At 34.6% G+C, this 57,671-nt stretch carries 48 protein-coding genes (2 of these 48 running past the window's edge); 11 read left to right on the forward strand and 37 right to left on the reverse strand.

The genetic code is table 11. The features are described from left to right. On the forward strand, positions 1-348 hold the end of the coding sequence (locus STERM_RS16735) for a hypothetical protein (protein ID WP_012862810.1). Its footprint begins 669 nt before the window's first position; 348 of the gene's 1,017 nt are visible here — the last part of the coding sequence; the start codon falls outside the window, past its left edge; the stop codon is at positions 346-348. Between the two features lie 40 nt (positions 349-388). After that, on the forward strand, positions 389-1,360 hold the full coding sequence (locus STERM_RS16740; RefSeq protein ID WP_012862811.1) for a hypothetical protein: 972 nt from the start codon (positions 389-391) through the stop codon (positions 1,358-1,360). Between the two features lie 70 nt (positions 1,361-1,430). On the opposite strand, the gene STERM_RS16745 is transcribed toward STERM_RS16740, so the two are convergent. The 3 genes from STERM_RS16745 to STERM_RS16750 all read right to left on the reverse strand — a co-directional run bounded on the left by STERM_RS16745 (position 1,431) and on the right by STERM_RS16750 (position 11,642). Next, positions 1,431-9,797: an autotransporter domain-containing protein gene (locus STERM_RS16745; RefSeq protein ID WP_012862812.1), complete on the reverse strand. Its 8,367-nt coding sequence runs from the start codon at positions 9,795-9,797 to the stop codon at positions 1,431-1,433. Positions 9,798-10,041: 244 nt separating this feature from the next. Beyond that, the gene (locus tag STERM_RS21935; RefSeq protein WP_012862813.1) at positions 10,042-10,173 is read right to left on the reverse strand and encodes a YHYH domain-containing protein; all 132 of its coding nucleotides are present in this window, start codon (positions 10,171-10,173) and stop codon (positions 10,042-10,044) included. 62 nt (positions 10,174-10,235) lie between these two features. Continuing rightward, on the reverse strand, positions 10,236-11,642 hold the full coding sequence (locus STERM_RS16750; protein ID WP_012862814.1) for a DKNYY domain-containing protein: 1,407 nt from the start codon (positions 11,640-11,642) through the stop codon (positions 10,236-10,238). Positions 11,643-12,037: 395 nt separating this feature from the next. Between STERM_RS16750 and STERM_RS22735 the strand changes: the two genes are divergently transcribed. Then, positions 12,038-12,580, forward strand: coding sequence for an LbetaH domain-containing protein (locus tag STERM_RS22735; protein WP_012862815.1), 543 nt, complete (start codon positions 12,038-12,040; stop codon positions 12,578-12,580). Between the two features lie 255 nt (positions 12,581-12,835). On the opposite strand, the gene STERM_RS16760 is transcribed toward STERM_RS22735, so the two are convergent. From STERM_RS16760 to agaW, 7 genes are all read right to left on the reverse strand, one after another. Beyond that, positions 12,836-14,221, reverse strand: a complete 1,386-nt coding sequence (locus STERM_RS16760; RefSeq protein ID WP_012862816.1) for an MATE family efflux transporter — start codon at positions 14,219-14,221, stop codon at positions 12,836-12,838. A gap of 253 nt (positions 14,222-14,474) precedes the next feature. Then, positions 14,475-14,912 (reverse strand): PTS galactosamine/N-acetylgalactosamine transporter subunit IIA, encoded by a 438-nt coding sequence (gene agaF, locus STERM_RS16765; RefSeq protein WP_012862817.1) that lies wholly within the window; start codon positions 14,910-14,912, stop codon positions 14,475-14,477. A 13-nt stretch (positions 14,913-14,925) separates the two neighbouring features. Further along, complete coding sequence (gene agaD, locus STERM_RS16770; RefSeq protein WP_012862818.1) at positions 14,926-15,756, reverse strand: PTS galactosamine transporter subunit IID; 831 nt, start codon at positions 15,754-15,756, stop codon at positions 14,926-14,928. After that, positions 15,716-16,510, reverse strand: coding sequence for a PTS galactosamine transporter subunit IIC (gene agaC / locus STERM_RS16775; RefSeq protein WP_012862819.1), 795 nt, complete (start codon positions 16,508-16,510; stop codon positions 15,716-15,718). Before agaC ends, agaD begins: the two co-directional genes overlap by 41 nt. Before the next feature lie 12 nt (positions 16,511-16,522). After that, a complete protein-coding gene (agaB, locus tag STERM_RS16780) occupies positions 16,523-16,990 on the reverse strand; it encodes a PTS galactosamine transporter subunit IIB (RefSeq protein ID WP_012862820.1) in 468 nt (155 codons plus the stop codon). 177 nt (positions 16,991-17,167) lie between these two features. Beyond that, positions 17,168-17,983 (reverse strand): PTS system mannose/fructose/sorbose family transporter subunit IID, encoded by an 816-nt coding sequence (locus STERM_RS16785; protein ID WP_012862821.1) that lies wholly within the window; start codon positions 17,981-17,983, stop codon positions 17,168-17,170. Continuing rightward, the gene (agaW, locus tag STERM_RS16790; RefSeq protein ID WP_012862822.1) at positions 17,973-18,752 is read right to left on the reverse strand and encodes a PTS N-acetylgalactosamine transporter subunit IIC; all 780 of its coding nucleotides are present in this window, start codon (positions 18,750-18,752) and stop codon (positions 17,973-17,975) included. Before agaW ends, STERM_RS16785 begins: the two co-directional genes overlap by 11 nt. A gap of 825 nt (positions 18,753-19,577) precedes the next feature. On the opposite strand from agaW, the gene nagA reads away from it, so the two are divergent. Next, a complete protein-coding gene (nagA, locus tag STERM_RS16795) occupies positions 19,578-20,702 on the forward strand; it encodes an N-acetylglucosamine-6-phosphate deacetylase (RefSeq protein WP_012862823.1) in 1,125 nt (374 codons plus the stop codon). Positions 20,703-20,789: 87 nt separating this feature from the next. Here nagA and STERM_RS16800 read toward each other — a convergent pair whose 3' ends face one another. The 7 genes from STERM_RS16800 to STERM_RS22415 form a co-directional block, all read right to left on the reverse strand. After that, positions 20,790-21,653, reverse strand: coding sequence for a PhzF family phenazine biosynthesis isomerase (locus STERM_RS16800; RefSeq protein ID WP_012862824.1), 864 nt, complete (start codon positions 21,651-21,653; stop codon positions 20,790-20,792). A 48-nt stretch (positions 21,654-21,701) separates the two neighbouring features. Next, positions 21,702-22,061: a hypothetical protein gene (locus tag STERM_RS16805; RefSeq protein WP_012862825.1), complete on the reverse strand. Its 360-nt coding sequence runs from the start codon at positions 22,059-22,061 to the stop codon at positions 21,702-21,704. Between the two features lie 161 nt (positions 22,062-22,222). After that, positions 22,223-23,269 carry a zinc-dependent dehydrogenase gene (locus STERM_RS16810; RefSeq protein ID WP_012862826.1) on the reverse strand — a complete coding sequence of 349 codons (1,047 nt, stop codon included), beginning with the start codon at positions 23,267-23,269 and terminating at the stop codon, positions 22,223-22,225. Positions 23,270-23,291: 22 nt separating this feature from the next. Beyond that, entirely contained in the window at positions 23,292-24,680 is a 1,389-nt protein-coding gene (locus tag STERM_RS16815; RefSeq protein WP_012862827.1) for a PTS fructose transporter subunit IIC, read from the reverse strand. A gap of 162 nt (positions 24,681-24,842) precedes the next feature. Beyond that, positions 24,843-25,289, reverse strand: coding sequence for a PTS sugar transporter subunit IIA (locus tag STERM_RS16820; RefSeq protein ID WP_012862828.1), 447 nt, complete (start codon positions 25,287-25,289; stop codon positions 24,843-24,845). A gap of 89 nt (positions 25,290-25,378) precedes the next feature. After that, a complete protein-coding gene (gene deoC / locus STERM_RS22410) occupies positions 25,379-26,053 on the reverse strand; it encodes a deoxyribose-phosphate aldolase (protein WP_012862829.1) in 675 nt (224 codons plus the stop codon). Positions 26,054-26,068: 15 nt separating this feature from the next. Beyond that, complete coding sequence (locus STERM_RS22415; protein ID WP_012862830.1) at positions 26,069-27,214, reverse strand: mannitol-1-phosphate 5-dehydrogenase; 1,146 nt, start codon at positions 27,212-27,214, stop codon at positions 26,069-26,071. Positions 27,215-27,398: 184 nt separating this feature from the next. Between STERM_RS22415 and STERM_RS16835 the strand changes: the two genes are divergently transcribed. From STERM_RS16835 to STERM_RS16845, 3 genes are all read left to right on the forward strand, one after another. Beyond that, positions 27,399-28,136, forward strand: a complete 738-nt coding sequence (locus STERM_RS16835) for a GntR family transcriptional regulator (RefSeq protein WP_012862831.1) — start codon at positions 27,399-27,401, stop codon at positions 28,134-28,136. 215 nt (positions 28,137-28,351) lie between these two features. Further along, positions 28,352-28,819 carry a MarR family transcriptional regulator gene (locus STERM_RS16840; protein ID WP_012862832.1) on the forward strand — a complete coding sequence of 156 codons (468 nt, stop codon included), beginning with the start codon at positions 28,352-28,354 and terminating at the stop codon, positions 28,817-28,819. Between the two features lie 120 nt (positions 28,820-28,939). Beyond that, the gene (locus STERM_RS16845; RefSeq protein WP_012862833.1) at positions 28,940-29,473 is read left to right on the forward strand and encodes a flavin reductase; all 534 of its coding nucleotides are present in this window, start codon (positions 28,940-28,942) and stop codon (positions 29,471-29,473) included. Positions 29,474-29,558: 85 nt separating this feature from the next. Here STERM_RS16845 and STERM_RS16850 read toward each other — a convergent pair whose 3' ends face one another. Further along, complete coding sequence (locus tag STERM_RS16850) at positions 29,559-30,149, reverse strand: TetR/AcrR family transcriptional regulator (protein ID WP_012862834.1); 591 nt, start codon at positions 30,147-30,149, stop codon at positions 29,559-29,561. A 495-nt stretch (positions 30,150-30,644) separates the two neighbouring features. Here STERM_RS16850 and STERM_RS16855 point away from each other — a divergent pair, with 495 nt between their 5' ends. Further along, on the forward strand, positions 30,645-31,436 hold the full coding sequence (locus STERM_RS16855) for a hypothetical protein (protein WP_012862835.1): 792 nt from the start codon (positions 30,645-30,647) through the stop codon (positions 31,434-31,436). Between the two features lie 98 nt (positions 31,437-31,534). Here STERM_RS16855 and STERM_RS16860 read toward each other — a convergent pair whose 3' ends face one another. Genes STERM_RS16860 through phnW form a run of 8 tightly spaced genes read right to left on the reverse strand, consistent with a single transcriptional unit; the run spans position 31,535 to position 39,899 of the window. After that, entirely contained in the window at positions 31,535-32,599 is a 1,065-nt protein-coding gene (locus STERM_RS16860; RefSeq protein ID WP_012862836.1) for an ABC transporter ATP-binding protein, read from the reverse strand. A 25-nt stretch (positions 32,600-32,624) separates the two neighbouring features. Further along, positions 32,625-33,488, reverse strand: coding sequence for an ABC transporter permease (locus STERM_RS16865; protein ID WP_012862837.1), 864 nt, complete (start codon positions 33,486-33,488; stop codon positions 32,625-32,627). After that, positions 33,488-34,306 carry an ABC transporter permease gene (locus STERM_RS16870; RefSeq protein WP_012862838.1) on the reverse strand — a complete coding sequence of 273 codons (819 nt, stop codon included), beginning with the start codon at positions 34,304-34,306 and terminating at the stop codon, positions 33,488-33,490. The genes STERM_RS16865 and STERM_RS16870 overlap by 1 nt, the downstream gene beginning before the upstream one ends. Then, positions 34,303-35,367, reverse strand: coding sequence for an ABC transporter substrate-binding protein (locus STERM_RS16875; RefSeq protein WP_012862839.1), 1,065 nt, complete (start codon positions 35,365-35,367; stop codon positions 34,303-34,305). The genes STERM_RS16870 and STERM_RS16875 overlap by 4 nt, the downstream gene beginning before the upstream one ends. Next, the gene (locus tag STERM_RS16880; protein ID WP_012862840.1) at positions 35,364-36,599 is read right to left on the reverse strand and encodes a PHP domain-containing protein; all 1,236 of its coding nucleotides are present in this window, start codon (positions 36,597-36,599) and stop codon (positions 35,364-35,366) included. Before STERM_RS16880 ends, STERM_RS16875 begins: the two co-directional genes overlap by 4 nt. Beyond that, positions 36,596-37,972 carry an aspartate aminotransferase family protein gene (locus tag STERM_RS16885; protein WP_012862841.1) on the reverse strand — a complete coding sequence of 459 codons (1,377 nt, stop codon included), beginning with the start codon at positions 37,970-37,972 and terminating at the stop codon, positions 36,596-36,598. The genes STERM_RS16880 and STERM_RS16885 overlap by 4 nt, the downstream gene beginning before the upstream one ends. Before the next feature lie 2 nt (positions 37,973-37,974). Then, on the reverse strand, positions 37,975-38,799 hold the full coding sequence (gene phnX / locus STERM_RS16890; protein ID WP_012862842.1) for a phosphonoacetaldehyde hydrolase: 825 nt from the start codon (positions 38,797-38,799) through the stop codon (positions 37,975-37,977). Continuing rightward, positions 38,787-39,899, reverse strand: a complete 1,113-nt coding sequence (phnW, locus tag STERM_RS16895) for a 2-aminoethylphosphonate--pyruvate transaminase (protein WP_012862843.1) — start codon at positions 39,897-39,899, stop codon at positions 38,787-38,789. Before phnW ends, phnX begins: the two co-directional genes overlap by 13 nt. Before the next feature lie 452 nt (positions 39,900-40,351). Between phnW and STERM_RS16900 the strand changes: the two genes are divergently transcribed. Continuing rightward, entirely contained in the window at positions 40,352-41,725 is a 1,374-nt protein-coding gene (locus tag STERM_RS16900; protein WP_012862844.1) for a DUF2828 family protein, read from the forward strand. Positions 41,726-42,185: 460 nt separating this feature from the next. Here the strand turns inward: STERM_RS16900 and STERM_RS16905 are convergent, their stop codons facing one another. From STERM_RS16905 to STERM_RS16930, 6 genes are all read right to left on the reverse strand, one after another. Beyond that, complete coding sequence (locus tag STERM_RS16905; RefSeq protein ID WP_012862845.1) at positions 42,186-43,001, reverse strand: Cof-type HAD-IIB family hydrolase; 816 nt, start codon at positions 42,999-43,001, stop codon at positions 42,186-42,188. Positions 43,002-43,269: 268 nt separating this feature from the next. Beyond that, positions 43,270-43,548, reverse strand: coding sequence for a hypothetical protein (locus STERM_RS16910; RefSeq protein ID WP_012862846.1), 279 nt, complete (start codon positions 43,546-43,548; stop codon positions 43,270-43,272). Between the two features lie 83 nt (positions 43,549-43,631). After that, entirely contained in the window at positions 43,632-44,465 is an 834-nt protein-coding gene (locus STERM_RS16915) for a PTS system mannose/fructose/sorbose family transporter subunit IID (protein WP_012862847.1), read from the reverse strand. After that, entirely contained in the window at positions 44,465-45,301 is an 837-nt protein-coding gene (locus STERM_RS16920; RefSeq protein WP_012862848.1) for a PTS mannose/fructose/sorbose/N-acetylgalactosamine transporter subunit IIC, read from the reverse strand. Before STERM_RS16920 ends, STERM_RS16915 begins: the two co-directional genes overlap by 1 nt. Before the next feature lie 127 nt (positions 45,302-45,428). Beyond that, a complete protein-coding gene (locus STERM_RS16925; RefSeq protein WP_012862849.1) occupies positions 45,429-45,923 on the reverse strand; it encodes a PTS sugar transporter subunit IIB in 495 nt (164 codons plus the stop codon). Between the two features lie 17 nt (positions 45,924-45,940). Further along, positions 45,941-46,366, reverse strand: a complete 426-nt coding sequence (locus STERM_RS16930; protein ID WP_012862850.1) for a PTS sugar transporter subunit IIA — start codon at positions 46,364-46,366, stop codon at positions 45,941-45,943. A gap of 575 nt (positions 46,367-46,941) precedes the next feature. On the opposite strand from STERM_RS16930, the gene STERM_RS21420 reads away from it, so the two are divergent. Then, positions 46,942-47,727: a CPBP family intramembrane glutamic endopeptidase gene (locus tag STERM_RS21420; protein WP_012862851.1), complete on the forward strand. Its 786-nt coding sequence runs from the start codon at positions 46,942-46,944 to the stop codon at positions 47,725-47,727. 367 nt (positions 47,728-48,094) lie between these two features. On the opposite strand, the gene rpiB is transcribed toward STERM_RS21420, so the two are convergent. Further along, positions 48,095-48,538, reverse strand: coding sequence for a ribose 5-phosphate isomerase B (rpiB, locus tag STERM_RS16940; RefSeq protein WP_012862852.1), 444 nt, complete (start codon positions 48,536-48,538; stop codon positions 48,095-48,097). Between the two features lie 423 nt (positions 48,539-48,961). On the opposite strand from rpiB, the gene STERM_RS16945 reads away from it, so the two are divergent. Then, a complete protein-coding gene (locus tag STERM_RS16945; RefSeq protein ID WP_012862853.1) occupies positions 48,962-49,972 on the forward strand; it encodes a LacI family DNA-binding transcriptional regulator in 1,011 nt (336 codons plus the stop codon). Between the two features lie 461 nt (positions 49,973-50,433). Here the strand turns inward: STERM_RS16945 and STERM_RS16950 are convergent, their stop codons facing one another. The 4 genes from STERM_RS16950 to STERM_RS16965 all read right to left on the reverse strand — a co-directional run. After that, positions 50,434-50,646, reverse strand: a complete 213-nt coding sequence (locus STERM_RS16950) for a hypothetical protein (RefSeq protein WP_012862854.1) — start codon at positions 50,644-50,646, stop codon at positions 50,434-50,436. 339 nt (positions 50,647-50,985) lie between these two features. After that, entirely contained in the window at positions 50,986-51,909 is a 924-nt protein-coding gene (locus tag STERM_RS16955; protein ID WP_012862855.1) for a hypothetical protein, read from the reverse strand. A 201-nt stretch (positions 51,910-52,110) separates the two neighbouring features. Continuing rightward, positions 52,111-52,428, reverse strand: a complete 318-nt coding sequence (locus STERM_RS16960) for a hypothetical protein (RefSeq protein ID WP_012862856.1) — start codon at positions 52,426-52,428, stop codon at positions 52,111-52,113. A 338-nt stretch (positions 52,429-52,766) separates the two neighbouring features. Continuing rightward, on the reverse strand, positions 52,767-57,671 hold the 3' portion of the coding sequence (locus STERM_RS16965; RefSeq protein ID WP_012862857.1) for an autotransporter domain-containing protein. Its footprint extends 1,440 nt past the window's final position; the window shows 4,905 of its 6,345 coding nt (coding positions 1,441-6,345); its start codon lies off the right edge, out of view; the stop codon is at positions 52,767-52,769.

The raw sequence follows: 57,671 nt of genomic DNA on the forward strand, positions 1-57,671 counted from the left end.
GCCGCAATTTTTACATTTGCTGTTTTGGCCGCAATACCTGCTGTTCCGGTAAAAATAATAATGAATATTAAAGAGAAAACTGTTATACTAAAATCATTTTGCGGAATAAAGATTCACAGAATCTGCTTTCATGAAATAAACCGGATTATCATCAGCAATAACCTTAATATATCTGTTACTGCCATGTTTAATGATAAAAACAAAAAACAGAAAATTTTTTTATTATCTCCATATAAATCAAAATACAGAGATCAGATTTTTAAAATATTACATATAATTTTTAAAAATAAAATATCATTCGATCTGACTGGCGATGAAGCTCTAATTTCAAACAAGGTAAAATTATAAAATAAATATTCATGTATAATTGCTCAGAAAGGCAGGAATTATGAAAAGAAAAGCAGAAACATCTGATTATAATTTCAAAAGAGACAGACCTTTTCCATTTTTAAAAGGTGTAATAAAATATTTATTATTCATATATATTATATTTTTTATAATTTTTTCTTTTCTGGAAAAAGGTATAACAGAAATTTCGGCTGTAATCCCGTTTATTCCTGTCATCGGCTTATTCTTCATCAGCATTTTTCAGTTAATCTGGCATTTTATTTTTTCTCCGCCGGAAATTACTTTTTCCAAAAATACTGTCTGCTGGAAAACCAACACCCGAAAACAAATTCTGATAAACTTTTCGGATATCCTGTATGTAAAAAACGGGATCAGTCACAGTAGATTTAACGGTACTTATTATAATGACAAATATTATATATTTCTGAAAAACGGAAAAAAATATAAATTAGATTTCTTTTTGTTTGCAAACAAATATTCTATTGACAAAATGATAATGAATATTACCAAAATCTATAATGAAAACTCTGTGAAATATATCAGGAAAAACACTGGAACTTTTTTTAAAATCTATAATGAAGATAAGTATATTTTTTATACTGCTAAATATAAACTGAAATTATTACTGGGAATAGCATTTTTTATACTATTTATTATTTTATTAATTTATAAAATATTTTTTATTGGAATGATTTCGCTTGCTTTATCTGTCTTTTTACTGGCTGTACCTGTAAAAACAATACTTAATCTAAAAAACAGAGATATAGCATTCCAAAATATTTTTGGTTATAAAACAGCAGATATTTATTCCCGTAAAACCAAAAAACTTATATTTAACAATAAATTCAGCATCAATATCTCAATGAATCCAAATGACCCCAGGCAAAGATACAGAAGTTTTTCTCTTGAAGCCTATAATATTCAGGACAGAAAAAAAATTATTGAAATATTATGCTTGATTTTTGAAAATAAAATTGAATTTAATTTTGACGGAAAAGAACCGTTTTTGTAATTTGCCAGTATAAAAAAAGTGTTTTCGACTAATCTCTCGATTGTCTGAAAACACTTTTTTATTTTACTGATTAAAATACAGCTTTTAATGTCACTCCTGCTCTATAATCATCTTCTTTATTATTCCCTGTTGAGTATTCCCCTGTCAGAAATATTCCATATCTGTCCTCTATTTCCACACCTATTGCTGCCTTCGTTCTAAATATCCCGGACTCATCCTGTGGTTTAGAAAGTTTATGATACCCGTCTTCAATTGCTGTTAATCTGGCTTTCTCCCTTTCATTTAGATCCGCAAGTTCATATTCATATGCAAAATCAAGCGCTCCTTTCAGCTGCCATCCCGAAGTGTTTCCTAATGGCAAAGCCCCTTTTACCTCAACTCCTGCTCTCGGCTTTACGCTCCATGCATCGTTTCCATCTATTTCCAGAGCTTCAAGACCGCTTTCTGTAAATGAAGGTCTTGTCACATACATGGCTCTGAATGCTCCATACGGCATTATACTTGCTTTTTTGCCAATCTCAAATCTTTTACCAAGTATATTATCACTTGTTATACTGTACGTTTCATATGTCCCGTTCATTTCCGATCTTCCGAACGGCGATATCCAGTCTATATTTCTGTCTACATTATGAAAGCTTACTCTTCCTGTAAGGTCATTTCTTACTTCCCAGTTATTTGCTTTATATTTATTATGTACTCCCAGCTGAATTGTATCTACCCATTCTTCACTTTCATTTCCGTCTTTAAATTCAAATCCTGTATGTAAATACCCCAGTGAATAGCCGAAAGTATGTCTGTATGTTCTTTCCACTTCCCGCAAGGCTAATACTCCTGTCGTTGTATAATCATAACCAGTAACTCCGTCAGTTTCCTCTTTATTTTTTCCTTTTGCTCCTATTACACTTATTTTTACATTTTCTTTCGTATTATCTGGTGATTCCTGCAATGTAAACAGCGTATCTTCAAATGCCTTTGCTATATCATTTTCTCTCTGGTTTATATTAGCGTATATATTCCCCGCCAGACTTGCCATTATGTGTCTGAAATCGCCCTCATCTGTTATATAATTTATTTTGTCAAATATTTGTCTTCCTTCACCATATGTAACAGCATATTTCTCATTAAGCACTCTTCCAAAATCTTCAAACCATAATCCGTCTGTAAATTCTGTATAAGGTTTTCTTGTCATTACAAGGTCGCTTCCCTGAGCTGTTGCATCCCATGTCAATGACTGCGAAATATATTCACCTTTTCCGGTAACACCCTTAAACATATTTTCAAATACGTATCTGTCTGCTGCTGTTCCTACTGCAAAATCAGGTGCTACTTCCAGCTTGTCAGGTATTACACCGCTGAACCCTACTTGACTTGATGAATTTGTAGTAGGTGTATTTGTAGACGGATCTATTGTTACTATTACTCTTATTCCGTCATAATTAAAGTTCCCGCCTACATTTATATTTATTATTCCTGAATTCACCAGTGTCGGCATATCCGGCAGATCATACTGCTTAGAGGTATAACCCCGCGTTGTCCCTGTTGTATCTGTTATGTTGCTTAATTCTACCGTCGGAGTATAAGCTATTCCAATACCCGTTCCTGTGATATTTATGATCCCGTGGTTTACAAGCTTGGTATCATCGCCTGCAAGGTATATTCCCGTTACATCATTCCCAGTAACATTAATAACCGCTCCATAATCATTATATATCTGGGCACCGTTCTGACCAGCTATCCCCATCACGTTATCACCAGTCATATTTATAGTACCGTAATTTCTTACTATTGCATAATCTGATACAAATATACCCTTTGCATCATTTCCGAAACCATTTATTATCCCGTGATTTTCTGCTGTATAACCTGCTCCTTTTACATAAATACCTATACCGTCTTTTCCTACCTGTATTGTTCTGCCGGAACTATTTGTTATATTAGAATCTTCACCGTATATTCCCACAGAATATCCAGTTTTATATTTATTCCCGGCTGAATCTGTATGCTCTACAAGATTTGAATCTCCCAGAATAATATCTGCATTGTTTATTATATTTGATCCTTTGGCATATACTCCTATATTTGCGACACCTGCACTGCCGGTTATATTGGCATTATTTACAAATGATCCTCCGCTTTTCAGATAATATCCTATATTGTCTGATCCTGTCATTGTCAATGTTCCGCTGTTATCTGCCGCAAGTACGGAATCAGCAAACACAAATATACTGTTATTTCCTATTACTGCCGGCTGATTATTAACAAATGACGGAGCTGTTGTTCCTGTAAATACAAAACCATATGAGCCGTCTCCTACAGAAACTGCCGAATTATTCGTTACCGTACCTGTCTGATTTACTGCGTAAACACCTATGGCATCATTTTGCCCCACTGTTATTGATGAACCTGTATTTAAGGTAATCGTTCCGCCTTCGGAATATATTCCTGTCCCGCCGTTTCCTGCTGTTATTGCCCCGGAATTTGTCACACTTCCGTTTAGATTATATATTCCTATAGAATTATCCCCTGCATTTATACTTCCGCCCGAATTTGTTATACTGCTTCCTGCATTATCTGCATAGATTCCCACTCCGGGCTGGATAGAACTCAGCGAATTTCCTATTGTTATTATTCCGCTATTTGTTATGCTGCTACTTCCGGTTGTATATATACCTATTGACTGATCTCCGCCTAAATTAATATTATTGCTGTTTGTCACACTTACCGGCGTTAATGCTGAATTTTCCGAGTAAATTCCCACCGCTTTTTGACCTGTACTTTTTATTTCTGCTGTTCCTGTATTAGATATGCTTACTCCGTCTTTCAGAAACAAACCTGTAGATTCCTGAGCGATGTTTATAGTTCCGTTATTATTTACTATATATGCTCCTGCCCCTTCGGCATATATTCCTACAGAATTATTATTTACTGTTATTGTTCCTTCATTTCTTCCTCTGGCTCCTCCAGTAAGGTACATTCCTGCCGATGAATCCCCGAGTGTTATTATACCAAGATTTGTTCCTTCTTCAGTTACTGTCTGTCCGCCAGATCCTGATACAGTATGTCCCGGAATCGGAATTCCGGCATGCTGTCCGCTCAGTACCATTCCGGAAACATTTGTTCCGGATGAGCTGATGTTTGAAGTTATTCCAAATAAAGCCACTGTTCCAACACCATTTATCAGTGAACCGTTTGAACCTAAAGCTGCTGATGTACTGTTATAAAAATCTCCGCCTATCATATTTCCCACTACATATGTCGATCCCGGTGTTGCTGTTACTGTAAATGGTGTTGACAGGTTTAGACTTGACCCAACATCTGTTATCATTAACGTTATATTTTTTCCGTCTACTGATATGCTTCCGCCCAGATTAGTCAGACTGCTGCTATTTGTAAGATAATATCCTATCGCATTATCTCCGTTTAATGATATTGTTCCTCCGTTTATTGACCCTGTACTTCCGCTTGCATATACTCCTACTCCGTTTTTCCCTACAGATATATTACCATTTATATTTAAAGTAGAATTTACAGCGTACACTCCTATTCCTGCCTCGGCACTTGATACATCTATATTTGAAGATGACCCCAGATTTATTACAGAATCAGCAACAGACACAGCCGTATTATTAGCATATATTCCGTATCCTCCGTGTGTTGTCCCTGTAGAAATTATGTTTTGGTTATTATTTATGGTTATCTTGTCATCACCATAACCCAGTGTCGAAGATGAGGTTACGCCGTCAAGATAGTTCACACCGTATATCCCTACACTTTTATTTCCTATATTTATAGTTCCGGAATTATTTGTCACGCTGCCGTTTGCCGCATAGATACCTACTGACTCTTCTCCTGTTACTTTTATAAAGCTTCCGGCAGTATTTGTTATATCTCCGAAATCTGCCAGCATTCCTGTGGAATTATTTCCTGACAAATCTATTACACTGTTATTATTTAACGTTATTCTTGCTCTGTCTAATGCACCGGAACCAGTTCCGTAGTTAACCTGACCCACTGCCAGCTGCCCTGAATTTGTACCTGTTATTCCGCTGTTTACATCAACACTTGAATTGATAAAATCTGACTTATTGTAAGAATCAGTATTACTGTTCAAATTTACTGCCTGATCTATAACCAAAGTACCTTTTGTTATTGAAAACGGTGTATAGTTCGGATTGCTCGATGATGATATTTTTACATTTGTTCCGCTTATTGTTGTTCCAGGTGCATAGGCTGTTCCAATCGAACTTAAAAGTATCGTTCCAGGTGCATCAATTATTGCCAGTTTTGATGTAGGATCTTTCAGATTAATCTCCAGTGTTCCGCTTCCTGTTACAAGTGACGATAAATATGTATTCAGGGCTCCTGTAGAAGAAAATGCCATTCCTCCCGCTTCTATATCTACGACTATAGTTCCGGAAGCTATATTTATATTACCGGAACCGCTGTTATTTAATGCAAAAATCCCGCCGTTTTCTACTATTGATTTATATGTTCCGGATAAATTTATTGTTACACCGTCTGCATAAAGACCGATTGCCCCGTTTCCTGTTTTTATTGTTCCGCCTGACAGATTATTTACAGTTCCGGCTTTGGCATAAAGACCTGCTCCATTTTGTGAATATACTTCTATATTTCCGCTTCCCATACTGAAAGTTCCCGAATGATTATATACACCTACCTGATCTTTATCAGTTCCTATAGCTGTCAGCCTTATATTCCCGGCATTGACTCCTGAACCATGTGCACCTATATACATTCCTATTGCCTTATCTGCAGAAGCTGCTAATGATTGTATTGTCCCTGTATTTATTATTGTTCCAGTATTTAATGTCGAAGCTCCTACAGCATACATACCTGTTACATTATCTCCAAGTGATATTGTATTGGTATTTGTTCCTAAAGATGTATTTCCTGCAGTTGCTTCTACATACATCCCTATTCCGGAAGTTACATCAGCTACCTTTATTGCAGCTCCGCTGCTCATTGTTGAATTTTTCAGGTATATTCCTGTTCCTGATCCGCCTGATACATTTACACTTCCGGCTATTGATGTCGCAGTACTGTTATCTCCGTATATTCCTACAGAGCTTCCTCCAGCTGCTGATTCCACTGTTATAGTTCCGGCATTTATTAAATCTGTTTTCTTAAGATATGCTCCTATTATTGTTCCAGTTCCTTTTAGATCTATATTTGATGTTGAAGTAAGATTTACCGACGAAACTGCAGTTGTATTATTATCTGCATATATACCAAATGCATCACCGCTTACTCCTCCTGCTACTGTTTTGATATCTTTTTGATTTTCTATATCTATCTGATCATTTCCATAGCCTAATGTAGTATAACTCGTACTTCCGTCAAAATAATTTCCGCCGTATATCCCCACAGAGCCCTGTCCGCCAAGCTCTATCAAGCCTTGGTTTAATGTATCCGCTCCGTTGGCTACATACATTCCTATGGAATTATTTCCGCTTAACTTTATTTTACCGGTACTGCTGTTTGTAACAGTTATATAGTCACCTGCTATTCCTGTAGAACCATTTCCTGCAAGTGAAATAGTTCCGTTATTCACTATATATCTGCCTGCTAATGTACCGCTTGAATTATTTCTCTGTGCTATGGCAATGTATTGTTTTGCAGAATTTGTACCTTCTACTGTAGTACTTGAGTCTACTGTTACATTAGTATTTATAAACTGTATTTTACCGTATGATCCTGAATCCAGATCTGATTCCGTACTATCATTCAGTGTCAGATCAAACCCGTTCATTACATAATCATTATAACCTGATCCCGTAAAATTAAAAAAACCGCTTGTCAAACTTGGAAGCCCCGTAAAATTAAGTATATTAACAACTCCTCCCGGTGAGTCAATATACATAACATTTGACCCGGCCGCCATATTGACAGTCAAACTGCCTGCATTAGCAAAAGCTCCTTTTATTGCCGCTGCTACAGTCGGAATATCTGCCAGATTAGCAACCTTGGCATAAAGCAGCATTCCACCGGGATTTACATTCGCTGAGGCCGGCCCTGTTATATTATACTTACCTGTTACCGTACTGCCGTTTACATAATTATAGAAAAGGAGTCCGCCCTGATTTGCCGTAAGCAAATTTGATCCTGACAAATTAATTGTAGAATTATCACCGGAATATAAAGCTATTCCACCATTTTGGGCAATTATATTTCCTCCACTGATTGTCGTCAAAAGAGTATTATCAGCATATACACCAATCGAATTTTCTGCTCCGGAAGTTATTGTCCCACTGGACATTGTATATGTAGCGGCATTATACACTCCTAACGACTCTTTTCCGCTTAATGTTATCGTCCCGCTGTTTTTTCCTGAAGACCCTGCAAGAACTGCAGTGGCCTGAGACTTTTCTTCATTTACTATAATATTTCCTTTATTTTCCAAATAACCATTATTTGAAGAAAGCATTCCTATTGATGTTTTGGCTCCGGTACCTAAGGTTATTGTTCTTCCTGTATTATTTATTATTGATGTTCCGGTTCCGTTTGCCTGAATTACCACATTATTTCCAAGACCTTTGTTTATTGTTATATCTTTATCCAGCGTTATTCCATATTTATCACTTCTTATCAAAACACTTTTTAAGGCATTTGAATCAAAATCCAGACTTTGGATATGTGAAGAATTCAGTATCATTTCTTCATTCTGTGATGTTTTATAATCACTTCTACGTAATATACCTATATTTTCTTCACCATTAATTTTTATATTCAAATTTTTAATATTATCAACTATATTTGTAGCTCCTGTAGGAGTTATATTTTTTGAAAAAGAAATTCCTATATTATTTTTTCCTGCAACTTTTATTTCTCCTGAGGAACCATCCAGTACTGCTAATTTATAATAATCGGGAAGATTTGCAGAACCTGCCTGAACAGAACCGTTGTTGTCAATTATATTAGGTATTCTCACCCCGTAGCTTGCAGTGCCTTCTAATTCAATATTACCTATTGTAACATCAACAACTGGATAAAATCCGGCATAATGACCAAAATCTATTCCGATACTTTTTGTTGAATTACTTGTAAGCTTTATGTTTCCCGCATTTATAAATTTAGGCTTATTTGTCGCAGCAACAGGTGTCTGGACTGTTTCATTTGTAATCATTACTCCTATTACACTCTGTCCGCCGTTAATTATCAAATTTCCTTCATTTTTTAATGTTGCCCCGTTATTTGGCGTATCTCTTCCATTGAGCTGCAGACGCATTCCTATCAAAATAGAATTCGAATTCGTAGAGTGACCGTAAAGGGTTAAATTAGATCCGGGTGTTATTCTTACTACTCCGTTATCCCCGTACCAGCATGTATTCAGGCTCACAAAATAATACGCTGTTGATATAGTCGAATTATTCCGCATAATATAATCTCCGATTACATCAACATTTTCAGCTACTCCGCTCGTATACCCCGTAGTACTTATAAAAGTCCTCATTCCTGCTGATGACGAATTACCTATTGCCAAGGTTCCCGAAGCTGATGGTGTCGCTAAAGCCGTATAGGCTACCGGTGCCCCGCTGATTGTCCCTACTCCTGATCCTGCCAGAGTTATTTCTGCAGTATTACCTGATGCTACTTCAATTTTGTCAAAATTATTCAGATATATTTGCGATGAATTAACTTGATATCCTTGATATTCTGTTACACCATCAGGAATATAAGCCAGCATTTCAGGCTGAAATGTGCTTGGTGCTGTTATCGAAGGCGTTATGGGATTAAAACTATTTACAATAATTGAATTAATTGTCGGGATTGTTATTACCACCGGCAGCGGAGCTGTCGGTGCCACTATTGAAGGTACAGAAAATGATGTCAGTACCGGTAGTGTCGGCGTTATTGTCCCTACTGTGGGACTTCCTGGAGTAACAGGTGTTACCAGCGGCATGGAAGGCTTTGTTACTCCCAGAGATATCGGCTGTCTGTCAGGTTCTTTTACCTGTATTCCTACTCCGAGATCTATCTCCTTCGGCTGCTGTAATGACTGATACGGCTTTCCTTCCAGACCTCCTGTCATTCCGCTTGTTGTTACATAATTACCGTTTGTATCATAATATCCTGATACTTTTGAATTATATTTTGCATTTTCTTTGGAATTATCTACCCCTTTATTGTATTCGCTGTAAGTTCCCGAAATAAATATCTGCCACTCTAAAAACTCTGGTTTTATTACATAATCATTCTGTTTATACAGGTCTTTCAACTCAGCATTTCTTTGTTTTAATACTTTTTCTATTATTTCGTAATTTTTTTTGTTTGATTTTCCCTGTTCTATATTTTTTATTATATTATTGTACATTCTGTCATATTTTACGGAATTACTCCCGGCAGCTTCAGCGCTGTAAGCCGAGATCATTGCATTTAATGCTAGAAAAGGCAATAATAATCTTTTATTTTTTTTCATAAATTCTCCTTACTTTCTTCAAATGGTTTTCAAAGTTTTATCTATTAAATCATATCATATTTTTTATTTTTTATCCATTAAATTAAATTTCATTCTATCTCTAATATACAGGGAAAATCCCTGTTTTTTCTTATTTTAAACCAATTTTGGAATCATTATCTTTTTCAGATAAAAATTGAGAGACTCTACTGTTAATAGGAGTCTCTCATCATTTTTACAATAATTCCGTAAATTAATCACAATACTAATGACAGTGTCTTTTTCCGGTACTCCTGTCCACATGGCATCCGTTTTTGTCTGTTCTGCCTCCGTGAGCTGCCGATACGGAGAATACTGCCACCAGCAATAACATTGTTAACACAAAAAGTTTTTTCATAAATAACCTCCTTATACTAGTTTTATCTAAAAAATGTAACAAACACTTTATCATTTCCACTTTTATTCTGTTTCAACCGCTTTGAGTGACTCAGCTCTTTTTTCTTCAAACTCATCTGTAATTATATATTTTTTCAGATTTTCAAATTCCTGTGGACTTATTTTTTTACTAACAGTCGTAAAATGTTTATCAAAAGGATTTCTTTTATATATATTGTTTTTGTCTATAAAAGCCCCATAATCCCCGGTTCCCGCAAGTTCATCCATATAGCTGCTTCCTCTTGCAAAAGCATAGGTTCCCGTATCGACACCTTTTATATCGGAATACTCTGTGCCAAATCTGTCTATTACTGCTATTTTATTATTTGATTTTAATATAATCATCTCTTTATCAATATATACAAGGCTTTTTTTTACAGGTGTTATATCAGTTTTTCTCAAATACAGCCAGTCATTAACATAAAAATTATTTTTATCCTTGAAAATATTCAGCCCGTCTACTACAGCATAAAGATCAAAGCTTTTTGGGTCTATTTTATATTTTTCCTTCAAATTTTCAGTTTTATTCCCTAAAAGATATATATTGTTATTATCTTTCAGGATATTCTGAGCTGAGGAATCCAGCTTATAAATCTTAGAATCTTTCTTCACAATATTGAGCCGCTCTATTCCTGAATAATAATAATTTTTATCCTCATATAATCCTGCTCCCGCAGATTTAAAAGTTTCGGGATCTATTCCTTTTATTTTCTCATCTTTCAGGTAAACACCGTTTTTATCTTTTACCATTGCATAAATATAACTGCTCCCGCATGTATCACCATCATAAAATTCTTCCATTACCTTAAAAGTATTTCTGTCATAATCTGTTTTTTCTTTTCCGTAAAAAACACTTTCGTTACTCAAAAGATAATGCCCCTCCAAAATATATTCCGCAGGATCTGCACCTGCTATTTTCTCTGTTTGGTAGTAAATACCGTTTTTATCTGATGTATAATCATTTCCTATGGTTTTGAATGATACGCTGTCGGCATATTCCAGTTTTTTCCCCATAAAGTATACATTCTTATTATCTTTTCCGTATCCCTCTACTTTGTCCAAAAGGACAAAAGAAGGAGAATCTGCCCCCGAAATAATATCTCCGAGATAATAAACATTTCTTTTATCCTTGGAATAGCCTGTAGCCCCTATCAATGTGCCGACACCGCCCAAAAATTGAAATGTCTCGGGGTCAGAGCCTTTTATTACACTTCCTTGATAATAAACATTCTTATTATCTTTTCCAAAATAAGGATTAATTCCGGTAAACTTATCTGCATTTACTTTTTCCAGCTTTACCAGTTCTTCCTTATAACCCGGAATTCCATAATACACTTCTTTCCCTTCTTTTACATAAGAATAAAATACCGGACTGCAGCTGATCCCTGTATAGAATGCCGCTAAAAACAGAATAAAAACTATTTTTTTCATAAAACTCACCCTCATTTCACTTTTCAATATCATATTAAATCAGTAAAAATATACTTTCTAAATCATTATTATTCATATTATATCTTTTTTATATTGTTTATTCAATAAATATTAAATAAAAAGCCGGCTCTAAAATCTCTCCTTTTTTATCAAATTTATTTTTTATACATTGTTTTCGATGTACTTATCAAATTTTCAGAAAAATGCCGGCTATTAGAAAATCATCCTTTATATTCTTAGTCTGAAATAAAAAGAAAAATCCGGACAGTTTTTTATTTTTTAATTATACAGGACTAAATATTTTTATTTCACTGAAACAAACATGGTATAATCCTAAATAATCTGATATAAAGTATATATATATTAAAAAAAATTTCACATGGAGGATTAAGAATATGGAAAATATGACATTTGAAGAATTAATAAAAATAAACTGCTTTTCAAAAGAAGCATCGGAACAAAAACAAGCCGCCGAATTATTAGAACAGCGTTACTGCTGTGAAATTCGCTGTGCCGACATGGATGAGAGTGTACGTTTTGCACATCATGCACGCGGGTGTACAATAGTTGCCGCAAAGCTGAGTAAAAATGTCGTCATTTTTCAAAATGTTACAATAGGTTCCAATATGCGCTACAATAAAATAAAAAAGGAATGGGAAAATGTGGGCAGTCCCATCATTGCCGAAAACGTGATTATTGCAGACGGTGCTAAGGTTCTTGGCCAAATAACAATCGGTAAAAATACAGTAATTGGTGCCGGAGCAATCATTACAAAAGATATTCCTGAAAACAGCGTCGCATATGGAATAAATCAATATAAAGCCAAAGATCCTGATTATGATTTAGTATTCAATCCGGATATGATTTCCGGAGAAGAGATTATGAGAATTGATGCCAAACGGGTTGCCGAATTTGATAAAATGCAGGATCACTCTTAAAAACCCTGTTATTAAGTATCTTAGTTCTTTATACAGTAAAAGCTCTTTCTTTTGGAGAAACTTTTTAATTATTAATGAATCGGATGAAAGTTTATGCTGTTATTCATAAAAATTCTTATCTTAAAACAAAAAGCCGGATTCATATCCGGCTAATTTATCATGTCTTTTCAATTTCTAACTCTTGTTTTTGTATGTGTTTTATATTTTCGCAGTAAGTCATCGATTCTCTGTTTAAAGATACAGTACAGTATTTCTTTAATTATCTGCCAGCTTCAATGGTCCATTTACTAATGGTATAACAATTTTTCTGTCAACATATTTCATATAAATAAGCCCTCCAATAAATGTTACAGCTTCTGATATCAAAAATGACCACCAAATAAAAGATAATCCGAAAATATTTCCAAAGATATACGCCAGTGGAAGTAAAACAATACATTGTCGTGAAGCAGATAAAAATAAGCTTGATAATCCTTTCCCCAGACCTTGCAGGGCATAGCTCATCATAACTACCGTACTTCCAAAAGCAAAGCTTAAGCTTAAAATTCTTAATGCCGATATTCCCAGCTGCAGCATATCGTCTGACGGATTAAACATTTCAATAATCTGTGTAGTAAACAGCTGTAATAATAAAAATCCTATTAATCCTATAAATAATGAATATAAACCGGCAAATTTAATTGATGTACGTATCCTGTCCCCGTTTTTAGCCCCGTAATTAAAAGCTACAATTGGTATTAAAGCATTATTCAGACCAAATACTGCCATATATACGAAAGTCTGCAATTTGAAATATGCTCCGAATACTGCAGTTGCTGTCACTGAAAAACCTAATAAAATCATATTAACACCAAATATCATTATTGAACTCATTGCCTGCATAATTATTGTAGGAATCCCTACTTTGCATATCTCTTTTACTGCCGATATATCTAAAGCAAAATTTCTTAAAGAAAAGTCTATTTCTTTATTTTTTTTCAAATTAAAATATATACACAAAAATAAAGAAACAGTCTGCCCTATTACTGTGGCAATAGCTGCACCCGCTACGCCAAGACTCGGAAAATTAAAATATCCAAATATAAAAATAGGATCTAAAATAATATTAACAATTGCTCCGGCAATTTGTGAAATCATTGTATAAAAAGTTCTTCCTGTAGACTGCAGTAATTTTTCCAGAATAAGCTGAAACAGCTGACCGAAAGAAAAGACAGAGCATATCTTTAGATATGAATATCCCATATTTATTATTTCTTTATTATCAGTCTGAATATTAAAAAACCATTCACACATAAAAAAACCGAATATTAAAAACATCAAATATACTGCAATTCCTATAAGTAAACTATTTACAGCTATTACAGTCACTTTTTTATGTTCTCCGGCTCCCAGATATTTTGATAAGCTGGAACTTGCTCCCACGCCTATTCCTGTCCCGCAGGCTATAATAATATTTTGTACAGGAAAAGCCAAAGAAACTGCTGTCAGAGCATTTTCACTGTATCTTGCAACAAACAAGCTGTCAACTATGTTATAAAGTGCTCCGATAAGCATAGATATTATCATTGGCGCTGCCATTGTAATCAGAAGACGGTTGACACTCCCAATCCCCATTTTGTTTTGATTTAATTTTCTTTCCATGATTTTCTCCTCTTCTTAAAAATAAAAAAGCGGCATGCAATAAAAAAAAGTCCAAGAACGACCTAGACTTATGTTTTTCACTGCATACCGCTTAATAAAATAATATCATATTTTATATATTTTGTAAACTTTTGATTTTTTGCTGAGTTTATTTATAAAAAATCATGGTTTTTTATAGAAAAAATTAAATACTTTAGTAAAAACAGACTGTATAGTTACTACAGTCTGCCCTTATAAAATAAGCTCTTAATTATTATATTCCGCCGTCCTCAGATTCATATGTAATGCTGTTGTCATAAGGTATAAATATAAATTCTTTTACTTCTTCTCTTCCTACCTCAAGTGCATATTCTGCGAGCTCATGCAGATCCATGTCATCTCTTTCGCTTAAAACTCCCAGAAGCATAGGAAGATTTGTCCCTGAAATAACTCTCATTTCAGCTTCCTCCATACTTAGTCTTGAGGCTACCTGAAAAGGAGTACCTCCGGCAATGTCTGTAAAACACAGCAGTCCGTCACATTCCTTTAATTCATGTATTGCAGTTTTTATATTGTTTTCCAGAACTTCTGAGGAATCTTCTTCGCCAAAATTTACTATTTTCAGATTTTCAGGTGAACCAAATACCAGCTTAACGGCACTCATCATTCCTAAAGCAAAATTAGCATGCCCTGTTATTATTATCCCTACCATTCTACTCAGCTCCTTACAATATTTTTAATGCCGACAAAATTATTGACGCTATAAATGTAAGTAAAATCAGTAATGTCGGACTTACTTTTCTGGTTCTTAAAATAGCATACATAAGCATCGTATAGGCAAACGGCAAAATATTAGGGAATATTTTATCAAACAGATCGGCCTGTAATGATACTGTTTTTTCTGCATTTACCACTATCTGTGAAACCACTTCTATGTGTACATATGAAGCTATAAGTCCTCCTATAACTGTCGTCCCCAGTATAGTTGCTGCTTTTGATACTATTTCTGAATTTTCCTTTATTTTTTCTATTGCTCTTATACCTAAGTTATATCCAAAATGGGTCCATACAACCCGGAACAAAAATATAACAAAATAAACCATAAAGAATATAATCGGTCCGAGAACACTTCCTTCTTCTGCAAATGATGCAGAAATTCCGGCTACTATAGGAAGTATTGTAAACCAGAATATGGCATCCCCTATTCCGGCTAAAGGTCCAAACAATGCTACTTTCAGACCTTTTATCAAATCTCTGTCTTCTCCGCTCTCTTCAAGTGACATCAGCAGCCCCATCAGAAAACCTACCAGATTAGGATGAGTATTTATAAATTCAAGGTTATCTTTCATCGAATTAGAAATAGCCTGTTTATCGCCTTTATGTATTTTTTCTATAGTAGGAAGCATAGAGCATGTCCATCCTCCAGCCTGCATTCTTTCATAGTTGAATGATGCCTGCAGGAAAGATGATCTGAAGCCCAAAAGAGTTATATCCCTCTTTGTAAGAACTTTTTTATTAGATTCCTTCATTGCCATCATCTCCTCTGTCTCTTGCATTTAATCCAGCCTCTTCGATTTTCTTCTGATTAAAATATTCATATATTGCAAATGCTGTTCCCAGCAAAGCTACCGGAAGGAGATTCGAAAATTTTAAGAAAGATGCCACTACAAATCCTATTATTAAATATGGTATATATTGTTTCTGAAGCATAACCCTTAACAAAAGCCCAAATCCCACTGCAGGAAGGATACCCCCTGCTACTTCAAATCCGTGAGTCAGCCATTCTGGCATACTGTTTACCAGATTCTGCACAGCTTCCTGTGCCACATATGAAGATACGAAAACAACAACCGCATATGATATACCTACTATTAATGTGGTAACTAAATTTAAAAAATAAAATTTCTTTATCTCTACGTCTTCTGCATATTTATCCGCTTTTTTCATGAAGAGCGAGAATATCGAGTAATAAAATAAGATAATATACTGCATTAAAAAGCTAAACGGAAGTGCTAATCCAATGGCTATTTTCGCATCTACCTTAGCAGTATAAGCTATAACCGTGGTCATTACTCCTGCCAAAACAGGGTTAGGCGGCTGTGTTCCTCCCGCCGGAGTCAGTCCGGCAAAAGCAAGTTCTGTCAAAGCACCTGTAAGTAATCCAAGCCTTAAATCCCCCAAAATAAGTCCTGTCAGAGTACTTACTATCAATGGTCTAAATATAAATAAGGCCTCAAGCCAAAAATCAATACCAACAATAAAAGCCATAACCGCTAAGCATATTCCTTGAAATAAACTTATTTCTAGCATATTATCCACCTCTTACACTTTTAGTTTTTTGTCTCCAGGTACATCCTGTATATAAATATCTACTCCTTTAGATTCCAGATATTTGATATCATCTCTGTCTTTTTGATCCACATATACTTTCTTGCTGAGCTGCTCTTTCCCCTCAGAAAAATGCATATTTCCGATATTCACTTCCTTTATAGGAACTCCTCCGTCTACTAGTTTTTTCACTGTTTCCGGAGTTTTACACACTATAAATATTTTCTGATTAGGCGAAGCTTTATGAATAATGTTAATCGTGTGTTCTATGGTAAAAAATCTGATTCCTACCCCGGAAGATTTAGCAACTACCTCCATTAATTGTTTTTCCACATCGCTGTTAGCCGCAACATCATCTACTACCACAATCAGATTTGCACCCAGTGACTTTACCCATGTAACTCCGACCTGTCCGTGGACCAGACGATTGTCAATTCTTGTTAATAAAATATTAGGTCCCACTTGTCTCTCCTCCTTATTTATTGATCTATAAAAACCAGCTTTGGATATTTTTTGCTCCTTTCAAAAAAAGCTTTATTGAATTTTATCATAAGCTGAATTTTTTAGGATTTGCCGGCTTTTATTTCACAGCCGACAAATCTTAAAAAGCTACTTCTCCCAAAGTAGCTGTTTTTTTATTTATAATAAACCTATATATCTTCCTATTATACCTACAAGTAAAGTTATTCCTATCAGTAAAAGAGGTGATTTTCCTTTTCTTAACAGGTAGTACATAAGAAAAGTGTAAGCTAAAGGCAGCAGTCCCGGCATGATTTTATCCAGAACATCTTCCTGAATTGCCACTTTCGCCTGTCCTGCATTAATTACCAAAGTCAGATTAAATCTTATATATGTGGCAATTAATCCTCCTACCACAGCAAGACCAAGTATACTTGCAGCTCTTGAGATACTTTGCGTATCCTCATTCAATGTTTTCAGCGCACTTACCCCTGTTCTGTATCCATAGTGCATAAGTCCGTATATCAAACCGAAGTGAATTACATTAAAAATCAAAAGGAATACAAACGGTCCGGCTATACTTCCGTTTATAGCAAGTGCAGAACCTATTCCTGCTGATATTGGAAGAAGCGTAAGCCATATCAGGGCATCCCCTATTCCTCCCAGCGGTCCCATTGTAGCTATTTTTATACCTCTTATTGTATCTATATTTTCTTTATTTTCCTCCATTGCTATTACTATACCCTCTATAAATGTTACCAGAAAAGGGTGGGTATTAAAGAACTCCATATGCATCATCATAGACTTTGACATATCGTCTTTGTTTTTATGAATTTTTTTCAGTCCCGGAATTATAGAATATAACCAACCGCAGGCCTGCATTCTTTCATAGTTAAATGATGCCTGTACGAATAACCCTCTCCAGGCCATTTTATTCAGGTCTTTTGCAGTAATTACCTTTTCTTTTGTCTGATCCGCATAAGCATTAGATTCCATCGCTATATTCCTCCTTTGCCTCTGTATTTCCGCCTGATCCGCCGGATCTGTCTTTTTTCAGATAGTAGTCATACATTGCTATACTCAAGCCTATAAAGGCTATCGCCATAATTTCCAGCTTTAAGAAAGCTGCCAGTACGAATCCCAGTATCAGGAATCCGGCAAACTCTTTTTTCAGCATAATTTTCAAAAGCATTCCAAATCCTACTGCCGGCATCATTCCTCCGGCTACCGATAATCCTCCTATTAACTTTTCAGGTAACATCTGCACCACGCTTCTTGCAGCTTCTTCCCCGAAAAATATAGGCAAAAATGCAACTACGAAATATGAACAAAATAAAATCAGTAATCCGAGATAATTTATTCTTTCTATTCCCCTTACATCTGCATTGGCTGCATATTCGTCGGCCTTATGCATTACCGGTGAAAATACAGTGAATAACAATGTTATTCCTGCCTGCGCCGCAATAGCGAAAGGCACTGCTACACCAACTGCTATATTAGGATCTTCTTTTGTAAATATAGCAAAAGCAGTTCCTATTATCCCTCCGATAACCACGTTAGGCGGCTGTGCACCGGCAAGCGGCACCATCCCCATCCATACTAATTCTAACATTCCCCCTGCAACTAATCCTGTCTTTACATCTCCTAATATTATTCCTACTACTAAGCCTGTTACCACTGGTCTGTGAACATGCAGCTGAAGATCAAATAAGTCAATTCCCGCAAGTCCTGCCCAGATTCCTATTAGTAACGCCTGTACGAACATTAAGAACACCTCCTGTTTTTGGTTCAATTTTAAAACATTAACTCAGGTTCAATCTATTAATTAAACTTATTGCTAGCTTTAATATTGTACTCAGAAAGTAACTATAAATTATATTGGATATTTTTTTATATTATTTTGAATTTTGAAATTAAATTTTTAACATTTGAATTTTTAGATTATTTTTTGATAAGTCCCCCGTTTTAATAATTTGATATTAAATATACGAAAGTTAAGAAATGTTGCTAAAGCCTTTTATGTACAATGCTTACTCATTATTTATTATACCACCTTAACAAAAAATGTCAACTAAAGTTCGTTTACCGTGCTGTTAGAATATTCTGTTTCCCATTCTTTTCCCCTTGTGTTTCCTATAAATACCGAAATATACATTACTTTTAATTTATTTATTTTTAATTAATTACATAATAATAATAACTATTGTTTTTTATTTATTTTGAAATATAAATTTTTGTTTACATAACTGAAAAAAATACTTTTTTATTTTTTCAATTTATAACCCGTATATTTTATAATATGTCTGCTTCGCTTATAAAGTCATATTTTATTCCAATTTTTCAATACCGGATATTTGGCATTCTGTAAAATATCTGTTAGGTATAATGATGAAATAAAACTGATGATATAAAAGCAGCAGGCAGGCTCCAAACTGATCTTCTATACTCTTATAAATAATAATTACTCTCTTGACCGAAAAATTTTTTTAGACTATAATTTGAATAAGATATAAATAATTTGATCAGACTATGCTCTGTCTCTGTTTTTTTGATTTTGCAAAGTACTGACAATTTTGCTGGAGGTATTTTTATGGTATTAAAAAATATTGATATTGTACTTGAAGACGAGGTAATCAAAAGTGATGTTCAAATAAAAAACGGAAAAATTTTCAAAATCTCTGCTGAAATAGAATCTGATGAATCTCTTGACTGCAGCGGAAAGTATCTTATTCCCGGATTTATAGATATGCATATTCATGGTATAGGAGGGCATGATGCCATGGACGGTACTGTGGAAGCAGTTACTTCTATGTCGAAAGAAGTTTTGAAAAGAGGTGTTACTTCCTATCTGCCTACACTTCTTACAGAATCTGTGGAAAGAATACACAGCGGTTTTGAAGCTGTAAAAACAGTAATGGGAATGGATATCGAAAATACAGCAGATATTATTGGTGTCCATATGGAAGGACCATTTTTCTGCGATGAATTCAAAGGTGCACAGAATCCTAAATTTTTACAATACGGCACACTTGATACTCTGGAAGCACTGGTTGGAAATTACTGGGATATCCTAAAAATTCTGTCAGCCGCCCCTGAACGTATAGAATTTTCTGTTATTCAGAAATTAAAAGAGAAAGGTGTAATTGCTTCTATAGGACACACAAGTGCTGACAGTGAGCTTGTAGAAGAAGCCAGTTTATTCGGTATGACACACTGTGTCCACCTGTATAACGGCATGAAAGGACTCCATCACAGAGAACCCGGTACGGCAGGTGCAATACTGAATAACGACAGAATACATGCTGAACTGATTCTTGACGGAATTCATGTCCACCCTAAAATGGCAAAGCTTGCCTATAAATGTAAAGGGAACAAGCTCTCTCTTATTACCGATGCCATGAGAGCCACTGGACTTCAGGACGGAAAATACGATCTCGGAGGACAGGATGTATTCGTAAAAGGATACGAAGCAAGACTTGCCAACGGTTCACTCGCAGGAAGCACCCTTACAATGGACAGAGCATTCAAAAATGCCCTGAGATTTCTTGATTCTGGTATTATCGGTGCAGTTAAGCTTACCAGCACAAATGCTGCCGATGAGCTGGGTCTGACTTCCAAAGGAAGGATAGAAGTGGGACGAGATGCCGATCTGCTGGTCGTAGACAGAGAATATAATATAGAAAAAATAATAAAAGCAGGAAAGATAATTTCTTAAGCTGTTATATAAAAAAACGGACACGCATTGTAAATTCATCATTACAGGTCAATGCTGTGTCCGGTTTTATTTATACTGTATTTTATTTCAAAGAAAAATCTCTCCGGCATAAACCGCTTCCCCTTTGATCTCCACATTAAGATTTCCGTATTCTTTTTTTACCTTTACATAAATCATTCCGCTTTTCCCGATTTCCTGTCCCTGTTCCACTGCTATATTTTTCTCATCCAAAGATTTTATAAAGCTTATATAATATGCTCCCATTACTCCTGATGCAGTTCCTGTAACCGGATCCTCCACTGTTCCGGAAAACGGCGACGAAAAATGTCTTCCGTGCATGTCTGCATCTTTATCATAAGTTTCAAGACAGAACGGATGTACAGATGCTCTTGGCTTTTGCGTCAATACTTCCGGAAACCTTTTATTCTCAGGCTTCATTTTTGAAAAAATATCCAGTTTTTTTATCGGTATCAGTAAAGTCCATATTCCTGTACTTCCATACATTATCGGCAGATCATCGTCTATGTCCTTTTCTTTTATCCCTATTGCTTCAGCCAGCTTAGCTTTATCTCCCTTAAATTCCTCAAACTGTGCCGGAAGCTGTTTCATTGATATGAAGGTTTTTCCTGTATTCTGAACTTCCATATTTACATCAATTATTCCTGACAGTGTTTCTACGGTTTTTATTTTTTTGTTTTCTTTTTCAAATAATGCTTTTACTCCGGCAATCGTAGCATGACCGCATAAATTCATTTCATGTCCCGGAGTAAAATAACGCATTTTTATATCCGCCTCTTTTGAAGCAAGTAAAAATACAGTCTCATTAAATCCTATTTTTCCGGCTGCTTTCTGCATTTCATCTTCTGTAAGATCATCACATTCGAATACCACTCCTGCCGGATTACCCATGCCGGCTTTATCTGTAAATGCTTCATACTTGTATATTTTCATTATTTCCCCTCACTAATAATATATTTTTTCATATAATTACAAAAATCTTTATTCTGAATAAAATTCACAAATTTCCTTTAGATTATACTTTTCTGATATTTCACTTTCCCAAATTACATACTCTTCGTTTGAACACGGCTCGGGATATGGAACCCCGTGTAACCAGTACATATTACCATATACGAGAAGCATTGCCCAATGATATTCAGTCTCATGTATCAGACAATACGCTTCCCCGGCTCTCTCTGCTTCTCTGGCTAAATTCGATTCATTAACAATTGTGTCAGCTTCTTCATATGTTTTACCTGCAAACCTGACTATGTTCCATTTTACATATTCACAAAAACTAAATTGATTAAATATAATTTTTTTGTTTCCGTCATAAAAAACAAGGCCGTCTCGAACCATAAAACACCTCAGTATTCAGATTATAATCCTGATTATATCATAACCACCCACAGTATTTAAGTATATTCCAAAATGATATCTGGCAGTATACATAAAAAATGAGCCTTTCAGCCCATTTTTAAACCTCTGTATGAATATTTTCCACAATTATATTCTTATTACTAATCCTCAAAATTAATTACATTTTTCAAACCGCTTCCATCTGCGGCTTTTTTCACTGCTTCATTTATTTCATCAAGCTTAAATCTGCTTGAGATTATTTTTTTCATTGGAATAAGACCATTTTCTACCAGTGCCAGTGATTTTCTGTATTGTATAAGACTCGCACGTGCACTGCCGTGTACAGCAAGCTGTTTATAATGTATTGTATTTGAGTTTAACTGTACGTTCTCTCTGTCTTTAGGCAGTCCTCCGAAAAATAATACTCTTCCGTTCATATTCATTAGCTCTATTGCAGAACTTTGTGCTTCCGGTGACGGAGCTGCTATTATGCTTACATCTACTCCGTTTCCCTTAGTTTCTGCCATTATTTTCTCTTTTAATTCTGCCGAAGTCACTGTTATTATATCAGGGTCAAGCTCCTTACACAGTGCCAGTCTGTCTTCGGAAAGATCATTCATAAACACCTTTACTGCTCCCTGTATTTTTGCAAGAAATGCATGCATTATCCCTATCGGACCTGCACCAATTATAAGTACAGTGTCGCCGAGTTCTATATTTACTCTGCTCTGTCCGTTAAAAACACATGATAACGGCTCTACAAGCGCTGCTTCCTCATATGATATTTTATCATCAAGCTCTACAAGATTTCCTTGATTTACTGCTTTTGCAGGAATTTTTAAATATTCTGCAAAGCCGCCCTGAAGATTTATCCCAAATGCTTCATATGTTTCACATAAATGAGTATTTCCGCTGACACATCTGTCGCATGTACCGCATCCCATATTAGGTGCTATTGCCACTCTCATTCCTTTTTTATACTTTTGTACATTTTTTCCTGTTTCAGCTATTTCACCGCTGATTTCATGACCGAGTATTCTCGGATTGTTTTCATCCACTCCTGCATAACCGTTTTTAAACATTCTTATGTCAGTCCCGCAGATAGCTGCAGATTTCACCTTCACAAGTATTTCATCATCATTTATTGATGGTTTTTCTGTTTCTTCCAGTCTTAAATCATTAGCATTGTATAGAAATGCCGCTTTCATAAATGCCACCTCTCTTTTTATTTTATGCGTTAACCGCAACTTCTTTTTTCTTTTTCAGAATTATCACTGCGAATGCTGCTACTACTGTTCCTGCCGCTATGGCAATGATATATCCGAGCAGGTTACTTACTGCTCCCGGTATCGGAAGTACGAATATCCCCCCGTGTGGAACTGCCAAACCGCATTTAAACAGCATTGAAAGTCCTCCTGTAACTGCCGAACCCAAAACTACTGAAGGCAGTACTCTCAAAGGATCCGCCGCCGCGAATGGTATAGCTCCTTCGGTTATAAACGAAAGCCCTAATACCCATGCTGTTTTTCCTGCTTCTCTTTCTTCTGCCGTAAATTTATCCTTTGCTATAAGAGATGCAAGTGCCATACTTAACGGCGGTATCATACCAGTTGCCATTACCGCAGCCATTACCATTGATGTCTGTCCGGGCTGTAAGCTTGTAAGTGATGCCACACCGAAGAAATATGCTGCTTTCCCTATAGGTCCAGCCATATCTATGGCCATCATTGCCCCGAGTATTATTCCCAGTCCTATAGAGTTTATACCGCTCAATCCGTTCAGCCAGTCTGTCATAAAATTATTTAATGCTGTAAATGGTTTTCCTAAAACATAAATCATAACAAGTCCGACTATCATTGAAGACAATAACGGTAAAATAAGTACAGGCATTAATCCTTGAAATGCTTTTGGTATTTTTATTACCTGCTTAAGTAACATTATAACATATCCTGCAAGAAAACCTGCAACTAATGCTCCTAAAAAACCTGCACCTATAGCATTGGCAAGCATTCCGCCTATCATCCCCGGAACAATTCCCGGTCTGTCAGCAATTGAAAATGCTATAAACCCTGCAAGTACCGGAAGCATTAATGCAAATGACGTTCCTCCGCCGATCTGCATAAATGCTGCTGCTAATGTTCCCTGCTGATCTCCCGCATTTATTCCACCCAGAGCGAATGCAAGAGCTATCATTATACCCCCTGCTACTACAAACGGAATCATATATGATACACCTGTCATCAAATGTTTGTAAGGCCCGAGATTTTTTTCTTTTGCCGCTTTTGTCTGTTCTGCTGCTTTTTCCGCCTGATACACTGTTGTCAGCTTTGAAGCTCTTTCTATAAGGGCTTTCGGATCTTTTATTGCCTCATCCACATTTACCTCTATAAGCTTTTTTCCTACAAATCTGTCTTTATTCACCGATGTACTTGCGGCTATTATTACTGCATCTGCTTCTCTGATATCCTTATCGGTAAGTACGTTTTCCGCTCCTATTGAACCTTGTGTTTCTACTTTCATTTCCACATTCATTTCTTTTGCTGCTATCTGTAAAGCCTCTGCTGCCATATAAGTATGTGCAATTCCTGTCGAACATGATGTTATCGCTACATATTTCATAAAATATTCCTCCTCCTAGTGCTGCAGCCTGTTTACTTCCAGCCGGATAATTCTGAAAGTGAACAGAATACTGCACTATACCTTTTCTCTTTTAAATTTTAATATTTGAGTAGACCGGCGAAGTACAAGTAATTTGACATTGACATACTACTGAATAAAACATCAGTTATTCAGTAATTCTATTATTTCAGCAGGATTTACTGCATTTCTGAGACCATCTCTAAATTCCTTATGCATTAATTTTCTTGCAAAGCTTGTTAATATTCTTATATGCGTATCATCTGAATTTTCAGGAACCGCTATTAAAAATACAAGATCACTCTTAACTCCGTCCATTGAATTAAAATCCACACCGCCGTTTATTCTTCCGAATGCCAGTGAAGGCTCCTTCACGCCGACACTCTTGCCATGAGGAATAGCTACTCCCATTTCCACTCCTGTAGACCCTATTTCTTCTCTTTTCAATACATCCTGAAAATATACTTCTTTATCCAGAAGTCTTCCCTCTTTATCCAAAAGCTCCACAAGTTCATTTATTACATCCAGCTTTGTTTCACCTTTCAGATTTAAATTAATAAGATTTTCATTCATCAGCTTATTTATATCCATTCTTTCTCCTTCCAAAGTACTTAGCCATTTCTTTGCTGTTTACAGTAAGATGTCTTTATATCCAGATTTACAGACCGGCTTATTTTCATCTATTTATTTCTTTTATCATATTCATTCATAATTTCTATTCCGGCACTTGTCCCTATTCTTTCAGCCCCTGCTTCCACCATTGCCAGGAATGTATCAAGATCTCTTATACCGCCTGCTGCTTTTACCTTTACTTCATCTTTTACTATTGATTTCATCAGCTTTACATCCTCTAACGTAGCTCCGCCTGTTCCGAATCCTGTTGATGTTTTTATGAAGTCCGGTTTCACTTTTGCTGCTATTTCACTTACTTTTATTTTTTCATCATCTGTAAGATAGCAGTTCTCAAATATTACCTTTGATAAAATATTCTTTTCTCTGCATGCTTTTACGATCTCTGTCATTTCTCTTTCTATGTAATCATAGTCTTTTTCCTTCAGCTTTCCTATGTTTATTACATAATCAATTTCATCTGCCCCGTTTTCTATAGCCTGTTTAGTTTCATGCACTTTATTTTCTATAGTTGTCTGCCCAAGAGGAAAACCAATTGCTGCTCCCACATGTACCCCGGTTCCTTTCAGAAGCTTACTGCATAATTCCACAGGATACGAATTTATTGCTACCATCTTGAAGCCGTAATCTGCCGCTTCCTTACAAAGCTTTTCAAAATCTTCTTTTACTGCATACGCTCTAAGCTGTGTATGATCCACCATTTGTGCCAAATCTTTTTTTTCCATTGTTATCCTCCATTTTTATAATTTTTCGTAATTTGATTTAATAATTGTAATAAGCTCATCAGGAATGGAATTTTCCGTAACTTTTTTTAAAGTTTCTTCTACTCCTGCTGTTTTAAGCATTTCCTGCAGTTCCACAGACTCCCTGTCAGAAGGAACATCATATTTTAATGCGTATGAAATCCCTGTTAGTAAATTTTCATTGGGAAGTCCGTATTCAAGTGTTCCAAGTAACGGTCTTATAAGTCTCTCCCTTACACCGAGCTTCCTTAAGGGTTCTCTTCCCACTCTTACTGTGCTGTCTCCAAGATACTTATTTTCGAAACGCTTTAGTATCTTTTGTATATATTTTTCATGCTCTTCTTTGTCAAAACCGTATCTTTTTATTAATACAGCACCGCTTTCTTCCATTGCACCGATTATTATTTTTCTTATTTTTTCATCACAGACAGCCTGGTCTATAGTTTCGTAATTCATGTAGACTCCCATGTGTGCAGCTATTATGTGACCTGTATTTACAGTGAAAAGTTTTCTTTCAATATACGGGGTAAGATCTTTCTTTTTTATCATTCCCTTTAGTGTAAGCTCTCCTTTTATAAGAGTTTCATCTGCTATCCATTCGTTGAAATCCTCCACTATTGTGTATGTTGCCTCTTTCCCCTCTATTTTTCTCGGCGGAATTAATCTGTCCACCGCTGAATTTACAAATCCTGCATATGTTTCCATATACTCCTTTTCATTCTCATCCAGATATTTTTCTACTTTTGATTTCAGGAAAGTAGAAGCTTCGAGTTTGTTTTCACAGGCTATTATATTAATGTATCTTGTAATACCGCTGTTTTTTCTGAATTTGATTATCTCTGCCACTGTTGGTGCTATTATTTCCAGCACATTAGCCCCCACTGCTGTCGTTATAAGGTCTGTCTCCGGCACTTTTCTTTTTATACCCTCCAAATCTCCCGATAGTAATCCGCATACATTTTTTACTGTTTCAGTTTTGCTGTTTGCCCCTACTGTCTCCACTGTATACTCATTATCTTTATTCAGCTGGGATATGATTTCCTCATTTACGTCAATAAATGTGACATTATATGAATTTTCAGAAAGTATTTTCCCTATAAAGCCTCTTCCTATACTGCCGGCACCAAAATGAAAAACTTCCATAACTGCCTCCTTTTTCAAATCTAAATATGTTACCCTATGTTTCATTATGTAATATTATGTCATCTTATGTAATAATATGTTACCACATTTTTTTATTTTGTCAATAGAAAAATTATTTATTTGAAAAATTTTTCAAAATAATATAAAATTGTTATAATATGAAAAATGAGGTGTTACTTTACAAATGAAAAAACAAATAGATAAGAATATAGGAATTCCATTATATGAACAGATTCTTGAAATAATATACAATGATATACAAAACGGGGTTTTTGCATATGGTGAGATCATTCCCAAAGAACTGGATCTATGTAAAATATACAATGTAAGCAGGCCTACTATCAGAAAAGCCATGGACATCCTTGTTCAAAACGGGAATCTGATTAGAATAAAAGGCAAGGGAACTTATGTTTCCTCTGATAAAAAAATAAAACAGGAGTTTACACACATTATTCAGAACTTTAATGCCGAAATGTCACAAAAAGGAGTAAGTCCCGGTACAAAAGTCTTAAAAAAACTTCTTGTTACACCGGACAAGCAGACAAGAGAAAAGCTGGAACTAAAAAGTGATGAAAATGTAATAGAACTCGTGAGACTGAGATATGCCGACAATGAACCGCTTCTGATTGTTACCACGTATATCCCTTATGAGAGGGCTCCCTTTTTATTTAAAAAAGATTTTGAAAAGGTTTCTCTTTATGATTCTTTCGAAGAAAAAAATATTATCATAAAAAAAGCTGTACGAACATTTGAAGTGCAAAAAGCAACAAAAGAGCTCTCGAATCTCCTTACTATCTCAAAAAATGATCCTGTTTTTTACTTTGAAACTGTTGCTTATTCGGATAAAAATGTTCCTTTGGAATTCTCTAAATGTTTTTACCGCGGCGATAAAAATAAATTTGTAGTTGAAATAATAAAATAAATAAAAAACTGTTTTGAATAACAAGTATCTGTAATAGCTCTGTTTTGAAACAGTTTTTTTGAAATACGGCAGTTTTGTTTATATTTTGTAAAAATCAGCTGCTTACTGGTTTTGCAGGCTTCCGGCTAAAGAGTGCTTCTGCTTCAAAATATTCAGCCTGCATTATTGAAATAGCAGCAAAAATTCTGTATAATATTTAACGAGGAGGAAATATTATGAACAGGGAAGAGCAGGTCATAACAGGTTTCAGAGGTTTATTAAATAAAATAGTCCGGCTTAATAAATTTCAGATGGAAGACAGCCTTAAAGGTTATAAGCCTTCTGAAGTGCATTGTATTGAATACATCGGGAAAAATACGGACCCTAATGTAACAAAGCTTGCAGAAGCTTTTTACATGACTAACGGTGCAATAAGTAAAATGGCAAAAAAGCTCATAAAAAAAGATCTTATTGAAAGCTACCAAAAACCGGATAACAAAAAGGAAATCTATTTTAGGCTTACTGAACACGGAAAAAAGGTCTATGAAATACACGGAAAACTGCATAAAGAGTTTCAGAAACGGGATAAGCCTGTATTTGAACAAATAAGCGAAGAACAATTCAGAAGCATTCTCAGCTTTATCAAAAGCTATAACAAACATCTGGATGAAGAAATAAAAAAACTAAATACTAAATCAAAATAATGTAAACAGCCTGTCTTTTTTAGATCAGGTTTTTTTATTGACTAAGAAACAAAATGATGCTATTATATTTTATGTTTCCAAGGAAACAAATTTTAGGATTTTAAAAGGAGAATTTATAGAATGGATATTAATCAGTTATTCAAAAAAATTTCTGCCGAAGATATGAATGATAATGTATTCACATTAGTTGGAAATGACTTTTTTGCTGCTACTGCAGGTAAAAAAGATCATTATAATTCTATGGTTGCCAGCGGAGGAGGATTTGGAGTTCTTTTCAAAAAGCCTGTTTCATGGTGTGTTTTTAGATCAGACCGCTATACACTTGAAATGATTCAAAAGGAGCAAACATATACATTATCTTATTTTCCGGATGACTATAGAGAACAAATGATGTTTTTAGGAAGTAAATCAGGAAGAGACAGTGACAAAATGAAAGAAGCCGAGCTGATTAGCATCGAAACCCCTTCCCAAAATATGTCTTTTGAAAAAGCAAGGCTGATTTTCGAATGTAAATTAATGCAGATTACTACCCCTGATCCTGATGATTTTTATTCACAGGAAGCCAGAGATTATATAAATGAAACTTACAAAAAGTCAAGCGATCATCGTAAATTTGTAATCGGTGAAATTACTGATATCTGGATAAAAAAATAAAAACTAATAAAAAATATGCTAAATACTTGTCAATATCAGCATATTTTTTATTTATTATGAAATTCTCATAATTTTATATAATTCATTAATTTCCTCTGTATTTAAGCCCTGACCATATCATTTCAGCAAGCATGTCTATTCCCTCATCATCCAGTTTTATATTTTCGAACATTATGCTTTCTTTCAAAAATTCATATATTACCCCGATAATAAACGTCGAAATAATATCTACATCCATAGATTTGATAATTTTTCGCTCTATAAGAAGTCCCATAAAATAATAAATCGGTTTATTTCTTTTGAAACGGCCTTTTTTTATATCACTTGAAAGATAAAAAGAACTCTTTGACTTAATAACAAAATGAAGCATTTTCGGATTTTCTTTATAAAAATTTATATGTCTTTTTACCATGTCCAGCACAAATTCCTTACAAACTTCCGCATCTGTATTTATATCCACTTCCATCAGTCTTCCCTGATCAAGATATTCTGCCAGACTTATCATACAGTATTCATATAATGTATCAATCAGATCTTTTTTCCCGCTGAAATAAAAATAAATATTCCCCGGGCTGGCATGTATTTTTTGCGACAGCTTTCCCATAGAAGCCTTCTCCAGTCCTACTTCCTGTATCAGATCAAGCATTCCTAATAAAATTTTCTCTTTTGTATCCATTTTTCTCCTTACTGGATAATTATTTCGTATCCGTTTATTTTTATCCATCTCTTTTTCTGATATATGATAGGTTTTCAGAAGATGTGCAAATTATTTTCCCGCCGGAATATCAAGAATGAGTACTCTGTCTTTCTTATTTTCCCTTTAACTTATTTAAATTATACACATTAAACCCTGACCTGTCAATACAGCTTCATTATTAATCAATTGTGCCTTTAATTATTTTTGAAAAAATTTCCTGTAATATACCTGAGTATAATTTGACTTTACAATTTTGCACATTACTCTTTTTATATAAAAGAATTTTCTGTTATTTTTAGTTTAATATCCGACTAACAAAAAACTTTACTCTTCAATCAATTAATGATACTATTAAGTATAGTATTTATAGTTTGTGTAACTAATTCTATATTTATTTTATTAATCAGAATTAGTATCATAATAAGTATTAATAATAATATTGCATTAAAAATTTCAGGTAAAAGGAGTCTACATATGAAAAAATTTTTTAAAAAATTAATTTTTTTGACGCTCATAATGACTTTATCTGCACAATTTGCAGCAGCTGATGATGTGGATGAAATTTCAAAGAAGCTGGCAAATCCGGTATCTGATCTTCATAATCTTCCTTTGAGATATGATTATGATAAAGATGTGGGACCTTACTACGGTACCAGAAATACCCTCAGAGTCCAGCCGATTTTATCATTTAAACTAAATGATGAATGGTCAGTTATTTCCAGAACAGTTATCCCTCTCATTACACAGCATGATGTCATTCCGGACAGCACACAGACAGGTGTGGGAGATATTCAGGAAAGCCTGTTTTTCTCTACTACTACAAAATCAAAAGTTATCGTTGGTTTCGGACCTATATTCTCGATCCCTACCTATGATAATGATTTCAGCAGCAAGAGATTCGGTGCAGGACCTACTGCATTAGTTCTGATAGATCCTGGAAAATGGACAATAGGCGGAATGGCAAACCATGTATGGTCATTTGCCGGACCGGGTACTGACGGAGACAAAGGATATTTTTCCAAAACACTGGTACAGCCTTTTATTACCTATCAGCTTCCTAAAGGATGGTCAATCGGTCTTAACAGTGAATCTACATATGACTGGAAGGAAGATGAGTGGCTAATTCCTCTTACTCTTCAGGTAAGTAAGGTAGCTAAGATCGGAAATATGCCGATAAGCTTTGCACTTGCCCCGAATTATTACGTAGAACGTCCTGACAGCGGACCTCGTTGGGGTGCAAGAGCTATAGTCACATTTGTATTTTAATAATTTAAAATTTTATAAGTAAAAATGAGCCGTTTGATTTTTGAGAATCTTCTCACAATTCCGGCTCATTTTCTATTTATCATTATTTCGGCACTATCTTATATTTCCTGATATACATGACACGATTCATTGTCAAGCTTTAGAAACAAAATTTCATCTTTTTCAAAAACCCTTTTATTACCTGCCTCCAAATCAAGACAAAGCTCTTTTCCATATTCTGTAGCCAGCTTATAACGCACAAAACCACCCAAAAAATTCCTTATGATAACCTTGGCTTCAATTGTATTTTCGCTCTTTTCTTCTGAAACCTCCAGTTTTTCCGCTTTTATGAATATTACTACATTATCTCCGTCTTTTATTTTTTTATCCAGACTGTCAAAATACATATTCTTGCTATTTTCTAGCCTGATCAGCTTTTCACCTGCTGACAGAACCTTTCCATGCAGTTTTGAAGAATTCCCTATAAATTCCGCAGTAAATTTATTTTTAGGATTATCATAAATCTCATTTGGAGTTCCCATTTCTACAATTTCACCTTTTTGCATAACAGCTATTCTATCAGACATACCCAGAGCCTCACTCTGATCATGTGTAACATAAACAGTGGTTATTCCCAGTTCCTGCTGCAGCTGTCTTATTTCATCTCTCAAAATCCCTCTTACAGAAGCATCTAAAGCTGAAAGCGGCTCATCCAGAAGGAGTATTCCGGGATTTAGTACAAGAGCCCTTGCCAGAGCCACACGCTGCTGCTGACCGCCTGATAACTCATGCGGATATCTGTCCTCAAGATATTCAAGACCTACTTTTTTCAGCCATATCAAAGCTTTTTCCTTTGCTGTTTTCTTATCAATTCCTCTTGCTTCAAGTCCAAAAGCAACATTTTTAATAATAGTCATATTGGGAAATAATGCATAATGCTGAAAAACCATTCCTATATTTCTTTTTTTAGTAGGAATTTTTCCGAAGTTTTCATTGTTATACATTATAGAACCGCTGTTTGTTTCTTCAAGACCGGCTATTAATTTTAGCAGCGTGCTTTTGCCGCAGCCGCTTGGTCCTAGTAAAGTCAAAAATTCGCCTTCCCTGATATCCAGATCTATTTTATTTAATACCTTATTTTTACCGTAATATTTTTCTATGTTTCTAAGTCTGAATTCATTCATAATTATTTTTTCCTCTTTTCTAAATTCACTGATTTTTTAATATCTTTCCTGTAAGTGAGCATACTGCCACAAGTATAAATGTCATTGCAGTACCTGTAAGAACCATGGCACTTGCCATATGACCGTCGATTCTCATTAATTTATTCAGAAATACCTGATATGTTTCCCAGCCTGATCCTACTATCAGCTGTGCCAGAGCAAAATTATTAAATGTAGTGGTAAACACCATAATTCCTCCTGTAAGCATTCCTTTTTTCAAAGAAGGAACCAGTATTTTCAGAATAAATTTCCATGTGGGTACTCCCAGTGTACATGAAGCGTCATAAAGAACTCCGGCATTAATACTCATAAAAGTATTTTTCAAAGACCAGAGCATAAACGGAAAAGCAAAAACAGCTTCACTGAAAATCAGCAGTACCGGACTTCCCAGCAAAAGCGGGAAAGCCTCTCCATAAAATGTTACCGTGGATAAGGCCAGAACCACTCCAGGAAGAGCTACCGGTATTATAGAAATTGTTTCCAGCAGCGTCATCATTTTTTTATTTCCGGAAAGCTCCACACCTAATAAAGCTGCTGTTATTATCAGAATATCCATTAAAACTACAAGAAATGAGACCAGAAAGCTTCGGGCGAATGATGACCAAAACAGAGAATTCATGAATAACTCCCTGTATGCATTAAGCGACCATACTTCCGGAAGCAATGTCATATTCCATTTTCCCGAAACTGAAAACAGTACTACTGATATTACAGGAAATATTGTATAGATTAAAAATAAACCTGTCACAATATAAAATAAAATCTTTTCATAGTTTGTCTTTACACTTAATTTCCATTTTTTTACTTCAGAATTATCCAGTGTAATTTCCATATAATTTTCATTTTCCATTATCTTAACCACCTGCCGGCTTTTTCATTTGTTTTTTTATATATAACTATAAATATCATCATTATGAGAAATAAAAGTATTGAAATCGTATAGGCATCTACCTGCCTGAACAGCGACATCTGCATCAGATATCCTATCTGTATGGTTATCAGATTTATTCTGTCTGAAGAAATAGCCTGTGCTGTAGCATATGTTCCCAGAGATGTAAGAAATACCAGTGTTGTAGATGCCATAAAAGACGGAAAAAGAACAGGTCCGGCTATTTTCAGTATATATCTTTTCTTTCCGGCTCCCAGAGTACATGCTGCACTCCACCATTCCGGCTTTAAGGAACCCACTGCCGGAAGAAATAAAATTGTCATATACGGTACTAAAAAACTCAGATATGCAAAGTGAATTCCTGTTAATGAGACTATATCAAAATTTGGATATATGCGAATCCCTATCCTTCTCAGAATAATTGTCAAAAATCCATTTGTCCCCAGTGTAGCGAGTAATGCAAAGGCAAGCCCTATCCCGCCGTTATTTGCGGAATAATTCAAAAATGAAAGGAACCAGCTGTGCTTTGCCAGCCTTTTATACCATAATACCGCTATTATACTTCCTGCCGCCGCGGACTCTGCCGTTACCCAGACTGACAATATCATGCTGTTCTTTAATCCCTCTATATACAAAGGATTTGACAATACTCTTATCCATGAACCCAGTCCCTGACTAAAGCTCTTAAATATAAGACCGACTAATGGCAGAATCAGAAAAAACAATGACAGTACAATATACGGAACAGTCAAAATTATTCCTTTTCTCCTCTTGTTCATTGTGAAACAACCTCTTTTTCCCATCTGTCTGCAATTACATCAGGTGTTATTTCACTCCAGCTCTGCGGCTTGCCTACTTTTTTATAAAAGCTGTCAGGAAGCATCTGTTTTTTTATTTCCTCGGGAATAATCAGATTCCCTGCTACTGCTCTTACAGGCATTGCCCCGCCTTTGGCGAATTCAAGCTGTCCTTCATCAGAAGTAACAAAATCAGCAAATGCTTTTGCAAGATTCGGATGCGGTGCATATTTATTCAGAATCAAAGCTCCGGGAGCATATATAGAACCTTCCTTGGGAAATACTATTTCCAGATTTACTTCATTTGCCAGCTTTCTTTTATTTCCAAGAGCAAGAAAGTCATATTGTATAGTTATGGGTACTTCGCCTTTTTGTATATTTGCCGTACTCCCTTTTATATTCTTTATATTTCCCAGTTTTTGAAGCTCTGCAAAATATTTAAATGCAGGATCAAGATTTTTTACATCCCCTCCAAGTGCGTAAGCCACTGCAAGAACCATATTTACCCCTGAACCTGATGAACGGGGATCAGCTATGACAATACTGTTTTTATATTCAGGCTTTTTTAAATCCTCCCAAGATGTAGGAATATTTTTCACAAGATCTTTATTAACCAAAATTACAGGTACTCCTACATAAAGCCCGGTAAAATTTCCGTCCTTATCCTTTGCCCAGTCCGGTATTTTATCCCAGTTAGCATTTTTATACGGGAGCGTTACGCCCTCTGTTACTGCTATTTTCCCCCATACCATTCCTATTTCCGCAGAATCAGCCTGCGGATTGTTTGCTTCTGCCTTAAATTTTGTTATTTCCTCAGCACTGCTCATATCAGTATCCACACGGGTATTTCCAAATATAGAATTAAACTTTTCAAAAACCCCTTTCCAGTTTGCCCAGTCATCAGGCTGTCCGTAAGTTACATATTTCCCCTCTTTTTTAGCCTGTTCTATATCTGCTGGTGTATTTGGATCTATTGCTTGTTTTTTCCCGCATGCTGTTATAAAAACCAATCCCAGCAGGCTTAACAATAATAGTTTTTTCATATTTTTCCTCCTTGATTTCTATTATAATATTTATTAAGCAGACCTTCTAAAAGCTCCCCTTGAAAATCTGCCGTTTCTTCAGTCTTCTCATTTTCTATAATACTTCCTTCAATAAAGCATCTGTTATCATGGACAGGAAAGTATTCCCTTAAAAGAAATTCTGTAAATTTTACAAGCCTGAATTCGCCGTAAATTCTGGTACCTTCATTTGGTATACTCTCTACTGCTACCGAATAAAATTTTTTTATATTCTTTTTCAGATCATCCAAGGTAAGAGTTTCTGAAAAAACAACCGTATAAAACCATCCTGCATAACTGTTATGAATACCATGTGCATCGCTTACCCCGACTATGGGAATTTTCTGTTGTTTTTCCCTGCTGTTATTATAATAAGCGGTCTGAAGATTGTTTGATTCCGTTTCATGACCACCCAAAAGCTCAAATGCACAAAACGGTTTTTTTTCAAACATGTAGTCTACCAGATTTAATGGTACATTATAAATATTTTTTGTTATCCAGAAAGGATGGCAGAATATCGAAAGGCCCCCGGATTCCCTTATTTTCTCAAAACACCATACGCAGGAAGCATAAACATATTTATCAATGAATTCCGGAAAATCCTCCAGATTTTGTATAATTTCCTCTACTTCTTTCCGGTAAGTTTCCTCATCCTTCATTTTTTCATTTATACTTTCCTTACCACCGAAATTAATAATATGTACATAATTATCAGGAGGATGAACCTCTTCTCCGGGAAGTATCAGAAAATCACTTTTTATATTTTTAAAGCTTTCTACAGCTTCAAGCGAAGCGTTATAATTCCTGTGATCAGTAATTGCTATAAAATCGAATCCCATTTTCCTCATATTAAGAGCCACATATTCCGGACATTCCAAACCGTCAGACCTGTTTGTATGCATATGCAGATCACCCTTGTAAGGATTTTTATAAAACAAATCCTTATCACAGGCATAAACAGAAAATCCTTCATTTATTCCGATGTTATCTTTATCTTTTATAATTATTCTGTATTCCTGTTCTTTTTTCAGTTTCAATTCTGTTGATAAAATTCTGTTTTTTGGCTTTAGTGCTAATATTCTTTTTTCTCCTGTATCCATTCCATATATTTCTACAAAATATTCATTAGAAGTTTCTTTTTCATACAATAATTTTATATTTAAAATCTCTTTTTTATGTGTTTCAAAAATTTTAGGATAAACATCAAATTTCATCTTATATCATCTCCCGACAATTCTTCACTAAACGCTTCATCTAGAAGTATTACCGCATGACTAAGCTCTTCTTTTGTAATTATCAGAGGCGGCATTAATGTAAGGACATTTCCCTGTGATACTTTGAAACTAAGTCCTTTGTCAAGACATCTGTACATTATTTTTTCTGCAAGCTCTCCTGCTTTTTCTTTTGTATCCCTGTTTTTTACCAGCTCTACAGCTCCCATTAGTCCTATTACTCTTATATCTCCTATTTTTTCATATTTATTATACAATTCTGTCAGCCTTTCAAGAAAAAATCTGCCCATCTTTCTTACATAATTCAAAATTCCGTCATTTTCTATTTTCTCTATCAGGGCTAATGCTGCAGCACTTCCAAGAGGATTTTTTTCATGGGTAAAATGTCCCAGAGCACTGTCCTGACATATATCCATTTTTTTATCGGCTATTACAGCTGACATAGGTATCAGTCCGCCGCCAAGTCCTTTTCCTATCACCAGAATATCAGGCTCTATCCCGTAGTTCTGAAAAGCAAACATTTTTCCTGTTCTGCCGAGTGCTGTGGGAATTTCGTCCAAAATCATTACTGCATTATATCTGCTGCATATCTCCCTTAATCTTTTGTAATATTCCACAGGAGGAATCTGAACATCTGTACTCCTCACAGTTTCCATAATTACAGCACATATGTCCCCTTCCCTTTCAATAATATATTCCAAATAATCAAGACACTTAAGCTGACATTGTCCGCAGCTGCCAAACATACATCTGTAAGAATTATAAGGCATTATATGCTCTGTTCCGGGCATAAGCGGTCCGGCATTCTTCCTGAAAACACTTTCACCTCCTATTGAAATAGTGTCCAGTGTTGCTCCATGGAAAGAATCCCATAAAGATATTGTTTTATAGTTGCCGGTATATTTTCTGGCCAGTTTTAATGCAATGCTCATTGAAGCTGCCCCGCTTGTAGTAAAAAGTGTTTTGTATTCTTTTTCACCCATTGAAGTACATAATTTTTCTGCCAGCTTTACTGCTGCTTCATTTGTATATCTTCTTGGTGAAAATGAAAGCTTCTCCATTTGTCTTTTTACACTCTCGACTATATCCTCATTGTTATATCCGAGCTGATGCAGGCTGTTTCCATGAAAATCCATGTACTTTCTGCCGTCGGTATCTTCAATATAAATTCCGTTTACACTTTTTACTACATTCAGACAAGGTGTGGATAATGACTGATGAATAAAATAAGAGCTGTCATCGTCAAGTATTTTTTGTGTCTCTTTTGATATATTTTTTTTCTGCCATATTTTTCTGTATTCTGAAATATTTATATCCCCTTCTCTTTTAAGTGACTCTGTTATTTTTTCCTCCATTTTTATTCACTTGTCCTGTCTGTTGTATTTTTCCCAAGCCTTATATTTATTAATTCTATTATATTAAATATTTCCGAAAGATTATCTATTGTATAATGTGCCCCGGCTTTAAAATATTCATTTTTCACTTTTATTCTCAAGGCTTTTTTTTCTTCCGCAGACAAACTGTCGAACTCTTCTTCAGAAAGTCCTGAAAGACTGCTCCCTTCTATTACTCCCACACTCCACACTCCGGCATTTCGTCCTTCTTCTATATCTACAATGGTATCTCCGATTTTCACGGCTTCCTTTACATTCATTATTTCCAGTTTTATTAGATTTTGAAAAATCATATACGGATACGGTCTGCCGTAATTCCCGATAAGATCAGGTGTTATCCAGAAATCAGGATTATAACCGTTTTCTCCGGCTACTCTGGTTACTATATCCATCATATTTTTGGTATAGCCTGTTGTAGAGCCGATTTTGTAGCCTTTATTTTTAAGCTTTTCTATTATTTCCGCATTATTTCCAAACGGTTTGCTGTATTTATCAATTATTTCAAGAACAGCCGGCTCAAAGCTCTTATATAATTCATCTATATCAGATTTTTCCGGCTCTTTACCATATACCTCTTTCCATTTATCCCTTACTCTTGAAAAAGCCAGAATTTCCTTTATGTGGTCATATTTAAGCATTCCCATTGGCTTTCTTGCTTCTTCTACAGTGATTTCCACTCCTTTTTTTGAAAAAATAGAAAGAAATACGTTTACTGGCGAAAAGCTGCCGTAATCTATCACTGTTCCTGCCCAGTCAAAAATTAATGCCTTTATCTTTAGTTCTTCCACCCTAATACCTCCGTTGTATATTTCTCTATACTTTTCAGCAGTTTTTCCATATCTTCTTTTTTTATATCACCGATATTTCCTATTCTAAAAATGTTCTTGCCGGATATACTGCCGGGATATATTACAAATCCCTCTTTTTTTAAAAAATCATAAAAATCCTTAAAACTATATTTTTCATTTTTAGGATTTTGAAATGTAGTAATAACAGGTGACTGAATATTTTTAGGAATCAGGCATTTGAACCCGAGTTTTTCCATTCCTTCTGACAATATTTTCTGATTTTCACTGTATCTTTTGTATCTTTTGGTGATCCCGCCCTCATCTTCCAATTCTTCCAGTGCCTGACAAAATGCTCTTACCACATGTGTAGGAGAGGTATATCTCCATTTCCCGCAATCTTTTTCCATCACTTCCCACTGATCGTATAAATCCAGCGACAGGCTGTGAGATATATTTTTGCATTCTTTGATTGCTTCTTTTTTGCAGATTATAAATGAAAAACCGGGGACACCCTGTATACATTTATTTGAACTGCTTACAAGAAAAGCTATATTATTTTTTTCAAAATCTATTGGAATACCTCCGTAACTGCTCATCGCATCTACCAGAAATACCCTGTTGTTTATTTTACAAAGCTCGCCGATTTCATCAATATTATTCAGAATCCCAGTTGTTGTTTCACAGTGTACCAGTACTATATGCGTTGCCATACTGTTTTCTATTACTTTTTTAGCTGACTTTTTATCTATACATGTATCATACGAAAATTCGATATATTCATAATTTTTATTTGCTATATCTGCTATTTCTTTTATTCTTTTTCCATAAACGCCGTTTGACAAAATAAGAAGCTTATCTTCATCCTTTATTACACTTCCGATCATTGCCTCTACCCCGAATGTCCCGCTTCCCTGCATTGGAACAGCGGTATATACATCAGTATCTGCCCCTCCTGCTTCAAGAATTTTTTTTCTCATATTCTGAACCAGTTCCTTATACTCATTATCCCAAGTACACCAGTCTTTAAGCATGACATTTTTTACTCTGCTGCTTGTGGATAAAGGTCCCGGCGTAAGCAGCTTATAATGCTTTTCTTCCATATTCTTCTCCTGTTCCCAGATTATTACCTGATTTTTTATGACACAATGTTATCATTATCTTTTATAAAATAAAACCCTTGTTTACAGGGTGTTTACTGTATCTTTATTATTTTTTTACATCCATCTGAATTTTTTGTTATTTTTTAGACAGTATTTTCAGATATTCAAGTATATTTTGATAATAAATTTTATGTAAATAATCTGTAAAGGAATTGCAAAGGAATTGTTTTTTCTTTTTTTGGAAAAAAGTTTTAAATATAAATTTTCAAAATTTGATATAAAAAATATATAATTTAGAAACAACAGCAGAAATCATTGAAAATATATATTTTTCAAAGTATTTATAATGCTGTATCATAAAAAAATTTTTCCATTCAATTAATTTTTTTGGTTTTGATTATTGACTTTTTCAATATTAATGTTAAAATAACTATGAAGAAAAGAGGTGTGTTATGAATACATTTATAAACTTATTGGGGAATTTAAAAAGAACTGAAAAAAATGCCCCAGCGTATAAAAGTTCATTAGATCCGCTAACGGATTTATTTTTTTTAGTACTTTATTACAGAAATGACCACTCCAGGCTAAATAATCTGTTAAAGGAGATAATAGAAAAATATGGTGCTAATACTGCACTCAAAGCTATTTTTGCCTTAAGAGACCCTCGAAATGGCATGGGTGAAAGAGCCGTCCCAAAAAAATTACTATATTATCTGGCTGATATTTCTCCAGATCTTATAATAAAAAATCTTGATAAAGTTATCGAATATGGAAGAGTTGATGATTTGCTTACTCTTCTGGATACAAAAATTGCCGAACAGACTGCTTTTTTTATAAAAAATAATATTGAAAAAAATCAGCTATTTGCTAAATGGCTTCCAAGAGATAATAAATCCCTAAAAAACTATGCATATATTCTTATGAATTTCTGGAAAATGAAGCCAAAAGAATATAGAAAATTTATAACTCAAAATAATAAAGTAGTGGAAAGCCAGATGACAGCCAATAAATGGCATGAAATTGAATATGAAAAAGTACCTTCCAGAGCTGCACTTATATACAGAAATGCATTTTCAAGGCATGACAATTCCAGATATAATCTCTATCTTGAAGATGTTGCGAATAATAAAGCCAAAATAAATACCTCTGTATCAACACCAAGTGATATTGTTTTGAAAATACTTAAGAATTCTTATGATACTACTCTTGAACTGGCATGGAAAAATCTAAAAGATTTTGCACCGGATGTGAGCTATCTTCCTGTTATAGACGTTAGTGGCTCTATGTATAATTTAAGCGATAGTATTTACCACGCTTTAGCATTAGGTACTTATTTTGCACAAAAAAATAAGTCGGATTTCAGAGATATTTTTCTAACTTTCTCTGAAAATCCCGAATTTGTAAAATTAGAAGGAGAAAATCTTCTGGAAATATTAAACAATCTAAAAAAAGCCTCGTGGGGTTATACTACAAATATAAATAAAGTTTTCGAATTAATTTTAAATACTGTAAAATCCGGTGCAAATAAAGAAGATCTCCCTAAAAATATTCTCATTCTTTCAGATATGGAATTTGATGCAGGTGTAAATACTGTTACTAATTTCGATACATGGGAAAAAGAATTTTCAAAACAAGAAGTTACATTGCCACAAATAGTATTCTGGAATTTAAATACACGAAATATGACTTTTCCAGTAACTATGCATAATAATGGTACTGTACTTTTATCCGGATATAATCCGCAAATGTTGGGAATGCTTAATGATGTGTCAAATCCTGTACAGTATGTTCTCTCATTTATTGAAAAATTCCCCATAAATGAATAAGTTTATTTTTAATATAATAATTCAAAAAATAAAATATATATTAAATACCCTTGATATAACTGGATACTTATAGTATAATTATTAATATAGACAGCTAACAGCAACTAACTTGATATCCGAGCTGAAGGTGCAGGTGTGAATCCTGCCGTCAAAAGATGTAGCTTAAATAATAGAGTGTCAGCATTCACAAGACTGCTGTCTGAAAATAGATAACTAACAGCACATATTTTCTAAGGGATTAAAGGGTCGCAGGTTCAAGTCCTGCCAGTTGGAAACAACTGTAGCTCAGAGAAAGAGCATTTAATGAAAAACAGTTATCTGAAATATAGACGACTTACAGCAAACCAAATTTGAATATTCCAAATTCTTAGGGTCGTCTGAAATAATAATACTTAATAAGTTTCTAAAAATAAAAAATTGCTCCTGTAATTCCAGAGCAATTTTTCTTTTATATTTTCTGCTAAAATTTTATAAAATGTTCTATAGCTTCAGTCAAGCCGTCTGCATTGTTATCTTTTTCCGTTACATAATCCGCTGATTTCTTTACATGCTCGTAAGCATTCTGCATTGCAGCACTATACCCAGATTCCTTGAGCATTTCTATGTCATTTTCCCCGTCGCCTATTGAAAGTATTTCTGATAAAGGTATTCCCGAATATTCAGAAAACCACTTTAAAGCAACAGATTTATCAGAACCTGCCGGTACTACTTCAAGAAGAAAATCCAGTGAAAACATTGTCTTTATATCATTGCTCACAGCACTTTCCTGTAATTTAGCCGCTGCTGTTTCCAGATTTTCTCTTTTTCCCACCAGCAGTATTTTCATGAAATCAATATCTTTATAATCATTTATATCCTTTATAAATACCTTTGTCTGATGGTTGCTTGAAACCTCCACTTCGAGCTCTTCGTTATCCTGTGTTATATATATGAGATTTTTTTCATGAATACAAAAACTAATATCTATTTTATTTTTCATAATGATATCATATACTTCTTTTATAATATTAAAATCCAGTTTTTTTACATAAAGATTTTTTCCTTCCTTTATATCATGAATTATTCCGCCGTTATATGCTATAAAGTATCTTATCTTATCATCAAGTCCTGCTTTTTTTATAAGTCCCAGCATTCCAAAAGCAGGTCTGCCTGATGCAAATAAAAATTCTCTTCCGCTTTCCAATACTCTTTTTACAGTTGCACTGTTTTTTTCCGATATTGCTTCATTTAATCCCAGACTTGTTCCGTCCATATCAGCTACTACCATTTTTATCATTGTTTACTCTCCTTTTTGATCTTAAATTTTGTTTTCATACAGAAATTTAATAAATTATCTAAGATATTTACTATTGCCTTTATCCCAATATTTTTACAATAGTATATTTATTTATAAATTTATCAAACTTCCGTAAATACGTATAATTCATAATTTTTTTGAGTAAATCAAAATCATTTTAAAATTTTGTACTGGTGAAAGAATATTCAATTAACTAATTATAGCATAACTTGATCTGCTTTTCGTTAAAACCGGCAGAAAAGCACTGCTAAACATCGGAATTTTCCGCGAGATTCAGCATACGGCGTATATTTTCCCTTCCTTTTTTTATTCCCAGATTAATTACTGCTGCAAGCAGAAAACAAGCTGCCGTTAATATAATTCCTGTCACGCCAGCGGCAAAGCGAAGCCCTTTTCCCTGAAATCCCCAGTATGCAGTTACCAAAAAAATACTTGAAACCGAAAGAAACATTCTTAACCATTTTTCCAGTTTTTTTATTTCTTTTGCCTGTAATGAAGCTTCTACAGTTAATTCCTTGGAATTCATGACAAATCCTCCCTGAAATATTAAATTTGGTTACACAGCATTAATTTCAAAACTGTGTAACCATTATATAAATCTATAAATTTTTAATAAGTAAGTCCTGGATTAAAGAATCCGAGAAGAACTCCCACAAATGCTATAACCACAAGAATAAGCATTACTGTAGTCGGTGACATCTTTTTCTTTTTCATCAGCCACCAGCAGAATATCACAGTAATCGCTGACAGCAGCTTTGGAAATATCCCGTCAAACGTTTTCTGCAGATCTATAATTGTACCGCCTTCGGCATTACTAAGTTTAAAAGAAGTTGTTATATTTATCCATGTAGCTGCAACAGCTCCTATAACTATAGTTCCTACCATGATTACAGATTCTCTTATTGCAGTGGCTTTTTCACCCACTATTACTTCTACTGCTTTACCTCCCAGCTCATATCCCTTAAAGTATAAGAGTCTCATACCCGATATAGCCAGTATATTCCATACTATAATATAGAAGATCGCTCCAAGAGGTGATCCGCCTCCCGAAAGTCCCAGTCCGATACCTAAAAGTATCGGAATCAGAGTTCCTACAATAAGCGAATCTCCGATACCTGCCAAAGGTCCCATAAGACCCGCACGTATCCCGTTTATCATTTCACTGTCTATCTGCTCTCCGTTAGCTCTTGCTTCTTCCAGTCCTGCAGTTATCCCCACTACCACAGTCCCGATCTGAGGCTCTGTATTGAAGAAAGCAGTATATGTTTCCATTGCTTTTTGCTTTTCCTCTTTATCATCATATAATTCATCAACTATAGGCAGCATCGATACAAGATAACCAAATGTCTGCATATGCTCCTGTGAAAAACAGGTAAGATTTCCATAAAACCAGTTCCAGAAAGATTTTGTCAGTGCTTTTTTAGATACTTCTTTTCTAGCCATTATATATCCTCCTCTTCATCATCAACTGCTGATACTGTTGCTTTTTTTAGTCCCACCAGTTTTATATTATAATAAAGAATTGCAAAAAATCCGCCTACTATAGCTGCTCCTATAAGATTTACCCCCATACTTGCCGCGAGCGTAAACCCGAAGAAAAATGTTATTAGATCCGTAGGCTTTGTGACTACCTGTTTTAATAAAATTGCTATCCCTACTGCCGGCAGCAGACTTCCCACTGTAAACAGCGTTTTCATCGCAATACCGTCCATAGGAAGATAATTCTTAATAATCTGAACCATATATTCACCTGATATCGTTATTATGAATGTAGGTATAAAACTGCAGATTATATGCGAGATCCACGGATAAACCATATTTACGAAATAAAGATTCTTAAAGTTGCCTTTTTCTATAGATTTCCATCCTATATGCTGCCAAAGCAGGTTTACTGTTGCCGTACCATAAAATAATACTGTTCCTAAGGTTCCCACTGCTGCCCCCAGTGCTGCTGCAAGCTGTGTTGCTTCAGTAGTACTGGGATCTATGCCAAGTCCCTTTATAGACACTATGGCAAGAGGTATACCAATGTAGCTGATGGCACGAACATCTGCTGATACTGTACCGCCCGGCGTTACAAGTGCTATATAAATTACCTGTATTGCCGCTCCTACTATAATTCCGCTTTTTATATCTCCTAAAATAATACCGACTACCAGTCCTGCCACCAGCGGACGCCCTAAAGTATAATTTCCTATAGTTGTTCCTCCCAGTCCGGGCATGCTTGACAAGCAGGCAAAAATTCCCAGTAAAACTGCCTGAATCAGATTAATATGCATAGTTAATCACATTTCCTTTCTATTTATACATTATTTAAATTTTATGCCTTACAGAAAAATAAATTTTTATGTGATAAAATTAATTGTAAAAATATTAAGCTGTGAAAATTATTTATTAAAAATATGACTATTTAAATCCGAATTTATCTCTGAATTTTTTCCAGTTTCCTATTGCTTCATCTTTCAGCAGTGCAAATTCCACATTATAACCTGCCTGCATAATTCTTTCTATTGCCTCTGCTTCTTCCTGTGTGATGGACTGGTTATTTCCCAGCTTTACAGCTCCTGGTCTGTCGTTGCAGGGTCCTATATTTACTTCTCTTACTCCCGGATCAAATTTATCGTCCACAAGTATTTTAGCCATTAATATCGGTTCTTTTGTTATCAGAAAATAACGGTCTTTACTATCCAGTACTTTCTGACATTTTTCCTTCCATTCGTCATAGGTCCATACAAATGTCTTTTTTCCGCTGGCATTTTTATATGCTGCTTTCAGTGTAGGATTTGTTGCTGCCAGATCATTTACGGCAACAAGTCCGTCACATGGATATTCCAGTGCCCAACGTGTACATGTCTGTCCGTGTATCATCCTGTCGTCTATTCTTACAAATGAAACTGCCATAGTAATCTCCTTCTTTTTTAGATTTCTTCCTCTTCACCAGAAAAGTCAAATTGAAATTCTGCTACTGACTCTAATGCTTCACTTAATATTGCTTTTTTCAAAGCTTCCATATCATGCTCGTCCTCCAGCACTGCCGTAAGTCCCATTGACAGGTTCATCCCTCCGAATGCAGCGGTATTTTTTATGAATCCTTTTTCCGTAAGAATATTAAGCGCCGCAGTCATAGGAGAACCTCCTATAATATCAGCAAGCAGTACTATTTTATCTTTTTCTGTGATATCTTTAATCAAATCTGTAAAATTATTTTCAAAAATATCAATACCCATTCCATCCTGTAAGCTGGTACTTTTCAGCTCTTCCTTCTTAGCTCCTGCAAGCATATTCAGAGCATTATGAAGTCCGGGGGCAAATGTTCCATGACTCACTAATATCACATGTTTCACACTGTCACCTCCTTTTTAGAATGTTTCAAAACAATCTACTTTTTATTATACAACATAATTTTTAAAAAGCAACGCTTAAAATTAATATCAAATTGTTTTTTTTATTATTTATTATTATTATTTATTAATTTTATGAAATAAATAAAAACATTTTAAAATAATCATTTTATAAATTTATTTGAATTTCTTAGAAAAAATACTTCAAAAAATTTCCTGACTAATTTAACCGTTATGTATTTTTATTTCTAAAAATTATACAGTATAATTTTACTTCCTTATGATTTTTTTTGAAAAATTTATCTTCCGGAAATCTTTTTTAATTATTTATTATTTTAAAAAAATTTTAAAATTAATTTTTTTATCTTTAAATCATAATATATAAATTTAAAATTATTTTTATATTATATAAAGATAAAGCTGTAAAATATATCAATAGTTCATAAATACCAATACTTAAACTGCTCGTAGAGACCGCCCGTTTACTGAAAAAATATAATAAAGACTTGAAAAATATAATTATAAACTGTATAGTTATATCAACGGATTTTTATAATTTAAATAAAAGGAGAAATAACATGAAAATAATAAAAGCAACATTACTTACAATTTTATACTGTACTATTTATTACTTCTTCCAGTTTATTACAGGGATTGTTATTTATAAAACAACAGATTTTCATATAAATGGAATCGGCACTGTACTATGTATCACGGTTATATTATCAGCAATACTCTCGTTTATTGCTTATCAGGGAATATTTTTTCTGCGAAAAATGAAAATAATTAAAATATGTAATTTTAAAAAACTGAAATTTTCATATATTCCGACAGCTTTCATCCTCGGTATATCTATTTGCCTGCTGAATTCTTCCTTAACAGCAGTATTGGCAAAAATTGATTTTTTTGAATATCATATCCTGAAATATCAGTCGCTTAATTTCTGGATAGGAGAGACAAATACTGTTTTTTTAGTTCTGGCTCTTGCAATTACTGCTCCTTTAATTGAAGAAATTATATTCAGAGGTATGATTTTCCATGAATTAAAGCAAATTATGCCTGTGATTCCTGCTGTAATTATTCAGGGTCTGCTATTCGGAATATACCATTTTAATATTGTCCAGTTTATATATGCTTCATTTTTAGGTATTATGTTCGGTCTGGTTTACAGCTGGACGCAAAATCTCTGGATACCTGTTATCCTTCATTTTTCCAATAATATAATGGCGGTTACCGCAGCGAAACAGCCCGGAACCGAAAGTCTTGAAGGTCCTGATATCCGGATATTTCTCATATCCCTTACGGTAACTGTTCTGCTTTGCTTATTTTTCTATAAAAGAAGAGTAACCGATTATCATGAATAATAAAAAAGACCCGTTGATTTTCATCAGGTCTTTTTTATAACCACAGCTGTATTCATGGTCTTACTTCTGCAAATCCATGCTTTTCGATTCAGTTGTTATATTTTTATAATTATTTTCTTTGCAAAATAACATACTCCGTCTGAACCAGTCTAAAAACAAATCCTCTTTAATAAACCCTTACTAATTCCCCCGGATTATTTCCATAGTTTTTCTCATTTCTATGAATCGAAATAATGGTCTAACTCTCTAATTTTCTAGGTGGTTTCCATTTATATTATAAAAACTTTTGCGGGCTCCCCGAATTTAATACCCGAAAAATCATTATAAACACTGTTTTCGACAAATACCTTACTTTTATATGTTCTTTCTATCTTTCGTTTTCTATTTCACTTATCATTTTTACACGGTTCGCATGACGCTCACCTTCAAATTCGGCATCAAGCCATTCTTTTACTATCATCTTGGCAAGCTCGCTTCCTATGACTCTTGCACCAAAAGCCAGTATATTTGTATTATTATGCTCTCTTGATAACTTTGCCGAGTAAGGCTCGCTGCACACCACAGCACGTATTCCCTTTACTTTATTGGCAGCTATAGAGATTCCTACTCCTGTACCGCATATCAAAATTCCAAGATCAAAATTACCGCTTACTACTTCCTCTGCTACCTTTTTGCCATAAACAGGATAATCTGTTCTTTCTGCTGTATACGGACCAAAATCTTCCACTTCATGTCCCAGCTCTTTCAAATAATCAATAATTATCGGCTTTAATTCCAATCCGACATGATCACTTCCTATTGCTAATTTCATTTCTTCCTCCATTCATCTTAACTGATATATTAAGTATATAATTGATATAACTATGTGGTAACTTATTTATTAAATATCTTATTTCTACTAAGCAGTATAGTTACAGCAACAATAAAATCCGTAATTTTTTCCATCTCCAAAGATAAAGCAATCTTGATCCGGATAATACTTCAAAAGAAAATCTTTTGATTATATCAGATATTTTTTACAATTTTTTTGAGTAATCGTTTTCTTTAAATTTCTAAAAAAAATTATAGTTGCCTAAATTTTGGGTAATCGTTTTTCCTTATACAAAATAATATCATTATTAACTTTTTCTGTCAATATTTTATTTATAAATAGTTTTTATTGAAAAATACTGTAGTTTGTGACATAATGAGATTAAAGATACAGTAATTGTTCACACAAGTTGGAGGAAAATATATGAAAAAGAAGAATCTATCCATTAAAGAAATCGCAAAATTAAGTAATGTTTCAGTTGCCACTGTTTCAAGAGTAATAAATAACAGAAGCGGCTTTTCTGCCGAGACCAGGGAAAAGGTACTGAAAGTGATAAATGAAACAGGATATGAAGCAAATAATATTGCCAAAAGCCTCAGAATGAGCAGATCCCATTCTATCGGAATAATTGTTCCTGATATAGGAAATTTCTTTTTTGCAGATATTGTCCAGAAAATTGAAGAACTATTATTTGAAAGAAGCTATGCTACTATTATATGCAATACTGCCAGAAGCAGCTCCAAGGAAAAAGCATATTTAAAAATGCTTGAAAGTAAGATGATCGATGGTCTGATAGTTATTTCCGGAGCTGAACAGTTCGAACTGGGAAATATAAATTCCGATTTCCCGTTAATATGTATTGACAGAATGCCTAAAAACCCTGAATCTACTATATTTATATCTTCAAATCATTATCAGGGAGCTTTTGAAGCTACAGAACTGCTTTTATCCAAAAACTGTAAGAATCTGTGTATCGCTCTCCACAGAAAAACTTCTTCTGCTTCCCGGGAACGCTTAAAGGGATTCAAAGATGCGCTCAAAAAAAATAGTATCCAGTATAATGAAAAGAATAATTTTTTATACTTACCCGCAGAAAAGACAGATAACAAAGTCTCTGTAATAAAAAAATATCTGAAAAGCAACCCTGATATTGACGGTATTTTTGCTGTTAATGATAATATTGCCCTTGTTCTTCTGGATATCCTGCCTCAGCTGGGTAAAAATATTCCGGAAGATATAAAGCTTATAGGTTTTGACAATACCTCCGGTGCATATTACTGCAAACCTAAGCTGTCGTCTGTAAAACAGAATACTTCCAAACTTGCCCAAAGAACTGTTGACAGCCTGCTTGATATAATTAACGGCAAAAGAGAACAGGTGGATAAATATCAGCTGGAATCTGTTCAGCTGGTTTTAAGAGAAAGTACAGATTAATCATGATTATATAAAAGTGCACTTCTGAATTTCAGGTGTATAATAACTGTCTGTAAGATGTAAGTTATAAAAGCTTCTACGCTCTTTCTTTCTCCGGGATACTAAATCTATTTTTTATCTGTGATATTATAAATATAAGACAGATTTTCAGTAATCGTCTGTTTCAGATATATAGTAATCGTTTTCTTAACCTATGTACACTGTCTTTTACTCTCAAAGTTATTATCTTAATTTCTATTTTTTTATAAATAATTTTTATAATTATAAAATAACAGAAAACGATTACTATAAAATTTTATCTCTGCATTTTCTATTGCCTGTATATTAAGCAGCATTATTTTATAAAAATAAAACTCTTTATTGGTACTGTAAAATACTTATTATCCATACAGAATACCTGCTGCTTCTTATCAATAAAAATACAGGAATATATTATCGAAAATTATTCCTGTATTTTTATTCTATTCAGGATTGTATTCAAAAAGTACATTATAAACATTATTATCAAATAAATTACTGTATACAATTTCCTGAAATTCAGTGTCCTCCAGCAAGTCTAAGATATCATGCTCCACAATGTAAATATCAACTTCACTGTCATAGTAATAATCTTTTATACTTTCAGGAAACCTTACCTTCAAATAGCTTATTACATCCTCGACACATTTTTTCATATTATCCCCCCAGTTATATTAATTTTAGTTTTTAAAAATAATTTTCATATGTAAATTTTTCTGCTGTATACTATTTTATACTTTAAACTAAATTGCTTTTATTTATCATTAACTGCATTATCTATTAAGTAATTTATCGTTATTTTAATTATAGCTGTACAAAAAGAAATAGTCAACCAAATATCCGAAATATTTTACAAAACTTATTTTTTCTGTTGCAAATATTAAACACCATATTTTTATGAAAAAAAATGTGGGAAATAATTTCGAAAAACTATTTCCCACACTTTCCTGTTATGATTTTATTCACATTACTATATAAATTCTAAACTGCATTTTTTAAAGAACTATCCGCAAAATCTCTATCGCGAGTGGAATTAATGCTACAAAAACTGCTGATATTGCTATTTTTTGTGTCTTTTTGGATTCCTTAGCCGTGCCTGCCACCGCTGCTTCAATCTGTATCAGATGAACATTAAGCTTCGCATTGGTATCTGCCAGCTCGAAAGCCTGCTTCTCAAGATACTCATTTGATGCCTTCAGCCCTTTTATCTGTTCTTCCAGCGCTTTATTAGCAGCTGATAATTCTTCCAGACGTTTATTAGTCTCATTCCCTCTGTTATTCTGCTCCAGGTACCTTTCAAAATCAGAAAGCTGATGTCCGCCCGGCTTTTCGAGTTCATGTATTGCATCCTCAATTGCCTGAAGAAATTTTACCGGTTTATGTTCATTCTCATCCTCTGTTCTGTTCATTTCATGGATTCCTTCGATCAACGGCGGTTTTTCTTTACGAAAATTATTCTTATCCTCTTCCAGAATCAGAGGCTTGGGTAATTCTCTGGATATATTATTCAGCCCCAGAGGATTTGAATTAAAGATATCCGATTTGTTAAATGTATTATTGTTTTTAATTCCGGATGAATTTTGAAAATCCTTACTCAAAACAGAACTCGATTTATTGAGTATACCGCTGATACTGCTAATATCATCCAGCAGATTCTTTTCCAGACCGAGATCCAGTTTACTGACTATACTCCCGCTGTTTTCCTGACCTTTACCAAAAGAGCCGAATATATTACTGCTTTTTATACCTGCCAGACTTAAAATTCCTTTGCTTAAATCTGTATTCGCTTTGTTAAATATACGGTCTCCTGTGATATCAGGAATAGTAAATGTTCTTTCCAGGTCATAATCCGGATAACCTAAAGCTCCGTCCAGATACTCACTTGGAAAGCCAAATATTTTTTCATCATTGTTATTCACAAAAACCTCCCTTAAAATTCATAGTTTTATGTGTCTTGATTTTATAAATCGTTTAAATTATACCACATAAAAAGAAGAAGTTGAATAAATAAAAAGCAATAAAGAAAAATATTTTGAGAAGAATAAAATAAAATGAATTGATTAAATAAAAGAATAAATTATAGCAAAATTTTCAGCTAATAAAAAAATAAAATCTGGAATCTACCAAATTTTAACTACTCTGCCAAAAATATTCTTTTTTTTAATCCAGCCATTTACATACTTATGATTATTTGATATCTGATACTCAGTATGTCCGTTTTTGTTTCTTACTCCTGATATTAAATGAGTGTAATAATTTCCCTTTACTTTACAGAATACAATATCATTTATTTTCAGGTCTGATTCATCAGTTACCGGCTCCAGAGTTACCGGCTGATTTGACTTTAGTATTGGCAGCATAGAATTTCCCGCTTCTTTATACTTCTCGATCATCTGACCTTGTGTAAGCAAAGAAGCAACAAAACTTGCCTTTGACATATTTCATCCTCCTTCCTTTAAGAAAAGTATCATTTTATAATAAAAATGTCAATTTTCAGAGAACATAAAAACAGAGTTTTATGACCCGGAATAATACTTTTTTCAATTGTAAATTCTGCTGATAAATTTAGATTTCCTGCCTTTTTGTATTCAAGCTCTCCGGCTGTTCTTTCAGAGTATTCTAAGACATCTATATCTGTGCCTTCGTAATAAAATTTTCAGACACCGCAGTATTAGAGTCTGATTTTTCACTTCTGTCACGCTGTTTCCAAAAGAAAAAGAGCAGTTTTAACATAAACATACTGTTTTTTTGTTAGAATACTGCTCTTTTCTATGAATTAAAATACTGCTTTTAATGTTACTCCTACTCTGTATTCATCTTTTTCACTATTTCCTATACCATATTCCCCTGTCATAAATATACCGTATCTGTCCTCTGCTTCTATTCCAAATACTGCTCTTGTTCTGAACATACCTTTTTCATCCTCAGGCTTTGATAAATCATGATAATTACTTTCTATCTTTGTTAATCTTGCACTTTCTCTTTCGTTCAGATCTGCCAGTTCATACTCATATGCCAGATCCAAAGCTCCTTTCACCTGCCATCCGCCTGCAGAACCTAAAGGCAGTGATCCTTTCAGCTCAATACCTGCTCTGGGTTTTACACTCCATGCATCATTTCCTTCTACCTGTAATGATTCCAGACCGCTTTCACTAAATGTTGGTCTTGTAATATATGTTGCTTTTATTCCTCCATATGGTGTCAGACTTGTATTTTTTCCTAAAGCCAGCTCTTTTCCGAATGTATTATCAGAAGATAATGAATATGTTTCATATGTTCCGTTCATTTCTGATCTTCCTGTAGGCGAAGGCCAGTCTATGTTTCTGTCTATATTATGTATGCTCACTCTTCCGATTAAGTTATTTTTCAAAATCCAGTCATTGGCATCATATTTATTGTGTAATCCCAGCTGAACTGTATTTACCCATTCTTCACTTTCATTTCCGTCTTTAAATTCAAAACCTGTATGCAGATATCCAAGTGAATATCCGAATGTATGTCTGTAAGTTCTTTCTACTTCTCTTAATGCCAGAACTCCTGTTGTTGTATAATCATAGCCGACTACTCCGTCTGTATCTTCTTTTGTTCTTCCTCTGCCCGCTATTACATTTATTTTCACATTTTCTTTTGTATTGTTTTTTGAATTTTCCATTAACATTAATGAACTGTCAAAAGCTCTTGCTATATCATCTGTTCTCTGATTCATATTAGCATAAACATTCCCTGCAAGACTTGCCATTACATGTCTAAAATCGCTTTCTTCCTCTATCAAGTCAATTTTATCAAATATACTTCCGGCTTCTCCCGCTGAACCTGCATATTTTTCATCCAGTGCCTGTGCAAACTCCTCATACCACAGTCCGTCCGAAAAATCCTTATAAGCTAATTTATGCATATAAATATCCACATTTCCGTCATCATTTACTTTCGGCGTTGCTTCCCATGTCAGTGATTTACTTACCATCGGTATCTTCCCGTTAGAAGAAATGATCTGTCCCGTGCTTGTCATGAATACATTTTCCAGTTTATAAACATTAGCATTTGTTCCCTGTGAAAAATCAGGAAGTATTTTTACCGTATCTGTTATTGTCATACTATTTGCAGATATTGTTCCGCTGTTTAGTACAAAATCTACATCAGGCTGTGTCGATGGAGCAAGTGTATTCAAATCCGGCTTTAATGATATCTCCATTCCCTCATTGCTAAAATGACCGTCAACTGTAATTAACCCCATATTTACAAGCTCTGGGAGAGGATAGCTGTCCTGCTCTTTTACTGCAAAGGCTCCGTTAGTATAATTAATAGTTCCTTCATTTATTATCTTCCCGTTTGGAGCCATTATTCCAACACTGTCAGTACCTGATATATTTATTGTTCCTTTATTCTCTACTGATGTATTCAAAGTTCCGTAAATTCCCACTGCTTCATTTCCTGATACAGTTATTATTCCGTGATTTATGATATTTGCGGCATTTTTTCCGGCAATACCTATAGAATTATCACCATATAATGTTATATTCCCGAAGTTTTCTATTCCTGCTCCGCCCTCTGCGAATATTCCTATTGCTCCGGCCTTTGGTGCTGATGAAGTTCCGGCAGTTATATTCCCATGATTCACAGCCATGACTGTATTATCTTTCACATATATTCCTACTGCATCTGCTCCTAAAGATATATTCCCTGTATTTAATACCGTCGAGCCTTCAGCATATATTCCCACGGAATATTTACTCTGATCAGGGTCTATTACTCCGTTATTTTTAAACAGCAGTGAATCTCCCAATGAAATATTACCATTGTTTTCTATGCTTCCTCCGTTATTATAAATACCTATATTTCCTATTCCTGTATCAGCTGTTATTGATGAATCATTCTTTATTGTTCCGCCGTTTACAGTATAAAATACTACATTTTCAGATCCTGAAGCTGTTATTGATGCTGTATTTGAGCTTGTTATTATTCCTGCTCCGTTTCCGTAAACAAAGATACTGCTGTCTCCCAATGTTATTGATCCTGTATTTGTGAGACCAGATCCTGTTTCCAGTACAAATCCGTAACTTCCATCGCCTAATGTTATTCCAGATGAAGCATTTGTTACAGCTGCATTATTTTTCCCATAAACTCCTATTGCATCTGTTCCGGTTATATTCATTACCGAAGATGTTGTTATATTAACAGTTCCGTTTTCTGAGAGTATTCCGGTACCCATGCTTCCTACATTTAATGTACCATTTTCTGTTACTGATCCGCCTTTATCAAATATTCCGAGGGAATTCGTTCCTAAAGTCAGAACACCATTATTTTGGATTGTACTTCCTAAAATATTATTATATATTCCTATACTTGGATTACTTGCATCAGATGAATTTCCTACTTTTATTTCTCCGTTATTTATCACAGTTTTTGCTGTTGTCCCTGCAGTATAAATTCCTATTGCATTTTCTCCTGATATATCTATCTTCCCTAAATAATCATTTGTTATTGTTGTTCCTGCTGTATTTCCATCTGCATAGATACCTATTGCCGAATTTCCGATACTGCTTATCAATGCATCATTATTTATAGCTGCAGAGTCAGAACCAAATATTCCTACCCCGTTATTACCCATTTCTATTTTACCGGATATATTACTTGCTGTTCCGTTCTCATTATATATACCTACTCCGCTTGATCCCAGAATTATATTTCCTTCATTTGATGAGCCGGCATTTTCAGCATAGATTCCTATTGAATTCGTTCCTGTTAAAGTCAGTGTGCCTTTATTTACAGCACTTCCGCCTTTGGCTGACATTCCTGCGACATTCTCTGATGTAGAATTTATTACAGCTCCTGTACCAAATACTATCGTTGAATTATCTCCTGCTATTAATACTGAATCTTTTCCTGCATTATTTAATGCTCCGTTATATGTAAAATTATTATTTTTTACATTAGCCAGTGTTATTTTCAGACCCGGATCCGCATTTACCGTTACATTATCCAGTCCTGCTGCTGTTGCCAGTGAATTTACGAAAAACACTGTTGCATTATCGCCTTTTACATTTATTGTACCGCCTGTTGCAGTTAATGTTGTAGTTCCGTCCAGATATATTCCCGTAGAATCTGAGCCGATAATATCTATTGTTCCTCCGTTTAGAGATACATTACTGTCATTGGCATAGATTCCCACACCTTCATTTCCTACTTTCATGTCTCCGGAAGTAGTCAAAGTTCCTTTATTTATATATAGTGCTGTTCCTTTTGATGCTGTTCCGCTCATATCTATCATCGAACCGGCATTTAATGTTACTTTTCTAGCTGCTATATTAGTCAAAGAATTTGTATCATTATTATCTGCAAAAATTCCGAATGAGTCAGTCCCTAACATAGTAATTACACCGCTGTGATCTACCTCAAATGTTCCGTCTCCGTAACCGTTACTTACTATTAAACCTGTCAGCTTATCTATAATATAGCTCTGTGCTACTATTCCGGCTCCGTTGTTTCCTGCTTTTATTGTACTTCCTGCAGCAGTTGTTATTTCTGTTCCGTTTACTCCGAATATTCCAAAAGATTTATTTCCTTGTGTATCTATTGTATTATTATTATTTATGATTCCGTAATCTGCATAAATTCCCACAGATTCCTGTCCTCCAAGATTAATTGTTCCGTTATTTGTCAATGTTACAACTGATTTTGGCAGACCGACACCATTTGCCTGTGCCATTCCCTGCTGTGAATTGCCCGCTCCTTTTATTACATTGTTGTTTAATATGGTACTGTTTGCCATCTCAACTCTGGAATAATCAGACATAGGATCATCTAAATTGACTTCTTCATCTATATTCAAAAGACCCTTATATACCAGCATTGTCTTATAGTCATTCCCGTTTATTGTTACTCCTGGCAATGAAATAGGAGACGAATTTATACTGCTTATTACACTTAATTTTACTGAAGCTTCAGAGAGTGACAATAATCTTGAATCTGACTCCATAGTTAACGTCAAATTGGTAGGATTTATCCCCGAGGCCGTTAACAATGTACTCAAATCAGCTATTGAATTTACTTCTGTTACTCCTATACCGCTTCCTTTTACTGAAAATGCAGTTCCTCTGTCTGCTGATGTAGTTCCGCCTTTAATTGTTCCTGTTGAATTTTGAATAATTATATTTCCGTTGTCCTGTGTAAAAAATCCTAAACTCTGACTTCCAACAGTAAAATTCATATTATTTAAATTAAGAGTACCGTTCTGTCCGGCTCCAAAGTTAACTCCGCCGTCCTTGACATTAATTGTTCCGCCTGTTAGTGTAACTAAACTTGCAGTAGTACTGTCTCCTGCATAAACAGCCACCGATTTTTCTCCTGTAAGATCAGCGGTAAGCGAACTTCCACCATTTATAGTACCGCCTTTGGCTACAAATCCATATGAGTTATCTCCTGAAATCGAGAATGTCCCGCTCCCTGTGTATTGTCCTCCGTTTGTTACTATTACACCATATGACTCATCTGCATTAATATCCACCTTATTAGTACTTGTCCCTGTACTTCCTGCACCTGTAATAAAGAAAGCTTTATTCTGAGTTCCGCCTGTTATTTTTATTTCTCCGTTATTTGTAACACTCCCACTGGAAGCATACATCCCGATATTTCCTGAACCGCCTGTAATATCTACTACACCATTTGTACCACTAACTAAAGT

Source organism: Sebaldella termitidis ATCC 33386 (assembly GCF_000024405.1).
Lineage (GTDB): Bacteria > Fusobacteriota > Fusobacteriia > Fusobacteriales > Leptotrichiaceae > Sebaldella > Sebaldella termitidis.

Coding starts and splice junctions, on each gene's coding strand:
- phnW (WP_012862843.1), bottom strand. CDS start 39,899: ATGGAAGAAAAGCATTATAAGCTGCTTACGCCGGGACCTTTATCCACA.
- STERM_RS16850 (WP_012862834.1), bottom strand. CDS start 30,149: ATGGATACAAAAGAGAAAATTTTATTAGGAATGCTTGATCTGATACAG.
- STERM_RS16805 (WP_012862825.1), bottom strand. CDS start 22,061: ATGGTTCGAGACGGCCTTGTTTTTTATGACGGAAACAAAAAAATTATA.
- STERM_RS16910 (WP_012862846.1), bottom strand. CDS start 43,548: ATGAATTCCAAGGAATTAACTGTAGAAGCTTCATTACAGGCAAAAGAA.
- STERM_RS16900 (WP_012862844.1), top strand. CDS start 40,352: ATGAATACATTTATAAACTTATTGGGGAATTTAAAAAGAACTGAAAAA.
- STERM_RS16885 (WP_012862841.1), bottom strand. CDS start 37,972: ATGGAGGAAAAAATAACAGAGTCACTTAAAAGAGAAGGGGATATAAAT.
- agaF (WP_012862817.1), bottom strand. CDS start 14,912: ATGGTAGGGATAATAATAACAGGGCATGCTAATTTTGCTTTAGGAATG.
- STERM_RS16785 (WP_012862821.1), bottom strand. CDS start 17,983: ATGGAATCTAATGCTTATGCGGATCAGACAAAAGAAAAGGTAATTACT.
- STERM_RS16760 (WP_012862816.1), bottom strand. CDS start 14,221: ATGGAAAGAAAATTAAATCAAAACAAAATGGGGATTGGGAGTGTCAAC.
- STERM_RS16745 (WP_012862812.1), bottom strand. CDS start 9,797: ATGAAAAAAAATAAAAGATTATTATTGCCTTTTCTAGCATTAAATGCA.
- STERM_RS16740 (WP_012862811.1), top strand. CDS start 389: ATGAAAAGAAAAGCAGAAACATCTGATTATAATTTCAAAAGAGACAGA.
- STERM_RS16815 (WP_012862827.1), bottom strand. CDS start 24,680: ATGAAATATGTAGCGATAACATCATGTTCGACAGGAATTGCACATACT.
- STERM_RS16845 (WP_012862833.1), top strand. CDS start 28,940: ATGGATATTAATCAGTTATTCAAAAAAATTTCTGCCGAAGATATGAAT.
- STERM_RS21420 (WP_012862851.1), top strand. CDS start 46,942: ATGAAAATAATAAAAGCAACATTACTTACAATTTTATACTGTACTATT.
- STERM_RS16810 (WP_012862826.1), bottom strand. CDS start 23,269: ATGAAAGCGGCATTTCTATACAATGCTAATGATTTAAGACTGGAAGAA.
- STERM_RS16915 (WP_012862847.1), bottom strand. CDS start 44,465: ATGGCTAGAAAAGAAGTATCTAAAAAAGCACTGACAAAATCTTTCTGG.
- STERM_RS21935 (WP_012862813.1), bottom strand. CDS start 10,173: ATGAAAAAACTTTTTGTGTTAACAATGTTATTGCTGGTGGCAGTATTC.
- STERM_RS16960 (WP_012862856.1), bottom strand. CDS start 52,428: ATGTCAAAGGCAAGTTTTGTTGCTTCTTTGCTTACACAAGGTCAGATG.
- STERM_RS16835 (WP_012862831.1), top strand. CDS start 27,399: ATGAAAAAACAAATAGATAAGAATATAGGAATTCCATTATATGAACAG.
- STERM_RS16950 (WP_012862854.1), bottom strand. CDS start 50,646: ATGAAAAAATGTGTCGAGGATGTAATAAGCTATTTGAAGGTAAGGTTT.
- STERM_RS16820 (WP_012862828.1), bottom strand. CDS start 25,289: ATGGATATAAATAAGCTGATGAATGAAAATCTTATTAATTTAAATCTG.
- STERM_RS16800 (WP_012862824.1), bottom strand. CDS start 21,653: ATGAAAATATACAAGTATGAAGCATTTACAGATAAAGCCGGCATGGGT.
- STERM_RS16750 (WP_012862814.1), bottom strand. CDS start 11,642: ATGAAAAAAATAGTTTTTATTCTGTTTTTAGCGGCATTCTATACAGGG.
- STERM_RS16880 (WP_012862840.1), bottom strand. CDS start 36,599: ATGAAATTTGATGTTTATCCTAAAATTTTTGAAACACATAAAAAAGAG.
- deoC (WP_012862829.1), bottom strand. CDS start 26,053: ATGGAAAAAAAAGATTTGGCACAAATGGTGGATCATACACAGCTTAGA.
- nagA (WP_012862823.1), top strand. CDS start 19,578: ATGGTATTAAAAAATATTGATATTGTACTTGAAGACGAGGTAATCAAA.
- STERM_RS16855 (WP_012862835.1), top strand. CDS start 30,645: ATGAAAAAATTTTTTAAAAAATTAATTTTTTTGACGCTCATAATGACT.
- agaD (WP_012862818.1), bottom strand. CDS start 15,756: ATGCAAGAGACAGAGGAGATGATGGCAATGAAGGAATCTAATAAAAAA.
- rpiB (WP_012862852.1), bottom strand. CDS start 48,538: ATGAAATTAGCAATAGGAAGTGATCATGTCGGATTGGAATTAAAGCCG.
- STERM_RS16920 (WP_012862848.1), bottom strand. CDS start 45,301: ATGCATATTAATCTGATTCAGGCAGTTTTACTGGGAATTTTTGCCTGC.
- STERM_RS16860 (WP_012862836.1), bottom strand. CDS start 32,599: ATGAATGAATTCAGACTTAGAAACATAGAAAAATATTACGGTAAAAAT.
- STERM_RS16875 (WP_012862839.1), bottom strand. CDS start 35,367: ATGAAAAAACTATTATTGTTAAGCCTGCTGGGATTGGTTTTTATAACA.
- STERM_RS16870 (WP_012862838.1), bottom strand. CDS start 34,306: ATGAACAAGAGGAGAAAAGGAATAATTTTGACTGTTCCGTATATTGTA.
- STERM_RS16905 (WP_012862845.1), bottom strand. CDS start 43,001: ATGATAAAAATGGTAGTAGCTGATATGGACGGAACAAGTCTGGGATTA.
- STERM_RS16840 (WP_012862832.1), top strand. CDS start 28,352: ATGAACAGGGAAGAGCAGGTCATAACAGGTTTCAGAGGTTTATTAAAT.
- STERM_RS16865 (WP_012862837.1), bottom strand. CDS start 33,488: ATGGAAAATGAAAATTATATGGAAATTACACTGGATAATTCTGAAGTA.
- STERM_RS16925 (WP_012862849.1), bottom strand. CDS start 45,923: ATGGCAGTTTCATTTGTAAGAATAGACGACAGGATGATACACGGACAG.
- STERM_RS22415 (WP_012862830.1), bottom strand. CDS start 27,214: ATGGAAGTTTTTCATTTTGGTGCCGGCAGTATAGGAAGAGGCTTTATA.
- STERM_RS22735 (WP_012862815.1), top strand. CDS start 12,038: ATGGAAAATATGACATTTGAAGAATTAATAAAAATAAACTGCTTTTCA.
- agaW (WP_012862822.1), bottom strand. CDS start 18,752: ATGTTCGTACAGGCGTTACTAATAGGAATCTGGGCAGGACTTGCGGGA.
- STERM_RS16945 (WP_012862853.1), top strand. CDS start 48,962: ATGAAAAAGAAGAATCTATCCATTAAAGAAATCGCAAAATTAAGTAAT.
- agaC (WP_012862819.1), bottom strand. CDS start 16,510: ATGCTAGAAATAAGTTTATTTCAAGGAATATGCTTAGCGGTTATGGCT.